Origin of the sequence: Sporosarcina trichiuri (assembly GCF_030406775.1) — a bacterium.
GTDB lineage: Bacteria > Bacillota > Bacilli > Bacillales_A > Planococcaceae > Sporosarcina > Sporosarcina trichiuri.
Genome location: NZ_CP129119.1, coordinates 2955098 through 3012768, shown reverse-complemented (window position 1 = coordinate 3012768; position 57671 = coordinate 2955098). Strand labels below are relative to the sequence as shown.

Below are 57671 nucleotides of genomic sequence, written 5' to 3'. Positions count from 1 at the left end.
TCACTAAGCCCGTCTTTCGACCCTGCTCGACTTGTCGGTCTCGCAGTCAAGCTCCCTTATGCCTTTGCACTCTTCGAATGATGTCCAACCATTCTGAGGGAACCTTTGGGCGCCTCCGTTACCTTTTAGGAGGCGACCGCCCCAGTCAAACTGTCCGCCTGACACTGTCTCCTGCCCGGATCACGGGCAAGGGTTAGAAGTCCAATACAGCCAGGGTAGTATCCCACCATTGCCTCCGCGTAAGCTGGCGCTCACGCATCCAAGGCTCCTACCTATCCTGTACAGGCTGCACCGGAATTCAATATCAGGCTACAGTAAAGCTCCACGGGGTCTTTCCGTCCTGTCGCGGGTAATGCGCATCTTCACGCATATTATAATTTCACCGAGTCTCTCGTTGAGACAGTGCCCAGATCGTTACGCCTTTCGTGCGGGTCGGAACTTACCCGACAAGGAATTTCGCTACCTTAGGACCGTTATAGTTACGGCCGCCGTTTACTGGGGCTTCAATTCGAAGCTTCGCTTGCGCTAACCTCTCCTCTTAACCTTCCAGCACCGGGCAGGCGTCAGCCCCTATACGTCACCTTACGGTTTTGCAGAGACCTGTGTTTTTGCTAAACAGTCGCCTGGGCCTATTCACTGCGGCTCTCTCGGGCTGTTCACCCTACCAGAGCACCCCTTCTCCCGAAGTTACGGGGTCATTTTGCCGAGTTCCTTAACGAGAGTTCTCTCGATCACCTTAGGATTCTCTCCTCGCCTACCTGTGTCGGTTTGCGGTACAGGCACCTCCCGCCTCGCTAGAGGCTTTTCTTGGCAGTGTGAAATCAGGGACTCCAGGGAATACTCCCCTTGCCGTCACAGCTCAATGTTACAGGAACGGGATTTGCCTCGTTCCACACCTCACTGCTTGGACGCGCATGACCAACAGCGCGCTCACCCTATCCTTCTGCGTCCCCCCATTACTCAAACGGCGGGGAGGTGGTACAGGAATATCAACCTGTTATCCATCGTCTACGCCTATCGGCCTCGACTTAGGTCCTGACTAACCCTGAGCGGACGAGCCTTCCTCAGGAAACCTTAGGCATTCGGTGGAAGGGATTCTCACCCTTCTTTCGCTACTCATACCGGCATTCTCACTTCCAAGCGCTCCACCAGTCCTTCCGGTCCAGCTTCAACGCCCTTGGAACGCTCTCCTACCACTGACACCTGAGGTGTCAATCCGCAGTTTCGGTGATTCGTTTAGCCCCGATACATTTTCGGCGCAGCGCCACTCGACCAGTGAGCTATTACGCACTCTTTAAATGATGGCTGCTTCTAAGCCAACATCCTGGTTGTCTGGGCAGCGCCACATCCTTTTCCACTTAACGAATACTTGGGGACCTTAACTGGCGGTCTGGGCTGTTTCCCTCTCGACTACGGACCTTATCACCCATAGTCTGACTCCCAAACATAAATCATCGGCATTCGGAGTTTGTCTGAATTCGGTAACCCGGGATGGGCCCCTCGTCCAAACAGTGCTCTACCTCCGAGATTCTGACGTTTGAGGCTAGCCCTAAAGCTATTTCGGAGAGAACCAGCTATCTCCAGGTTCGATTGGAATTTCACCGCTACCCACACCTCATCCCCGCACTTTTCAACGTACGTGGGTTCGGGCCTCCAGTAAGTGTTACCTTACCTTCACCCTGGACATGGGTAGATCACCTGGTTTCGGGTCTACGACCCCATACTCATGCGCCCTGTTCAGACTCGCTTTCGCTACGGCTCCGCGTTCTCGGCTTAACCTTGCATGGAATCGTAACTCGCCGGTTCATTCTACAAAAGGCACGCCATCACCCATTAACGGGCTCTGACAACTTGTAGGCACACGGTTTCAGGATCTATTTCACTCCCCTTCCGGGGTGCTTTTCACCTTTCCCTCACGGTACTGGTTCACTATCGGTCACTAGGGAGTATTTAGCCTTGGGAGATGGTCCTCCCGGATTCCGACGGAATTTCACGTGTTCCGCCGTACTCAGGATCCACTCTGGAGGGGATGGAATTTCGGTTACGGGGCTTTTACCCACTCTGGCGGGCCTTTCCAGGCCGCTTCGCCTACCCCATCCCTTTGTAACTCCGTATAGAGTGTCCTACAACCCCAGGAAGCAAGCTTCCTGGTTTGGGCTCTTCCCGTTTCGCTCGCCGCTACTCAGGGAATCGATGTTTCTTTCTCTTCCTCCGGATACTTAGATGTTTCAGTTCTCCGGGTCTGCCTCGTATCTGCTATGTATTCACAGATACGTACCATCCTATTAAAGATGGTGGGTTTCCCCATTCGGAAATCTTCGGATCACAGCTTACTTACAGCTCCCCGAAGCATATCGGTGTTAGTGCCGTCCTTCATAGGCTCCTAGTGCCAAGGCATCCGCCGTGCGCCCTTCCTAACTTAACCATAAAGTCATTGTTCTTCCGCCATCCAGCGATGAATGGACGTCAGAACGAAAAAGAATCGCAGTCCGGCTCACAAATGTGTCCGGCTCGGTTGATTGTCTTGATTTGTTGCTTCAATGTCGTTTTATCCAGTTTTCAAAGAACAAGTTTGAAAGTTCAATTGCGGACAAAAAGTCCGGCCATGAGCCTTCAAAACTGAACGCAAAATGTCAACGTAAGAACCGACAGGTTCTTTTCCGAATGTACAGCTTCTTCCTCGCAAGGAGGTTCCGCTGACATATATCCTTAGAAAGGAGGTGATCCAGCCGCACCTTCCGATACGGCTACCTTGTTACGACTTCACCCCAATCATCTGTCCCACCTTCGGCGGCTGGCTCCCGTAAGGGTTACCCCACCGACTTCGGGTGTTACAAACTCTCGTGGTGTGACGGGCGGTGTGTACAAGACCCGGGAACGTATTCACCGTGGCATGCTGATCCACGATTACTAGCGATTCCGGCTTCATGCAGGCGAGTTGCAGCCTGCAATCCGAACTGGGAACGGTTTTCTGGGATTGGCTCCCCCTCGCGGGTTTGCAGCCCTCTGTACCGTCCATTGTAGCACGTGTGTAGCCCAGGTCATAAGGGGCATGATGATTTGACGTCATCCCCACCTTCCTCCGGTTTGTCACCGGCAGTCACCTTAGAGTGCCCAACTGAATGATGGCAACTAAGATTAAGGGTTGCGCTCGTTGCGGGACTTAACCCAACATCTCACGACACGAGCTGACGACAACCATGCACCACCTGTCACCGCTGCCCCCGAAGGGGAAGGCATGTCTCCATGCCGGTCAGCGGGATGTCAAGACCTGGTAAGGTTCTTCGCGTTGCTTCGAATTAAACCACATGCTCCACCGCTTGTGCGGGTCCCCGTCAATTCCTTTGAGTTTCAGCCTTGCGGCCGTACTCCCCAGGCGGAGTGCTTAATGCGTTAGCTGCAGCACTAAGGGGCGGAAACCCCCTAACACTTAGCACTCATCGTTTACGGCGTGGACTACCAGGGTATCTAATCCTGTTTGCTCCCCACGCTTTCGCGCCTCAGCGTCAGTTACAGACCAGAAAGCCGCCTTCGCCACTGGTGTTCCTCCACATCTCTACGCATTTCACCGCTACACGTGGAATTCCGCTTTCCTCTTCTGCACTCAAGTCCCCCAGTTTCCAATGACCCTCCACGGTTGAGCCGTGGGCTTTCACATCAGACTTAAAGGACCGCCTGCGCGCGCTTTACGCCCAATAATTCCGGACAACGCTTGCCACCTACGTATTACCGCGGCTGCTGGCACGTAGTTAGCCGTGGCTTTCTGACGAGGTACCGTCAAGGTACGGGCAGTGACTCCCGTACGTGTTCTTCCCTCGCAACAGAGCTTTACGATCCGAAAACCTTCTTCACTCACGCGGCATTGCTCCATCAGACTTTCGTCCATTGTGGAAGATTCCCTACTGCTGCCTCCCGTAGGAGTCTGGGCCGTGTCTCAGTCCCAGTGTGGCCGATCACCCTCTCAGGTCGGCTACGCATCGTCGCCTTGGTAGGCCATTACCCCACCAACTAGCTAATGCGCCGCGGGCCCATCCTGCAGTGACAGCCGAAACCGTCTTTCAGAGTTCCTCCATGCGGAGGAACTGATTATTCGGTATTAGCCCCGGTTTCCCGGAGTTATCCCCATCTGCAGGGCAGGTTGCCCACGTGTTACTCACCCGTCCGCCGCTGATCGCCGGGAGCAAGCTCCCATTGATCCGCTCGACTTGCATGTATTAGGCATGCCGCCAGCGTTCGTCCTGAGCCAGGATCAAACTCTCCATAAATCTGGCAGCCGATGCACAATGCATTGCGTCGTCAGTTTCACTCGTTCAGTCAGTCACGTACCGAAGTACGCTCCTTCCTTCTCTCGATCACTTCCTAGCACTGCAATGCGCCTCGGCTGCCAGATACGTTCACTCAATAAGAGAAAAACGCATACAGAAAATTGATTGCTCAATTTCTGCTGGCATCATTTAAGATGTCTATCAGATCTGTTGATCTGGTTTTGTCTGTTCCGCCGACGGGGTCGGCTTCCCAAACGTTAATTCGTTGACATTTTGCTGTTCAGTTTTCAAGGTTCATGTTGTCTGGAAGGCGTTTTAGTAAGTCGCGTTCCCGACTGCTTAATTACTATACCAAGCGGTCGGTTAGAAGTCAACACTTTTAGCGAAAATAATTACTCAACCCTTACTTTACCCAAAATAACAGTCCGCAAACCCTTCGATTACAACAATAAATCCACAACAAAAAACACTGGCGCCCTTTTCACGAAGGGCGCCAGCGGATTCACTATCACTTAATAAAGATGAAGTACAAGATGAAGAGGACCATGAGCGCGTACATGATCGGATGGATCTCTTTCTTCCGTCCGCTCAGAAGCATCGTGATCGGATAGAAGATGAAGCCGATTGCAATTCCGGTTGCGATGCTGTATGTCAGCGGCATGGCGATGACTGTGAAGAATGCCGGTACAGCCATTTCGAATTTCGTCCACTCGATATTACCGAGGTTCGACACCATCAGCACGCCTACGATGATAAGTGCAGGCGCTGTCACCTCTGGTGTTATGACGAAGAGCAGCGGCGAGAAGAACAGCGCGAGCAGGAACAGCAGTCCCGTCACGACTGAAGCGAATCCGGTTTTCGCACCTGCAGCGACTCCTGCAGTGGATTCGATGTAGGAAGTCGTCGTTGACGTCCCGAAGATCGCGCCCGTCACGGTCGCGAGGGAGTCCGCCAGCAGTGCACGTCCTGCGCGCGGCAGTTTATCGTCCTTCATGAGTCCCGCCTGGGTTGCAACAGCGACCAGTGTACCTGCTGTATCGAAGAAATCGACGAACAGGAATGTGATGATGATGACGAGGAACTGTGTGGTGAACAAGTCGCCTGGGTGCTGGAAAATCGCTTCGAAGGCAGCCCCGAATGTCGGAGAGACATCAGGTACTTTTGAAACGACTGCGTGCGGCACGTCGATCAGACTGACAAGCATCCCAACGACAGTTGTCAGGATCATTCCATAGAAGATAGCTCCCTTGATACCGCGGACCATCATGATGACTGTGATCACTAAGCCGAAGATCGCCAGCAGAACCGGGCCTTGCGACAGATCGCCGAGAGTCACGAGTGTATTCGGATCTGCCACGATGATGTTCGCATTCTGCAGACCGAGGAACGTGATGAACAGGCCGATCCCTGCCCCCACTGCATATTTCAGCTGAGCTGGTATAGCATTGATGATCAGTTCACGCAGACCTGTCAGTGAGAGGACGATGAAGATCAGACCTGAGAACAGCACGCCTGTGAGCGCAGTCTGCCAAGGAATGCCGTACGTAAGCACGACGGAAAATGCAAAGAATGCATTCAGCCCCATGCCTGGTGCAAGGCCGATCGGATATCGTGCAATCAGCCCCATGAACAGTGAACCGACCGCTCCTGCCAATGCAGTCGCTACGAAGACCGCCCCTTTGTCCATCCGCATGGCGTCTGGAATATCCGGTACCCCGTCCAGGGACAGCACCAGCGGGTTGACTGCGAGTATGTATGCCATCGCCAGGAATGTCGTCAGCCCCCCGATGATCTCCCTGCGATAATTCGTTCCCAGCTTGTCGAACTCGAAATACTTTTTCATCATCAACCGTCCTATCTGTTTGGATTAAAAAGAGCGTGCCGCAATTCATGCCGCACGCTCTTCCCACTCTTCAGAATGGACGGTCGGCGGTCTCCCGCCGGGAACGTTCCATTCATCGTAGTCAAAGCATTTACGGTGCTTTGGTAGAGACTTTTGGGCCTTATCCCCAAGGTTATACGACAATCATCTATTCAGTTTTACTCCCACTCGATCGTGCCCGGCGGCTTCGCCGTAATGTCATAGACGACGCGGTTGACGTGGTCCACTTCAGCTGTAATACGTGAACTGATCTTTTCGAGTACTTCCCACGGGATCTGTGCCCAGTCGGCACTCATGCCATCCGAAGAATGGACTGCACGGAGACCGATCGCATGGTCGTACGAACGTTTCCCGTCACGGACGCCGACGCTCTTGATGCCCGGCAGGATTGCGAAATACTGCCAGATCGAACGGTCGAGTCCGGCGTTCTTGATCTCTTCGCGGAGGATATAGTCGGCATCACGGACGATAGCGAGCTTTTCTTCCGTCACTTCACCGAGGACACGCACGCCGAGCCCCGGGCCGGGGAATGGCTGGCGGTTGTAGATCTCTTCCGGAAGACCGAGTGTTTTTCCGACATTGCGGACTTCGTCTTTGAACAGCGCCTTCAGCGGTTCGATCAGTTCAAATTCAAGATCTTCCGGCAGGCCGCCGACGTTATGGTGGGACTTGATCACTTCAGCGGTCGCTGTTCCGCTCTCGATGATGTCCGCATAGATTGTTCCTTGCGCAAGGAAATCCATTCCTTCGAGTTTTGCCGCTTCCTCATCGAACACACGGATGAATTCGTTACCGATGATTTTACGTTTCTGCTCAGGATCATCCACGCCGGCAAGCTTGTCCAGGAACCGCTTGCGTGCGTCGATCTTGATGAAGTTCATATGGAACTGGTTGCTGAACGTATCGACGACACTTTCCACTTCCCCTTTACGGAGAAGGCCGTGGTCGACGAAGATGCATGTCAGCTGATCGCCGATTGCCCGGTGGATCAGGGTCGCTACGACAGAAGAGTCGACACCGCCGCTCAATGCGCACAATACGTTGCGGTCCCCGACCTGTTCACGGATCTTTTCGATTTCCACTTCGATGAAGCGGTCCATTGTCCACTCAGCGCCCGGTTTGCAGATGTCCTTCAGGAAAGTCCGGAGAATATCTTCGCCGTTTTCCGTGCTGTCTGTTTCCGGGTGGAATTGGACACCATAAAGATTCTTATCGGCATCTTCAATCGCAGTGATGTGACCGTGCTCATCTTTCGCTGCTGCCCGGAAACCTTCAGGCAATGAAGCGACTTTCACTGTGCCGCCGATATGTGCGGAGAACGATCCGTTCACACCCGCAAAGAGGGATGATGCGTCTTCCGGTGTAATTGTGGTTGCTGCACCGTGCGCTTCCATCGACTCCACAGTACCGCCGAAACGTTCCGCCAGCACTTCGAGGCCTGATCCGATACCGAGTACTGGAACGCCGAGTGTAAAGATGTCAGGATCGATGTCTGCGTCCATCTTCACATCGCCGCCCGACAGGACGATACCTGCAGCTTTCATGTGACGGATCTCCTCAGCAGTTGCAGTGTGCGGGTAGAGCTCGCTGTATACGCCCAAATCCCGGATCACACGTGTGATGAGCTGGTTGTGCGTGCTGCCTAAATCCAAAACGACGATTTTTTCCTGTTCAGATAACAATGGAGCTGCTGACATGTAATCCACCTCTTCTTTTTATTTTCAGTATACCCACAAAAACAGCAAAGACGCGAAAGAAAGGGGATCCTTCCTGCGCGTCTTCAGTTCCTACTATATAGATATCCATGAAATCACGAAAACAGACTGCAGAAACCCCGCAGCTGCCTTCGCTTTCATAGACAGGCTGTTTACGGTAGCCTGGTAGAAACATCCGAACCCTATTATCGGACCTATATGAGAGCATTCCTTATTTCTTTTCCTGCTCTCATTCTACTTCCCGCCAGCCGAAAAATCAACCACATGTATTGATGATTAAATCTTCCCACATCTCGCGCAACTGTGGCCAATTCAAGTCCTGCTTTTCATTCCCATATAGGCCCTGTTCATACGTCCGGGTCAACTCACTCATCGCCGTGTCTCCGCGCAGGCGGTCGACTTCCCCGGCATAAGCCGCGAGAGTCACGCCGGGAGGACGTGTGATGCCGATCCGCTCCAGCTGCCGGAGCAGCAGGCTGTATTCCTTCTCGAACTGCCGCCAACCGCCAGACTGCTTCCTCGCTCTGCGGACATGAAGCCGGGGCAGCCATTTTTTACGCGTGAACCATAATCCGAGTGAAACGGCAGCAGCAATCCCGGCACCTGCAGACGCAAGCGTCACGCCGGATTTCATCCAGTCGGGCACCAGATCCAACAAGCCCCCGGCCGCGGACTTCTTCCGCTTCGCTGTCTGTGCTTCTTCTTTTTTCTTGTCTAGTTCAGGCCGTTTCAGTTCTTCTTCCTGCTGTCTGTCGTCTTCTGCTGCTTCGATATCATAAGTGATAGTTGATACGCCGTTGAAACCGATTGTCGGCTCGAATGGCATCCAGCCGTAACCGGGCATGTAGGCTTCCACCCAGGAGTGCGCCTGATTGTTCGTGACGCTGTAATACCTCTTCCGGTCTTCATCCCGCTTCAGCTCGCCGGGCGCGTATCCTTTCACCCAGCGCGCCGGGATGCCGGCAGACCGCAGCATGACCACCATGGACGTACTGAAATTATCGCAGTACCCGCGTTTCGTCTCGAACAGGAACTGATCCACATAGTCATCGTCCTCCTTCGGGACTGCGACATTATCGCGGGAATACACGAATCCGCTGCGCCCGAAATACCGCTCGATCGCCTGCGCTTTCTGGTAGACGCTCGGTGCGTCTTTCGTCAGCTCGGCTGCAAGGTCGCTCACCCGTGCAGGCAGTTCGGCAGGCAGCTGCAGATACGGACGCAATTCCAGCATATCAGCCTGCAGATCCTCCATCCGGGTGTCGCGCAGCGCCTTCAGGCTGAAGACCGGTTCCTCGAATTCCGTCCGGTACGTAAGAGGTGAAGGGACTTCAGCAGTCATCAAGGACAGCTGCTGCGTATTCACTTCCTGCCGGTAAGGCATCATCTCCGCGGTCTGGATCTTATTAAATCCATAAGGGTGCGGCAGGATCGGCAGCGGTTCGTACAGTTCGATATCTGCACGCTGATTGGGAGGCTCGAGTACCTGGCTTCCGATCAGACTTGAATACTCACCTGTGAATTCCGGATAGCCACTGCCGGAGGACTGCACCCACCCTTTCGTCGTATACGTATCTTTCGTTTCCATCACCCAGTATTGACGGCTGTCCGTATAGGCTTCGAGGACGAGCGTGTCATCCTGCCGGAACGGGCCGCCGAGCTGCGTATCGTCGGGATCGTAGCCGACTTTGGAGACACCCCCTGCTGCTCCCTCTCCTTCGCCGCCCAACCCCGCCGCAGACCGGATGAATGGAACTGGATCCGGCCAGGCTGGTTCCTTGACCGGCACAAGCAGTGCAAACAAGGCCGCTGCTGCCAGTGCCAGGCCGAGCGGCAGCATGATCGCAAGCAGTTGGCGTACAGAGAACTCTGTCTTCGTCTTCCCTGCGAACCGCAGCGGGAACAGGATTCCGAGCAGGAACAACCCGATCACCATCACACGGAGCACGGCGTAGGAAGCGTCAAAATCCGTGAACGTATCGACCACGGCCAGAAACAGGACGGTCATCCCGAAGAACAGGAAGATCGATTTACGGTATTCCATCCAGAACCGGAGCAGATAGGTGATCATCCAGAGGAGGATGAAAAACAGGACAGTTCTGAACAGATAGGACAGTTCCATCCATTCTCCCGACCAGATCAGCTTCAGGCTCCCCGCAAGATCCTCCGCCGTCTTCCCGAAATTTTCCGTTGTCAGGAAGTCCGCGCCATAGAAAACGGATTGGACAGACAGGAATATGTATACGATCTTCACTGGGGCACCGATCCATACGGGAATCCTGAGCAGGGCGAACAGCATGCAAAGAGCAACGAATCCATAAAAGTGGCTGATGTGCCCGGTCTCCGTCAATTCGGCGATCGGCCGCAGCCATTCGATCGTCAGGAAAAATGCCAGGATGTATAAAAAAACCAGCACCGGTTTCTGAATTTGCATCTCCTTCACGTGCGGGCCACCTCCTGGAACGATCGGTCGAACTCAGCCGAGCTGAGCAGCCGGACATGCACACCGAGCGACTTCACTTTCTTCACCTGTTCAGACACCGTTTCCGGCAGGTCGCCAGCTGTCTTCCGGATTACAAAACAGTATACCGGCTGCATGCCCGCAGCAGCGAGAACAGGCTGGAGAAACAGTGGATCGGGATTCCCCGAGATGACCACCACCGCACCCGTCCCCTGCAGGGCAGATGTGTAATTCGGCGTCTTTCCGTCATCGCTTGCCAGCGGTTTCATTCGGGCAAGCAGTGTCAGCGCCTTCTTCAGCTCCCCGCCTCCGGTTATTGTACGGATGACCGGACTGGCTGCATCCGTTGTCACGAACGCCAGGTCCGAGTGGCGGTCGGCCGCTTCTTTCAGAACAGACGCCGCAAACCGGATCTGTTCTTCGAATGTCTCCGATTCCCGTGCATCCAGCAGCAGGACCGCCTTCTCACCTCGTTTGTTTTCAAATTCCTTCGTCATCAAGGTCTGGGTGCGGGCGAAGGATTTCCAGTGGATCCAGGAGACCCGGTCGCCCGGCTGGTATTCCCGTACACTCGTTGCGATGGTCGTCTCTTTCATGAGTGAAAAAGGCGACTCCGCCGTCCCTTGCTCATGATTGGAACCGATGGGCACATAGTTCACCCGCGCGGTTTCCGGGAAGACCAGGTACGACTGAGCACCATCCGCTGCGACCACCGCCTTTTTCCGGATCCAGCCGAAAAAATCCGCCACTTCGAGCTGGATGGACGGAAAGAAATGTTCCCCGCGGGCCGTCCCCATCAGTTCGTAGTTAAGATCAAATTCCTTTCGGAAACCCGGAACGACCAGGCGCGCGGTCCGGCCCTGTGTCAGAGTGCCGGTCTCCTCAAACTCCCGGATCAGCAAGTACAGAAGAGGAAACCTGCCGGCCCGCCTGACAGTCAGTTTCACTGCCGTCTTCTCCCCGACACTGATAAGCGGCTGTTCCATCTGCCGGGTGACTGACATCCGGCCCGCGGGATAGAGTGCAATGCAGAACGAATAGAAGGCGAATGGCAGCAGGAAGTAAAGAACCGTCCAGCTCACCATGCCGCCCTGGAACTTCGCAAATACAAAGGCGCCGCCGATGAGTACCGCGACGAACAGCATCTGAATTGCCAGTACAGTATTCCTGCGCATCATACAGTGCTTGCCTTCACGATGGGCACCCGCACTTGCGCCAGCACATCCTCCAGAACACTCTCGACAGTCCTTCCGCCGTACTGGGCATCAGGCTGTAAAATCAGGCGATGCCCGAATACGAACGGGAGCAGATACTGCACATCATCCGGCGTCACGTAGCTGCGTCCCCGCAGCAGCGCATATGCCTGGCAGGCTCTCATCAGTCCGAGGGAGCCGCGCGGACTGACTCCCAAATAGACGGCATGGTGGGCACGGGTGGCAGCCGCACAATCGACAATGTATGTTTTGACCGTCGAATCGACAAGGACATCGGCCGCCGCTGCCTGTAAGCCGCGGAGCTCGTCCAGTCCGATGACAGACATGAACGGCGCCATTCCCGTTTTGGCTTCCGCACGGGACAGCACTTCGATTTCGTCTGTCCTGGACGGATACCCCATCTTCAGCTTGAACAGGAACCGGTCCATCTGCGCTTCGGGAAGAGGATAGGTCCCTTCATATTCGATCGGATTCTGTGTAGCCATGACGAAGAACGGCTCAGGGAGCGGCAGTGTCCGGCCATCGACCGTCACGGCAGCTTCTTCCATCCCTTCAAGAAGAGCAGCCTGTGTCTTCGGAGACGTCCGGTTGATTTCGTCAGCCAGTACGATGTTGCCGACGATCGGTCCCGGACGGAATTCAAACTCCATCGCCTGCGGATTATAGATGGACACCCCGAGCACATCGGACGGCAGCAGGTCCGGGGTGAACTGGATCCGCTTGAACTCCGCACCGATCGATGCAGCGAGCGCTTTCACCATGACCGTTTTCCCGACGCCCGGCACGTCCTCCAGCAGCACGTGGCCGCCTGCCAGGAGAGCCGTAAGACTCAGTTCACTGATTTCACGTTTTCCGACGATCGTCCGTTCGATACCCGATAGGATTGCATCGATTTTCTCTTTATGGGACATGCTGTATCCTCCCTGCGTTTTCCTTATGATAGCATTCATTCCCTTCATCATACCGGAATAGCCGTCGACGGACAAACTAATTCACGAAACATACTGAATTCAAAAGACATAGAAAAACCTCTCTGCAAAAACAGAGAGGTCCGCCCTATATTATTTCCAGAAGTCATCAAACACCGTGACAGGCATATGACGCTTATGCTTGGAGCGGAGATAGTGCCCTTCGATGATCTTCTTCGCTTCCTTGGATACAGGGATTCCTTCAAGATAATCATCGATCTGCGTGTAACTGACGCCCAGCGCGACTTCATCAGGAAGTGCCGGTTTGTCTTCTTCAAGATCCGCTGTCGGCACTTTGTTGTAAAGGTGTTCCGGGCAGTCGAGAACCCGCAGCATTGCCTTTCCCTGCCGTTTGTTGAGCCGGGTGAGCGGCGTGACATCGGCGGCACCGTCGCCGAATTTCGTATAGAAGCCTGTGATCGCTTCAGCAGCGTGATCCGTCCCGATGACCGCACAGTGGCGGGATGCGGCGATCGAGTACTGGACTTTCATCCGCTCCCTCGCTTTTTCATTGCCTTTTTCAAAATCGGTGAGAGTGACACCTGCTGCATCGAGCGCCCGCCGGCTTGCATCGACCGCTTCCTTGATATTGACAGTGTATGTGACAGTCGGCTGGATGAAATGAAGAGCATCCTGGCAGTCGATTTCGTCGAACTGGGTACCGTACGGCAGGCGCACAGCAACGAACTTGTAGCGGTCCGTGGACAGTTCCTCATTCAGTTCATCCACCGCCATCTGCGCGAGTTTCCCGGCAAGTGTCGAATCCTGACCGCCTGAGATACCGAGCACATAGCCTTCAAGGAACGTATTCTTCTTCAAATACTCTTTCAGGAAATCGACGGATACACGGACTTCCCCGAACGCATCGATCTTCGGCTTGACATGCAGTTCTTCGATAATCTGTTTTTGCAGTTCATCCATCTTCCTTCACTCCTTTTGTTCAATGAAGTCCTGGATCATCTCCTGGACTTCCGCAATGTTGCGCATCTTGTTGTCCCAGCACTTCTGGCTGAGATCGACCGGATATTCCTCCGGATTCAGCGATCGTTTGTACTCATCCCACAGAAGACCGAGGCTGTCTTTTGCATACTGCTGTATCTCTTCCACCGTCGGCAGGCTGTAAACCACTTTGCCCTGCTCGATCACTTTCTCATGCAGGTCGCGGGCTTCAAAATTCGTGACAAACTTGGAGATGAACGTATGGACAGGGTGGAACATCTTGATGCGTTTCTCGGATCCCGGTTCTTCATCGTACAATGTAATGTAGTCACCTTCCGCCTTGCCGTTCTCCCTGTCAATGATACGGAATAATTTCTTGCGGCCCGGCGTTGTCACTTTCTCTGCATTGGATGATATTTTGATGGTATCGATAAATTCGCCGTCTTCCCCTTCGATTGCAACAAGCTTATAGACTGCGCCCAGTGCTGGCTGATCGTAGGCGGTGATCAGTTTCGTCCCGATGCCCCAGACATCCACCTGAGCTCCCTGCGCTTTCAGGTTCAGGATGGTGTATTCGTCCAGATCGTTCGATACGACGATCTTGGCATCATGGAATCCCGCTTCGTCCAGCATCCGCCGGGCTTCCTTCGACAGGAAGGCGATATCCCCGCTGTCCAGCCGGATTCCGATGAAGTTGATGCGGTCCCCGAGCTCCTTTGCGACCTGGATTGCCGTCGGGACACCGATTTTGAGCGTATTGTACGTATCGACAAGGAAGACGCAATCCCGGTGGCGCTCCGCATACGCATGGAACGCCTCGTATTCGCTTTTGTAAGCCTGGACAAGGGAATGCGCATGCGTTCCGCTCGCCCTCAGCCCGAACAGCTTGGCGGCCCGCACGTTGCTCGTCGCTTCGACGCCCCCGATCACAGCGGCCCGGGCCCCCCATACAGCCGCATCCATCTCCTGGGCCCTCCTGCTGCCGAACTCCATGACCTGCTCGTCTTTCACCACTTGCTTGATGCGGCTCGCTTTCGTCGCGATCAGCGTCTGGTAATTGACGATGTTGAGGAGTGCCGTCTCGATCAGCTGCGCTTCAGCCAGCGTCGTCTCCACGCGCATGATCGGCTCGTTGCCGAAGACGGTTTCCCCTTCCTTCATGGAATACAGATCCCCCGTGAATCGGACGCCTCTCAGATAGTCGAGGAAATCCTCCTTATAATGCAGCTCTTCCTTCAAGTAATCGATATCGCTGTCAGTGAACCGGAGCTTGCGTAAATAATCGAGCACCCGCTCGAGTCCTGCGAAAACGGCATACCCGTTGCCGAAGGGGAGTTTCCTGAAATACAGCTCGAAGACCGCCTTCTTGTCATGGATGCCTTCAGCCCAATACGTTTCCATCATATTGATCTGATACAGGTCTGTATGTAGTGCCCAGCTGTCATCTGTATACTTTGAGCTCACGTCTATTCGCCTCTTCCGATTTGTTCTGTAGGAATGCTTGTCCATCCCTTTACCCTTTTCAACCGATTTCCTAACTGCTTCAACTGAACAGTTTCAGGCCGGCTGCACTTGCAATGATGCATGCCAGAAACAGCATTCGTTTCCAGCCTGCGGATTCCCCGAACAGCAGGATGCCGATCAGGACGGCACCGGCAGCACCGAGCCCTGTCCAGATTGCATACGCAGTCCCCATCGGAATCGACCGCATCGCCAGCGACAGGAAAACGAATCCCCCGCCGAATGACACGATCAGCAGAGCAAGCCGTCCCAGTGTCTTCTTCTGTATGAACCAGTTGATGCACATGACTCCGAAAATTTCACCGAAGCTTGCGATCACGAGATATATCCACGCCACCTCATGCACCTCCCTCTTCCGCATCACTCGGACCGGTTGTCAGCTTGATGCCGATCACCCCGACCAGGATCAGCCCGATGAACAGCAGGCCGACCGGCTTCAAGTGTGTGCCGAATACAAGAGTATCGACCAGCACGATTGCCGCCGCCCCGCTGCCTGTGAACACCGCATAGACAGTCCCTGACGGAATCGTTTCGCATGCTTTGATGATGAAGAAAAAGCTGAAGATAATGGCAAGCGCTGTTCCTGCCCATTCAAGAGGTGTGTCTGCATGGCGGAGTCCGACGACCCAGAACACTTCAACGACCGCTGCAAGAACCACATAGATCCAAGCCAACTGAAAAACCTCCGTCCCTCTTTCCTTGCTATAGAGGAGTATACCAAACTTCTCAACAGGACAACTGTAAAATCATTGTTGCTTTCTTCCGCCGCGCATGATACTATCTATTTACAGTTTTCGAACAATTTAATAAACTTCTCATTCAGAGAGATGGAGGGACTGGCCCGATGATATCTCAGCAACCAGCCGTAACGGCCGAGGTGCTAACTCCAGGGAGTGCCGACTGCGCTCCGAAGATGAGAGCTGACATACTGTGTATTCAGAGAAGACCCTCATCTGCTTGGGGGTCTTCTTTTTTTCATTCAACAGCAGCCGGGTTGCCGGCAATAAACGATGAAGGCGGGATTTGAGATGACGACACAAACACAAACTGATGTACTGACTGCACTGGCAGCATTGAAATCGAAAGAGTGGGTGGATCTGACGCATACGTTCGGTCCGGACTCCCCTCATTTCTTCATGTTCGAGAACGCCGAGTTCAAGACGCTGTTCAGCCATGATGACGGGTTCTTCGCCCAGCAATTTTCGTTCGCGGGCCAATACGGCACCCATATCGACGCACCGATCCACTTCGTACGCGACACACGGTACCTGAATGAACTGGAACTGAAAGAACTTGTGCTGCCGCTGATTGTCATCGATCAATCGGAGAAAGCGGCAGCAGACCATGATTTCACCTGCTCGAAGCAGGACCTTCTCGCATTCGAAGAAGCAAATGGCCCGATCGAATCGGGTACGTTCGTCGCACTGCGGACGGATTGGAGCAAACGCTGGCCGGATGAAGCCGCTTTTTGCAACAAAGACGAGGACGGGAATAACCGGATTCCCGGCTGGGGTCTGGATGCACTGAAATTCCTGTTCGAGGAACGCGGTGTGAAAGCGGTCGGTCATGAAACGTTCGATACCGATTCAGCCGCGGATTTCAGGAGAAACGGCGCCCTCCATGGGGAATATTATGTCCTGGAACAGGATACGTATCAGGTTGAGCTGCTGACCAATCTCGACAAACTGCCGACGCGCGGCGCTGTCATCTTCAACATCGTGCCGAAGCCTGAAAAAGCGTCCGGCTTCCCTGTACGATCGTTCGCCATCCTGCCATAACAAAAACGCTCTGCCCGATCATCGGCAGAGCGTTTTTGTTATGCTTTCTTTCCGTGGATTTCCGTCATGCGCTCATAGAAATCGACGAAATTGCTGACGACCGAATCGAGGAATGCGACAGTCGGCTCATCCGTAAGCTCGTCGTCCTCGCTCAGCTTGTTATGGATCGAACCGATGTACACTTCGTTATTCGGTAGGATGAGCGGTGAAAGGCCGGGATTGGACAGGATCTCCCGCAAGTGGATCTGCGCCCGCACACTTCCGAACACGCCCATCGAGGAACCGACGATGAATGCCGGCTTATCGCGCAATGTCGCTTCCCCGCCGCGGGACAGCCAGTCGAGGGCATTCTTCAAAGCGCCCGGAATGGAGAAATTGTATTCCGGTACGGCGAAGAGGACAGCGTCCGAATCTTTGACATCTTCCTTGAACGCGCGAGCACCTGACGGCGGATCGTTCTCGATATCGACGGAAAACATTTCGACATCATTAATGGACACGGGTGTAATGTCAAGCTTGTCCGCATAGCGTTTCTGCATGAAATTGATAAGACGTCTATTGTAGGAAGCCGAACTTGTACTTCCGATGATCGCTTTTACACGAATTGGCATAGTGGAAAACTCCTTTTGATTTATCTTTATTTCAACATATTTTATCGTATCACGTTTTTCGGGCTGCCATAACTATTTTGCTCATCCTCCGCAGATTTATCCGCACTCCCTCCACAATATTGCCCGGGATGGTGATTTTCGGCCCACTTCTTCTGTCTTTTACATTATCGTTAAGAAGATTTAAATGGTTTCCATTAAAAATATGTTTACATTCCCTTAACATAGGGTATTAAACTATTACGCTTATTTTTAATGTTAACGATTTTTATATATATTGGAGGAGTGTAATATGGCAAAAACAATCTGTATGATTTCAGACCATGGCGATCCGCTGGCATCCCTGGGGACAAGTCAGGCTGGAGGACAGAATAATTACGTGAAGCAGCTGGCTTTGGCACTGGATGCCCGCGGGCATTCTGTCGATGTGTTTACACACTGGGCTGACGAAACGGCTCCTCAATTCGAATCGTTCGGACAGCGCTGCCGTGTCATCCGGGTGGCTGCCGGCCGGAAAGGGTTCGTCGCAAAAACGAAAATGATACAGCTCCTTCCCGCGTTTCTTGCTGAAATGCTGACTCTGCAGGATTTTTCCCGATATGATATTCTGCATACCCACTATTGGCTCTCCGGGCTTCTCGGAATACGCCTTACTGAAATGCATTCCATACCCTGGTTCCATACTTCCCATTCGCTCGCCGTTGCAAAAGAACAAGCAACGGGTGTGCGTGAAGCACGCCGTCTGAAAGCGGAACGGGAGATTCTCGCTTCCGCCACTACAGTCATCGCCACTTCACTGACGGAGAAAGCGCTGATCCAGTCGTCCGTGAAACAGCCTGCCCCCATCTCGGTCATTCCGATCGGTGTGGACAGTGCGTTCACGCCTGACAAGCCTTCTCCCCTCCAGCCGATGACATTCACCTTCGCCGGGCGTCTGGAGAAAACAAAAGGCATCTATACGCTGCTCCGCGCATTCAAGCTGTTAACCCATACCAACCTTCTATCCTCCCCAGTTAAGCTCCGTGTCATCGGCGGGGATGAAAAGCAGGTGGACCCGGTTACGAAGCAGCCGATCTCAGAGGAATTGAAGAAGGCGGTACAGGGGATCGAGGACCACGTCGAGTTTCTCGGCTGCCAGCCGCAAGACCGTCTGGCTAAGGAGTTCCGTGACAGTCTCGCCGTCATCGTCCCTTCCTATTACGAATCGTTCGGTATGGTCGCTGCGGAAGCACAGGCCTGCGGAAGCCCTGTCATCGCATCCAAAGTAGGCGGACTCGGCGACATCGTGCTGGATCAGAAAACAGGGTTACAGACGGCTCCCGGCAATGTGAAGGAACTCGCCTCCGCAATGGGATTACTGGCAAAACGACCCGATATCGCCAGACAGCTCGGCCGGAAAGCTGCAGAATTCGCTAAGCAGAATTTCGACTGGACACGCATCGCGAGAAAAGTGGATAAATTATACGAAGGAGCCGGCTATGCACTCAAAGACACATATGTTGGCAACCGATCTTGACAATACGCTGGTCGGCATGCCTGAAGAACTTGAGGAACTGACCATTCTTCTCAAGCAGGAAACGGGAGGCGTCTCGCTGGTCTACGTAACCGGCCGTCATGCGGATTCCGTGAAGGAACTGATGGCAGCCGAACACCTGCCGATACCGGATCTTGTCATATCAGATGTCGGGACAGCCATCTGGCACATGCCTGACTGGAAGGAAGACTCCGCATGGCAGGAAAAGATGACAGCGGATTGGAATCCTGATTCCGTGAAAACTTGCGCGGGACGTTTCCCTTCCCTGCAGTTGCAGAACCTGCCGGATGACCGGCGCGTGTCGTTCACTACGGAAGGCGATACAGCTGCTGTCCGTCAGTTCCGGCAAGCGTTGGAGAAGCAGGCGATTCCTCACGAATTCATCTTCAGTTCCAATCGGGACGTGGATGTGCTGCCGAAGGGGGCCGGAAAAGGGAATGCGCTGGACTATGTAATCCGGACATACGCGCGTCCGGATGTCCGTCTGCTTGTCGCCGGAGATTCCGGAAATGATATCGATATGCTTGATCGTGAGTGGCCGTCCGTCATTGTCGGCAATGCACATCCGGAACTGCAGGCGATATCCGATCGGCAGACCCTGTACCGGGCGGACCGGCACTGTGCAGGCGGTATCTGCGATGCCTGGCAATATTTTTATGGGTCAGCGAACTCAACCGAATATAAACCGAAAAAGCTGTCCGGCAAGTCGTGATCGACTTGTCCGGACAGCTTTTTTCCTGTTGCTTACAATGTGAACTTACGAACGGATTCCTGAAGCCCTTCCGCCATTCGCGCAAGTGTTTCCGAGGCGGCAGCGATTTCTTCCATGGACGCCGTCTGCTCTTCGGCAGTTGCGGCGATCGTCTCTGCATGACTTGCGGACTGCATCGCGATGGCTGCCGTCTGTCCGACGACTTCCGCCATGCGGGTGGATTCTTCCCTGTTCCGCATCGTACTTTCCGAAACACCTTCAATTTGGCTTGAAATACTTTGGATGGACTCTGAAATCTTGCTGAAAAGCGCGCCGGTTTCTTCCACAAGCCCCGTTCCCAGTTTGACCGCTTCGTTCCCCCGTCCGATTGCAGACACCGAGTGACCGATATCCTGCTGGATCGCCCGGATCAGGGTACCTACCTGAGCTGCGGCATTCGACGACTGTTCCGCAAGTTTCCGGACTTCATCCGCAACGACAGCAAATCCTCTGCCATTTTCCCCGGCTCTCGCCGCTTCGATCGCAGCATTCAGCGCAAGGAGGTTCGTCTGTTCGGCGACATCAGTGATCAGCCCTGCAATCTTACCGATTTCAGCAGATTTGTTTCCGAGTTCGTTGACATATCCGGACGCCGCGTCTGTTTCGTTCTGGATTGTCTCCATATGATCGACAGCGCGTGTAACCGATTCTGTTCCGTCGGACGCAAGATTCACCGTGAGACCTACAGTCTGTCCTGCCTGTTCCATCTCTTCCGCCGCACGCTCCATGTCAGTAGACAGGTGCAGGGCTGCTTCGTTCGCAGTTTCCGTCTGGCCGAGCTGGCCGTCGATGCCTTCCGCAAGCTGCTGGATCGATTCCGAAACGTGTTCGACGGAACGGCTCGTCTCTTCACTGCTTGCCGACAGTTCTTCCGACGTTGCCGCGACTTGCATGGATGCGTTCGACACCTGATCGATCATCTCTTTCAGGTTGCCGGACATCTGGTTCGTGTAGAGTGCCAGTTCACCGATTTCATCCTGGTTGCGGACAGCACCCAATTCCCCGGACAAGTCCCCTTTCGCCACATCGGCGACGTGCCGTGTGATGCGGGCAAGCGGTTTTGACAGGTGGCCGGAAAACCAGATGATCAGCAGTCCGCCGAGGATCAGCGATACAGCCAGTACCACGCCGAGCACTATCAGCAAGGTTTTCGACTCACTATTGAAATCCATGAGATAGGAACCGGCCGCCACATTCCATCCCCACTCCGGGAAGGCTTGCGCATAGACGATTTTCGGCGCAGTCTTGTCCGTGCCCGGCACGGCAAAGTCGAACGTCAGGAAACCGCCGCCCTTTTGCGCTGTCTTGATGGTCTCAAGTGTCGTCATCATGCCATCCTCTGTCTTCGAACCGCTCAGATCCTCGCCTTCTTTGACAGGATGGGCCAGTGCCGTTCCGTCGTCACCCAGGACGAAGAAGTAGCCGTATTCCCCCATGTCGACTTTCGACTCGATCGTCCGTGTCCCGTCGCTCTGCATCGGACCAATCAGCTGCTCTTTCGCCTGTTCCTGAGCTTCTTCCAGTGTCAGACCGCCTTTGTCCACACGGTCCTGCAGTGTTTCCAGCAGATCGATCGCCATCGTGACGTCGTTCTGTAGACCGGTGGAACCGATATCATTCAAACTGTTTTTCGCCAATATGTAGCCGCTCAATCCGATGATCAGACTCGGAACGACCAGCAGCAGTGCTGAGATCAGGACGAGTTTTGTCCGGATTTTCATCTTTAGATTCATCATTATCTCCCCTTCTGCCCTCTATATCGGCCGGAGGTGAGCATTTATGACTGATTTCACGTTTTTTTAATGGTTCGGCGGATAGGCACCGCCGGCCGGTCAACTGAAAGCGCACCGTCCCTGAAGAGGACGGTGCGCTGCAGGCGGATCAGTATGCGCGGGCAAACCAGACGGTGTGCTTCGCTTCTTTTCCGCAATTGATGCATGACTGTTTTTCCATTGGCGGGTTGAACGGGATGTTGCGTGTCGTAAATTTTGTCTCTTCCTTCACATGTTCCTCGCACGCATCGTCGCCGCACCAGCCGGCCAAGATCCAGCCCGGGATTTCGCCTTTTTCAGCGGACGTTTCGATATGCTGTTTCAGCTCATCCAGCGTGTCGATATCCGTGTGGGAGTTCCCGTCCCGGAACTTGCGGGCTTTTTCAAGCAGGCGGGTCTGCATCGCCGTGAGTTCCTGTTCGATCGTTTCGGCTAGACCTTCAAGAGGGCGCGCGGTTTTCCCGTCTTCGTCGCGCATCTTCACCATCGCATGATCGTTTTCCAGATCGCGCGGTCCGAGTTCGACGCGGAGCGGCACACCTTTCAGCTCCCATTCGTTGAACTTGTAGCCAGGAGACTGATCGGAATCATCAAGACGTACACGGATGCCTTTGGCTTTCAGTTCCGCGAACAGACCGTCAAGTTTTTCCATGATGGCCGGGTTCTTTTTCCATGGACCGACCGGTATCAGAACGACTTGTGTCGGCGCCACACGCGGCGGGAGGACAAGACCCTGCTCGTCGCCATGGACCATGATGACAGAGCCGATCAGACGGGTCGATGTTCCCCACGATGTCGTATGGACGAATTCGTGGCGGTTCTCTTTTGTCAGATATTTGATGTCGAATGCTTCTGCGAACTTTGTGCCGAGGTAGTGGGATGTCCCTGCCTGCACAGCCTTTCCGTCCTTCATCATCGCTTCGATGGAATAGGTGTCGACGGCTCCCGCAAACCGTTCGGACGGGGTCTTCTGACCGTCATAGACCGGAATCGCAAGCAGCTCCTCCACGACTTCCTTGTAGATGTTGAGCATTTGCATCGTTTCGTGGCGTGCCTCTTCCTCATCGGCATGGGCGGTGTGCCCTTCCTGCCAGAGGAACTCGGACGTCCGGATGAACGGAAGTGTCTTCTTTTCCCAGCGGAAGACGTTTGCCCATTGGTTGATGAGCACAGGCAGATCACGGTAGCTCTTGATCCAGTCGCTGTACAGATGACCGATCATCGTCTCGGATGTCGGACGGAGGGCCAGCTTCTCCTCCAGCTGCTCGCCTGCCGCTTCCGTCACCCACGGGAGTTCCGGCGAGAAGCCTTCGATGTGGTCTTTCTCTTTTTGGAAGAATGATTCAGGGATCAGCATCGGGAAGTAGGCGTTGCGGTGGCCGGTTTCCTTGAATCGGCGGTCCATCTCATCCTGGATGTGCTCCCAGATTTCGAAGCCATCCGGTTTGAAGGCGATGCATCCGCGGACGGGTGTATAATCCATCAGGTCCGCTTTCTGGATTGTGTCAATGTACCACTTTGAAAAATCGTTCTGCTGCTCATTTGTCATAGCTGCTCCTCCTGTTCCATGTTGGCCGCTGAAGTTTCCGGCGCAAAAAAACACACAGCGCTGTCCTGTTGCAAGGACGTCACTGTGTGTCTGACGCGGTACCACCTTCGTTCGGAAAGTCAGGGTATTCCGGCTGACTTTCCCTCTGTCGTTTCGTAACGGGACGAACCGGCCGTGTTTGCACGGCATCTCCGCGGTAGGGTTCGAGCCGGTTGAAGTGGCAGGACTCTCAGCACATGTCCTGCTTTCTGTATCACGATTCCGGTCTACTTGGCCGCTTCAGCGATCACTATTTCCTCTACTATACCAAACAAATGGTGCCCCGGCAATGCCGGACAGCAGCTCCTCACCGTACCGCAGGCGCGGCGTGTCCGTCCTTGGCAAACATATGGAAGGCAAGACGCTCGCAATTTTTTCCGTCCGTGAAATCGACGTACTCGGACAGTTCCTCAAATCTCGGGTTCCCCGGGTTTCCGCCGTCCAGTACGGTTGCAAGTGCACCGGCCGCTTCTTCGATAATGCGCGCCTTATATCCGAGGAGATCCTTGTCCAGGTCGAGATAGGACCCCCGCATCTTGAGGAACGCTTCCTGGTCGAATGTGAAGAAGATGACAGGGCGGTTCATATAGACGAAATCCCAGAAGATGCTCGAGTAATCGGTGATGAGCATATCAGACCGGTGGATCTCCTCACGGATGGAAATGTCGTCGAACGTCCGGAATTCCATCCGCGTGCTGTCGATGCCGAGCCGTTTGAAGTGGTCTTCGAACCGTTTCATGAACGGATGGAGGACGACCTTCAGTCTGGCGTCGTGATCCGCCAGCAGCCGCTGGAATTCCGCGTTCTTCAGCAGCCCCTCCGTCGCCCGGAAATAGTCGCTCGCCATGAAGTCCTCTTCAGACAGATCCATCAGTGTTTCCCGCCATGTCATCATGAAAAGGATGTCACGCACCTTCTCAGCCGGCGAGTTGTACGGCAGCCGGTCGAACCGTGCCATACCGGTCACCGGCAGCTTCTGTTCCGGCATCCCCCACTCATCCCGTTTAATGCCGCGTTCATACCGCGAAGCGCAATTGAAGACGTCGCATCGTTCCAGCAAAGGCACATCCTCCGGCATGATGAGGATCTTCTTGAAGCATTCGATGCCATGGCTGATATGCACCATCGTCGTTTTCTTGTTCCAGAATATGTACTTATCAATTCCCGGCGCGATGTCATACATGAGTGAATGGCCATGAACCGTGTAGGCCGCCCGGAAAAACAGCAGGTAATTGCGGAAACTGCCGAGCGGAACCCCATCTTCGATCCCCTTCTTTTCCACATAATCGGTGTCCGGGTCGTACATCCAGTGGATGCTGTACCGCTCCCGGAAGTTGGCCATGAGATACTCATGGAAGGCAGCCGCATTGTCTTCGTATTTCTCGCCCAGATTGCCGCCGACCAGGATGATCGGTTTTTTCACACGACGCGGCAATAGCCCGGCAGCCAGATAAGCGCCGGCGGTTTTGATGAATGTCGTCAGCCCTTGAAAGGGTCTCTTGCGCTTCAGTTCCATAAAACCAGTTCCCCCTGACTGCACTTTTTAGTTAGTCATATACCCTTTCCTGCGCACCCGGAAACCACTCTTCTTTCTGGACAGTGATCGATTTCCATTTTCAATCCGTTAGCTTACTGACGGCTCCTCGGGCGGCATTTATCGTATTATGGTATTCTAGGTGAAAAGTATGGAAAAGAGGCTTCGGATGAAACCTACAGACGACGGAACATTATATGGACTCGCCGTTTCGAAAGACCGCCGGGCTTTCGAACTGCTGTACGACCGATATGAAAAGCTCGTCTTTTCGTTCGCATACCGGATCGCTTCGGACCGTGAAATCGCAGAGGAAGTGGTGCAGGATGTCTTTGTGAAGATCTGGAACGGCTCCGCCGTGTATGAGCCGGACAAAGGAGCATTTTCGTCCTGGCTGCTGACGGTGACGCGCAACAAAGCGATCGATGAGCTGCGGCGCCTGCAGCGCCATGATCATGAACCGATGATTGAAAAGGATGCCCTGCTCGAGCAGCCCGGCAGTGTCGAAAAGACGGCCGAGTGGCACGAACAGCAGACGGAGATCCGCACAGCTGTCCGGGAACTGAAACCGGATCAGCGGAAAATCATTGAATTATTCTATTTCAAGGGAATGAGTCAGCAGAAGATCGCCGACCATTGTGAGCTGCCGCTCGGCACGGTGAAAGGCCGGATCCGGCTGGCATTGAAAAAAATGAGAGGGTTCATTACCAAGGAAGGAGGGACGCCGTATGAATGAAAACTGCAGCCGGCTGATCGATTACTTCAACCGCGCACTGACACCTGAAGAGACCGCTGAGTTCGAACAGCATTTGTCTGAGTGCCCTGCCTGCCGCGCGGAACTCGAAGAACTGCGCAGTCTGACAGAGGCACTGCCCTACCTTTCCGAGGAGATCGGCGTCCCTGCCGGACTGAAATCGAACGTGTTCGCTGCGATCGATGCAGAACCTGATGCAAAATCCGCTGATGAACCCAGCCTTAAAGCGGGGACTGTAACGGCGTTCCCTGAAAAGCGTCGCGGACCGGCCATTCCTATTCTGGCTGCTGCACTGGTCGCGTCACTGATGACAAATGCGTATTTGGCGACAGCCAACCGCTCCGCCAGTCCTCCTATCGAAGAACGGAACTGGGAAATTGCCGGGAAAGCGATGCTTGCGCCGCAAGAAGAGGGTGATCAGTCGAATGCCGTCGCCCTGGTCCTGTCCGATGGCAGTATCCGAGAACTTGTTGTCGATGCGGAAAATCTTCCGCAGCTATCAGAAGGAGAGCTGTTCCAAGTATGGATTCTTGACGACGGGGCACCGAAACCGGCTGGGGCGTTCCAGTCCTCCGGGGATGGCAGCGGCACGATCACACATCCGCTCGGCAGTGAGGTGCTGTCGTTCGATACAGTCGCTATCACAATCGAAAAAGAAGAAGGACTCCCTGCACCGGAAGGTCCCATCATTCTCGCAGGCAGCCTGTAAACCTGTACTCCGAAAGCCGCCGATACTGGCGGTTTTTTTATTTCTCCGAAGTTTTCCCGCACAAAAGTGATCCATCTGCAGATCCCTCCCGTTAGCTGTATACAAAACAGAAAAGGAGAGATTACGATGAACTACAAAAAACTAGCAGCAATTCCATTGAGTGTTTCCCTCCTGCTTCCTATGGGAGCTGTCGCAAGTGCAGCGGACCACGGCCATGGTGAGGCGCCGATGAGCGTCTCCAACAAAGCGACTGACCTGAGAGCGGCACTGGACTCGATTTTGTCGGAACACGCCTACCTTGCAATTGTGGCGATGCAGAAAGGCATTGACGGGGCGAAAGATTTTGACGCAGCCGCCGGGCAGCTGAACGAAAACACGGACGAACTGTCGGCCGCGATCGCTTCGGTCTACGGAGAGGAAGCCGGAATGCAGTTCAAGGAAATCTGGAGCAGTCATATCGGCTATTTTGTCGACTATGTGAAAGCGACGGCCGCAAACGACGAAGATGGCCGTAAGGAAGCCGTCAAGAACCTCGACGGCTACCGCGTGAAGAATGCCGAGTTCCTGTCCAAAGCGACAGAGAACCGCCTGAAAGCGTCCGACCTCGAGAAAGGACTGAAGATGCACGTCGATCAGCTGATCTGGGCATTCGATAATTACAATGCAGGTGACTTCGAGAAAACCTATGACGAAATCACGGAATCCATGATGCATATGTTCGAACCCGGCAAAGGGATTGCCTGGGCGATCACCGATCAGTTCCCGGACAAGTTCGACAATCAGTCCGTCGATACGCCCGCAGCTGATCTGCGCGAACAGCTGAATAACCAGTTCTCCACACATGCGGCTTTGGCAATTCTCGCCATGCAGAAAGGCATTGACGGAGCGAAAGATTTCGATGCGTCAGCTGCAGAGCTGAACGGCAACACCGAAGACCTGACAAAATCGATCGAGTCGGTCTACGGCAAAGAGGGCGCCCAGCAGTTCCATGAAATCTGGAGCAGTCACATCGGCTACTTCGTCGATTATGTCAAGGCGACTGCCGCGGATGATGAGGAAGGGCGCCAAAAAGCGGTCGCGAACCTCGACGACTACCGTATGAAGCAGGCCGCCATGCTGGAATCGGCGACAGAAGGGCGTCTGAAAGCAGCGGACCTCGAAGAAGGGCTCAAAGTGCACGTCGACCAGCTGCTGGCTGCATTCAACAAGTATCATGACGGTGACTATGAAGGCGCTTACGACGATATCCATGAAGCATACTCCCATATGTTCGGTGTAGGAACGATGATGACAGGCGCGATCGTCGATCAGTTCCCCGATAAATTCGCCGGCAATATGCCTGCCGATATGCCGAAAACGGGGCTCGGCGGCATGAGCCAGTCCGCCGACCATCAGACACCGATGTGGCTCGTCATCAGCCTGCTGCTGACAATAACGGCCGGTGCAGTCGTAATCCGCAAGGCAAACACAGCACGGAACGAGTAACCGGAGAGGGGGAAGATTCCCCTCTTTTTTGTTTCAGAAAGGAGTGAGTTACATGAAACAGCAGATTGTGCTTTCCGCTGTATTGGCAGGTGTGATCGCCGCAGGATGCAGTCAGCAGGAAGCTTCCGTCCCGGGCAAAACTTCCGCTGAAGCTCCAGCAGCGGATACCGGCAGCTCCCAGTCCGTCCCTGCGCCGAGTGCGGAAGGGAAACTGCTGAAGAAAGAAGACAGCGGGATCGTTCCTGCTTCGATTGAGATTCCTGAACTCGGCATCCGCACGGACATCGAATCGGTCGGCACCCTTCCGAATGGCCAGATGGGCGTCCCCCAGGATGTGAACCACGTCGGCTGGTTCGAACCCGGCACCCTGCCCGGCAGTCAGGGAAGCGCCGTCATGGCCGGCCATATCGACTCGCTGACCGGTCCTGCAATATTCTACAAGCTCAATAAGCTGAAACAGGGCGACGAGGTCATCGTGACTGGTGAAAACGGAGAACAGATGACCTTTTCAGTTACACGGTCGGAAACATATCCGAGGGATGCCGCACCCATCCAAGACATTTTCGGCTTCTCCTATGGCAGCCGGCTGAACCTGATCACCTGCATGGGGGAGTTCAACCGGAAAGCGAAAACCCATGAAGAACGGCTCGTCGTCTACACGGAACTCAAAGAGAACGGGCAGGCGGATTAAAAACAGCCGGCACGGGTATAGGTCAGCAATGAGGAAAAGGAGATGTCCCCCTATGCAATCCAACCGTGTTTCAAACACACCTTCCCCGCAGGAAGCTGTCACGATCATCGAGAACATCGCAGGCCGGTTCCCCGGTTTCCGACGGGCGCATGCAAAAGGGATCGGTTTACGTGCACAGTTCACCCCGAATGGAAATGCTGAACCGTTCACCCAGGCAGACTTTTTGAGTGGCGGGACGGTCGATGTCACTGTGCGGTTTTCACACAGTGCGCCCATGCCTGATCAGAAGGAGCGGTTCGTCCCCATCAAAGGGATGTCCGTGCAGTTCCCTCAGCCATCCGCCAGGCCGGTCTCACTTGTCATGGTGAATGCCCCGGTTTTCCCGACGAAGACACCGGAAGCTTTCATGCGGCTGATCCAGGTGCTCGGAATGAAGGAAATCCCGTTCAGGGAACGTCTCGAGCTGCTGCGGGAGGACACCGAACTGCATACCGTACCGGCCCTGCTGAAGAAACTGAAGACCCCATCCAGCTTTGCGCTGACACAGTTCTGGGCGCTGCATGCCTATATCCTGTCCACGGCAGGAGGAACCGGGCAGCCTGTCCGCTTCACGTGGGTCCCCGCGAGGACAGAGTGGTCGCTGCCCTTCTCCACCGGTGACATGGAACTCGAGCTGCTCGAACGCATGGCGGACGGCCCTGTCCGGTTCCGGCTGCTGATGACACTCGCTTCACCCGAGGATCCCACGGACGATCCGTCTGCAGTTTGGCCCGATGAACGTCCGGTCATCGATGTCGGCGTGCTGACACTTGGCGAAAAGCGCCAGGACAACGCCGAGGATCTCGTATTCGATCCGACAGCGGAAGCGCCCGGTTTCGGCTGCTCGGATGATCCGGTACTGAAATACCGCTCACCCGTCTACCAGGAATCCCTGCGACGGCGGCAATCGGAGCGGAATATCCGAAAACCGGAACAGCCGTTCTGACGGCTGTTCCGGTTTTCACGTGCGGCGGACCGATGACTTCCGTGGACCGATGACTACCGTGAACCCGGCAGTTTTTCCGGATTTCTTCTGCGCCAGGAAGATAAACACCGCTTTACCGACACTCGCGCACGAATTCCGCTGCACCAGGAAGATAAACACCGCTTAACCGACATTCGCACCCGTTTTCTTCTGCACCAAGAAGATAGACCTGCAGCCTGCGGTACTGCTCTTCCCCGGCCGGTCATACAATACCTCATAGGGCCTGCAGGGTTTCGGGTGAACTCTTTACGGGTACGGTAAGATTATTAAACTGTATTTGAGACTAGGAGGGATTCCCTTGATCGCTTTGAAAAGCAAAATCGAAGGAACAATGAGCATATTTGGAGATGCCCAGAAATTATTTAACGCAGAAGGTATGGAACTCGGCGGCGGCTGGGAATACGATCACGGCACATTTGATACCATTCTGTACAAGCGGAAGGAAATCACGATCTACTTGCGTGTGCCGTTCAAAGTGCTGCAAGGTGAACTGGATTCCAATAATGCTGTCATTCAATTCGGGACACCATTCCTCATCAAGCACGTCATGAATATCGGGCTAGACCAAGAAGAGAGTGCAACGATGACTGTCTCAGGTTTGGAGCAGTTCCAAGCGCCCAAAGACAAAGACGCGCCAATCGACCGCAAAGAGGAATTCGCCACGGAAGCCGGCAAAAAACTGGATCGGATCGTAGACGATGTCACGTTCGCCACGGTCGGCTAATCGGTTACATAGCAAAACTGCCCTCTCCGTCGCTTGGAGAAGGCAGTTTTTTTGTCAGGCTCCTTGATTTTTCAGCAGTTCCCGGAAGCGTTCAAGCGCCTCCTCCTCGTCAAACGTACTGAACCAGACATAATCGTCTGCGTCCAGAATGCGGTAATGCTGGCTGATCAGATTTTGCTGGATCCGGTATTGCCCCTCCTGCTCGATCCCCCGCCACCATACTTTTCCGCCGAGCGTCTTGCCTTTCGGGCGGTCCAGCCCGTTATGGGCAACCGTACGGACGACTTCCAGCGGCGCGTCCCCCAAAAGTAACTGGATGATCTCGCTGTCCGAAAACAGAGCGATCATCGCCACGACTGTTGTCCAGCTTGCAAGCGTCCGTTCCTTCTCGATTTGGACGAGCGTTTTTTTCGACATCCCCAGGACGGCGGCCATTGTCTCCTGTGAATAGCCTGCTTCGGTCCTGATGAGCAGTGTCCTGCGGGAAATCTGCTCGATGATCTGTTCTTGATTCATAGCTCCACCTCGCTATGTGTAATTTTACACGATACCGGCCTGTTAATCAAAATTCGGCAACTTCCTTCATCAGACAGCGTCTTGTAATGAACTGCAGCAGAATGGCATACCTTAGAGGAACGGGGCGTTTAACATGTCAAAGGGGAAATGGATTATGGTGGTCGGCTGTGCGGGTGTTCTGGTGCTTGCAGCCTGCTGGTTCAGTACGGGGTACACCATGAAGAAAGCGGTACGGAATGCAGCGGATGGGAGCAGCGCCTACGCAATCATCCTCGGGGCGAAAGTGAACGGGACTGTTCCATCCAAGTCGCTGCAGTACCGTCTGGAGGCTGCCTTCGACTATGCAGAAAAGCATCCTGGAGTCATTTTGGTCCTGTCAGGCGGGCAGGGGCCGGATGAGGGTGTCAGTGAAGGCGCCGCCATGCGGGACTACTTAGTGACCCGCGGGCTTCCGGAGGAGCGTCTGCTCGTCGAGGACCAGTCCACGTCCACATATGAGAATCTCGTGAATTCCAAACGGCTTCTGCCGGCCGGCCAGTCGAAGGTGACGCTGATCACGAGCGATTATCATGTTGCGCGTGCCGGGATACTCGCCAAGAGGATCGGACTGGATTGGGACGCCGTGCCTGCCGAAACCCCCCAGTCTGTCAAAGTGAAAACCGGCATACGCGAGCGGCTCGCTCTGCTGAAGACATGGGTCGCCGGGAAATGAAAAACGCAGCAAGCGCTCTTCCGCGCCCCGCTGCGTTTTTTGGCATTCAGCTGTTCAAATATTCCTTGACCGCCTGCGAAACGACTTTTCCTTCTGCCCGGCCTGCTGCCGCCTTCATGACAGTCCCTACTGCCTGCCCCATCGGCGTCTCTTTCGTTATGCCGAGCGTTGGGATAAGCTCCTTGACTTCTTCAGCTGACAGCTGTTTCGGCAAGTAGTTCTCGATGACAGTGATTTTCTCTTTCTCCGCTGCGATAATATCTTCGCGGCCTGCTTTCTCCCCTTCTTCGAGCGACTGTTTTGTCTGCTTCAGTTCGCGCTGGACGACTTTCAGTTCCTCTTCTTCCGTCAATTCCCGCTGGAGTGTCAGCTCCTGGTTTTGAATCCCGGCGCGCAGAAGGTTGATGACACCTTTCTTGACGGTGTCCTTTTCTTTCATCGCTGTCTTCATGTCAGCCAGCAATTGTGTTTTCAACTCCGACATACGGATCCCTCATTTCACTAGTGTCGTTCCACTCCAGTATACCGAATCCGTCCGGCCTGTTGCACGGACAATGTCCGATGTACTGCCGGCTGCAGCAAAAAGCACAGTCTCCGGAGAGACTGTGCTTCGTATGTTCACTTATCAGCGTGCGAGGCGCTTTTCAGCGTCTGCCACAATATCGTCCACGGAATTCCCTTCGATACTGATTACCGGGAAATCGTACTGGTCGACGTTGACATCGCTCAGTGCGCGGACAACTCCAAGATCGTAGCCGCTCAGTTTTTCGTCGGATTCACACATTGTCACTGTGTGCCCTTTTTCCTCAAGCGCTTTCTTCACATCGTCAAACGGTTTTTCCACTGCAATTTTAGCCATTGCCTGATTCCTCCTTAGAACTAATCATTATCTTATCGTCATAGTACTGTCTTTCCCTTCCGGCAGCGAACTAAACCTGTTTCCTACGTACCAGGAAGCCAGTGTAAAAATTGTGTCCTTGTGAACAGGTTCACACCTCGTCCGTAAGGGTATCCATTGACTAAGTATGTGAAGGAAGTGATTAGTATGTTCGGTTTAGCAGATCTCGGTGCATTGGTAATCTCCGCATTCATCATCATGCCGGTTGTCATCTTCATCCGTGAATGCGGCTATTTGCTGATCACTCTGTTTTTAGGGGTCCGCAATCCGCGTCTGACAGTCGGGGCTGGCCCCCGTCTGATCCAATTCGGCATTTTTGATATCCGGAAATATTATCATTTATACAGCTGGTTCTCATTCGATAAAATCAGAAATCCCAGCAATGCAAAATATATTATGATCTATGCGGCGCCCATCATTACAAATATGATAGTTGCTCTCGGACTAAATGCACTCATTGCAAATGGCTATATGGAAGATATGGCCCGATTCTGGAACCGGTTCATCTTCTATGCGTTTTTCTATGTGCTGTTCGATGCCATCCCGATGATCATGAATAACGGAAAACCGAACAACGGCATGATCATCTACGAATTGCTGCGATACGGCAAACGGGTCGATTACAACCGCGACAATCTGATTCCGAGCACCGAACAGATGGAAGAGGATTACGACCGGGAGATGAAAAAGATCGAGGAAGCCGAAGAGAAACTGGAACAGGAAGTTGAAGACGCCCCTGATCAGGCAGCTGCCGAAAAGCATGTCATCAAGAAATTGAGTAAGATGAGTGAGAAACGGACCGCTGCGCGGGAAGTCAAAGCGGAGGCGGAAAAGATGGAGGACGAGGCGGAACAGGAAGAAGAAGAACTGGATAAAACAGATCAAGGGAAAAACCAAGACCGCCATGAGGATGAAGATCATAAGGAAAACAAAGCAAGCGATGAGGATGCCGGCAGGCCAAACTGACAGCCTCTCCTCGCAGAAAAGCCCTGTACAACCCTGAGATATCTCAGGAGATGTACAGGGCTTTCCCTGTTTACAGAAGAATCAGCCGTTCCAATCCCGCCTCATAATATGCTCGCCGTTCACGTCACGCTCGTCCGTGAAACGGAAGCCGAGTTTCTCGTAGATGCCTATCGCCGGCGCATTATCCGGGTAGACGCTGAGATAGATCGGCTGTCCGCCGTACTCTTCCAGCACCCGTTCTGTCAGGAGGGCCATGAATGCCTTGCCATACCCTCTCCCCTGGTAGCGTTCGTCGATCAGAAGACGATCGATCCACAGTCTGCCATTCCGTCCTTCTCCTTCGAAGAAACCGTACATGGCGAAGCCGACGAGCACACCGCCTGCATACAGGCCCACCGGACGGAACTGCCGCCACGCCACCGCGTCTTCCAGACATTCATACGGTGTTTCGATGAACTCCTTCTGGGATTCCGCCACGTGGAGTGCCAGGATCTCCCGGTAGTTCTCTGCTGTTACGTCATGAATGTGCAGATCCATGACTTTCAACCCTTTCTGCTGCACGGCGCAGGCCTGCTGCGCTTTCGTGCGATCACACTTCCCTGACGTTACGCCTGCCGGCTGAGTTGCCAATCCAGGCGATCCGTCACAATGCGGTCAAACTTCGTCCCCAGTTCCATCAAGATACTGAGGATCACTTTGTTCTCCAGAACCGGTTCGGACAGAAGGCGCTGCCGGATCTGGTCTGTCATCTCCGCGAATGACTTGTGCTCCGACCACTTCTCTTGCATGCCGGCAAGGATCTCGGCTGCCTGCTCTGTCATATCCGGACGTATTCCGTGAAGCTCTTTCCACATCAGCAGCTCGTACATCGTATTGGCTGCAAGCCGACGCGGTGCGAACAGTTCATCCGGGGCTTCCTGGCCGGCCGTCTGCAGGTTGACACGCGCCCGCTCTTCGATCATCGTGCTGATGATCAGCAGGTTCTTCACACTGTGGCTGCCCGCCGCTGTCTGGCCGGCAACAGCGTCTTTGGCCTCCGCCAGCATGGAGGTCAGAGTATCCGTCGACATCTCCTCCAGATGGTCATTGGCATCCGTCAACTTATACGGGAAGACGAATCGGTTCACCAGAAGTGCGATACCGACACCCGCAAGCACCATCAGCAGCCGCTCCACCGTCAGGAACTGCGTCTCATTCGTGATGAGCGCCACCGAACCGATTGCCGAAAACGTCACGAGGATGGTGCTGTATCTGTACACTTTCACGTAACTCATCAAGTAGCCGGCCAGTAGCAGCAGACCGGTGCGTACCGGATTCGACGGAAAGAGGGTGAAGACGATCCAGACGAGGATCGCACCGACAATGGTCGCGAAGATCCGGTCCCTCATCTTCTTATGGGATTGTTCATAGAACGGGATGATGACGGACAGGACCGTAAACATCATCCACCGGCCTTCCGCCAGTTCGAAATAATCCATGAGGAAGCCTGAAATCGCGATCCCGGTCGCCATACGCACTGCATAGGACAGCTTCAGAGACGTCACATGGTTCGGTGCGGAACCGAGTGTCAGCTTCTTGAACTTCAGCGGTATCTCTTCGAACTTGCGGGTGATCTTCCGTATCTCGGGTGCCAGCTCCTCAAGGGCCAGCAGGCTGTCCGTCAAATAATCGACGTTATTCAGCAATCTCAGCTGGACGGAGGATTCCGGCGGATTGGAACGGTAGCTCTCCAGAATCTGCTCGGACTCCCGGCTTATGGCGGCTGCGTCGATCACCTTCCCTTCACTGTCCGCGATATGACTGAGCAGCGCACGGACATTCGCAACGACCCCGCCTGCATCATGCCGCGGTTCCAGAGAGTCGAGCAAGGTATCGATTTTCTCGAGGGCTGCTGAGATATTGAGGCGAAGGCGTCCTTCCTCGGTCAGATAGTAATCTTCCTCCCGCTGATCGTAAATCATGGAACGGAGGGAGCCGATCGATTTCCGGATGTTTTCGTTTTCATCATCCGCCGCTTCCCCTGCAATCTTTTTATCCATTTTCGAAATCAACGCCGTACAGATTGTCTTGACCAGCGGGTCGCTATTCTTCGTCAGCCGCTTCCGGTTTGCGAGCATCTGCAGCCCCATGATCGAGACAGCTCCTGCGACAAGAGCAACGAGTCGAAGCGGCAATTCGGATGCTGTCACCGGGATTGCCAGCAGGAACAGATACTGCAGCGAGAACGGCAAGTACAGCGGATTTTTCAGATTAAAGATCAGCGTGTAGCTGATGATGAACATCATGACGAAATGGATCGGCACAGCTGCCCATACCGAGAACCCCGCCGCGAACGCAGCGAGCCCCGTCAGCAAGTTGAGCCCTGCAAATTTCACGGTGTTGGCCACCGGATGGATGGTGAGGTCCCGTTCCAGCAGCATGAGCATCGCAGTGATCGTGGATACGCCGATCAGGATATTCTGCTGGCCGAAGAGCTGGCCGAACAGCAGGATATACGCCATGATCCCCCCAAATAGTAATGTGTCCCCAATGATTTTCTTTTTGTCCATCTGTGATTTCCTCTCCATCAATAGTTGAATGATGTACTGCCGCTTTGAATTTCAAACAGTAATTTTAACACTTAACTATCTAAAAGACGATGAGGGCTGCTCAATGTTCTTCAAAAAGGAGAAAAATTATTTCGATATCGTGACAGCATACAAAAAAACACTGAGCCAATAGCCCAGTGCGATTAAACAGCATCCGCTTCGGCAACCCGGCGCTCGGTCCGGGTGACGAGAAAGATACTGGCTTCATATAAGGCGATCATCGGTATGAGGATGATCAGCTGGCTGAAAAAGTCCGGCGGTGTGATCAGGGCTGACACGACGGCCAGTATGATGTACGACCATTTCCTGACCTTCTTCAATGTGCCTGATGTCAGAATACCGATGGCCGATAAGAACAGCGCGACGACCGGCAGTTCAAACAGCAGTCCGATCGGCATGGTGGTCATCAGGAGAAAGCGTGCGTATTCCTGTGCAGTTACCATGACATCGAAATTCATCTTCCCGAGGGTGATAAGAAAATTATAGCTGAGCGGATTGACGACAAAGTAACCGAACGCAAGGCCGCCTGCGAACAGCAGGAAGATGACCGGCGAGTACAAGCTCAGAAAACGGCTTTCTTTCTCCGTAAGGCCCGGTTTCACGAACTGCCAGAGGAAATGGCAGAGAAACGGCACCGACAGCCCAAAGGCGAGAGCCGCCGAGATAGTTGTGTAGAACGACACAACTTCCATCGGACTGAGCACGATCAGCTTATAGCCCCTTGTAACGTATGGGAACCATAAGTTGATGGTACTGAATGTGGCCACGAAGAACAGCAGGAATACGGCCACACTCTTAATGAGCTGCTTCCTGAGTTCCGTCAGATGCTCGACCAAATTCGACTCATCGTCGCCAGGCCCTTCCGGTGAACGATCCGGAGGGATGTTGGTCGGATAGCCATTCTCATCCGTATATGGGACGGCCGGAGTTTTCTGTTCCTGCTCGTCCAGCGCCTCAGATTTCAGCTCGGCAGTGATTTCCGCGTCCTTTTGGTTCAATTGATCCTCTGTGCTTGCCCGGTTATGAGTGTCCTCGTTTTTCGGCTTCATCGTATCACCTACTTCTCTGTTTCAGCGGGTTTCTTCACATCTGCCTTTTCATCATCATCCATGATATCTTTTGCGGATTTCTTGAACTCCGCAAGCGTCTTGCCGACTGCGGAACCGACTTCCGGCAATTTGCGGGGACCGAACAAAATCAGTACGATAACCAAGATAATAATGAGCCCGGGTACTCCGATTGCTGCTAAGTTCATCTTCTTCCTCCCCTTCCTGCTGCGCTTGGCCGGTCTGCCGGCAAGCAGCAAAGTTATTTATCCTTTACCCTGTTTTACAGGATGAACACACGCTGCCAAGATATTTATCATTCTTTTCCCGGCGGATCGGCACGGCTGCCGCTGTTCAGCAGTATGCCCGCCTGCACGCGCGTTCAGACACTCGGCACAGCACCAGCGGCCGCAAAATTCCAGCTGCATCGCCGATGTCGTTTCATGTCGAATGATTGGGCAATTTTATCAAACTTATCCGTTTGCGTCAATAACTATTTCGAAAAACGAACTAGTTTACCGGTAAAATAATTTGAATGTTTTTGAACGTTTTTGATCGCAAAAGATTGATTTCTGAACTTTCCATGGATATAATAGAGGCAGGATCAGCAGGTAACCCATGAAGGAGGGACCCGGAATGCTGGAACAGGAACGTCACAAAAAGATTTTGCAGCTCCTCGAGGAACGCCCGGTCATCCGCCTCCAGGAACTGATAGAGAATATCGGAGCGTCGGAATCGACCATCCGGCGGGATCTGATCGAGCTGGAGCACCGGAAGCGGCTGAAACGGGTGCATGGCGGTGCTTCACGTCTGCAAGGGAAACTGGCAGAATCATCGATGGCCGAGAAAACCTCCAAAAACCTTCAGGAAAAACAGAGCATCGGACGCCTTGCCGCTTCACTCGTACAGCCGGACGATACGATCTACCTGGACGCCGGCTCCACCGTCTATGAAATGATCCGTCATCTGCCGCCGGCCATCACCGTGGTGACCAACGGAATCACCCATCTGGACGCCTTGCTGGAGGCGGGCTGTAAGACGATTTTGACCGGCGGCACCGCTAAGCCGTCCACCAAGGCACTGATCGGCCGCGGAGCACTCTCTGCACTTGCCCGATACCGGTTCGATAAATGCTTCCTCGGCGTGAATGCTCTGCATCCGGAATATGGGCTGACCACGCCGGACGAAGAGGAAGCGGCCGTCAAGGAGATGGCGCTGTCGCTCTCCCGTGAAGCGTATGCACTTGCGGACCCTTCGAAATTCTTCGAAGTTTCGTTCGCCCGTTTTGCAGAACTGGATGAGGTGACGGTCCTGTCGACGCACGGCAGTCTGGAAACGCTGCAATCATTCCCGGAATCCCTGAAACGGATGGTGACTTCCCCATGATCTATACAGTGACACTCAATCCATCACTCGACTACCTGCTTTCATTCGATTCACTGGCTGCCGGCTCGCTGAACCGAGCGGCGGAAGCCCGATATCTGCCGGGCGGCAAAGGCATCAATGTCGCCCAAGTATTGACATCCCTCGGCGGTGATGCGACCGCTCTCGGTTTTACGGGCGGTTTCACAGGCCGGGAGCTTGAACGGCTGCTGGCCCACTCAGGTGTCCGTTCCGATTTCATCCACGTTGACGGGGACACACGCGTCAATGTCAAGATCCGCGCCGGACAGGAGACGGAAATCAATGCAGCCGGACCTGCAATCAGTAAGCTGCAGTTCCGGAAACTCGCCGATCAGGTGCGCGGCATGGCGGCCGGCGATGTGCTGGTGCTGTCAGGCAGCATCCCGGCTTCCCTGCCGGCGGACGCATACGAACAGCTTGCGGACATCTGCCGCACAGCCGGCTGCCGGTTCACTGTGGACGCTGAGGGCAGTGCTTTGCGGAAGACGCTGAAATACAGACCACTGCTCGTCAAACCGAACCATCACGAGCTTGCCGCGCTCATCGGGACGGCCATCCGGACGAAGGAAGAGGCAGCGCTCCATGCCCGGACGCTCATCGATGAAGGGGCTGAACAGGTGATCGTCTCGCTCGCCGGTGAAGGCGCCGTGTACGTCAGCGCCGAAGAGACATACCTTGCAAATGCGCCGGCCGGCCGGGTTCGCGGATCTGTCGGTGCAGGCGACTCGATGGTGGCCGGATTCCTCGCGGCCGCGACCGCCGGAAAGTCGGCTGCCGAAGCATTCCGTGCCGGCATTGCGGCAGGCAGTGCCACAGCATTCTCGGATCGACTTTGTACGGCGGAGGAAGCGGCCGCTCTCATACCGCGGATCACGGTCACCCAATTTGAAGGAGGGGACAGGAAATGAGGATTACAGAACTGCTGACAGCTGAGACGATTGAGCTCGATCTGAAAGGGACAGGAAAACAGGCGGTCATCGACGAACTGACCGGCGTGCTCGACCGGGCTGGTAAACTTGCCGATCCGGCCGCTTTCAAAGAGGCGATCCTGGCACGGGAAGCCCAGACGACCACCGGGATCGGAGATGGTGTCGCCATCCCGCATGCGAAGACGGCGGCCGTCCGGACACCGGCCATCGCTTTTGGGCGGTCGCTTGCCGGCGCGGATTATGAGTCATTGGATGGGCAGCCTGCACATCTGTTCTTCATGATCGCCGCGGAGGATGGCGCGAACCGCATGCATTTGAAAGCGCTCGCACGCCTGTCGACCGTCCTGATGAACGAGAAGGTGCGTGCCGAGCTCCTTTCAGCCGTTTCGAAAGACGAAGTGCTGGCGCTGATCGATGCGCATGATGAACCTGATGAGCAGCCGCAGGAACAGCCGGCAGCGGAAGTGCCTGCAGACAGCAGCAAACCGTTCGTCGTCGCTGTCACGGCCTGCCCGACCGGCATTGCGCATACGTATATGTCCGCCGATTCCCTGAAGAACAAAGCCGCAGAACTGGGTATCCCGTTCAAGGTGGAGACGAACGGCTCCGGCGGCGCGCAGAATATCCTGACTGCTGAAGAGATCGAGCGGGCAACCGCCGTCATCGTCGCGGCCGACACGAATGTCTCCATGGGCCGCTTCGCCGGGAAGCATGTCATCGAAGTTCCGGTCGCGGAAGGCATCCGCAAGCCGAAGGAGCTTCTCGAGCGGGCGGTGAAACAGGACGCTCCCGTCTATCGGCAGCAAGCCGGCGATGGTGAAGGAGCTGCTGAAGGTGCCGGGAAGAAAGGCATCGGGGCGACGATCTACAAGCATCTCATGAGCGGCGTGTCCAATATGCTGCCGTTCGTTATCGGCGGCGGGATCCTGATTGCGCTCGGCTTCCTGTTCGGTCCGAACTCGGCTGATCCGAATGATCCCACGTACAACTCGTTTGCAGCTGCGCTCAATACGATCGGCGGGGGCAATGCGTTCACCCTCATGATTCCGGTCTTGGCCGGGTTCATCGCGATGAGCATCGCGGATCGTCCCGGTTTCGCACCCGGCATGGTCGGCGGACTGATGGCTGCGACTAGCAATGCCGGCTTCCTTGGCGGCATCATTGCAGGTTTCCTCGGCGGGTACCTCGTCGTCGGGCTGAAGAAGTGGCTCGCGCCGATGCCGGCTTCCCTGAACGGCATCAAGACGATCCTGCTCTATCCGCTGCTCGGTATCGCGATCACCGGCCTGATCATGCATTACGTCGTCAATACCCCGTTCAGTGCCTTGAACACGGCAATCTCCGCATGGCTGACGGGTCTTGGCACAGGCAATGCCGTCCTGCTCGGCGTCGTCCTCGGCCTCATGATGGCAATCGACATGGGCGGGCCCATCAACAAAGCGGCCTACCTGTTCGGTACCGGACTGATTGCAAGCGGTGTGTATGAGCCGATGGCGGCCATCATGGCCGGCGGGATGGTACCGCCGCTCGCCATCGCGATTTCGACGACGGTGTTCCGGCGCAAGTATTCCCAGCAGCAGCGGGAAGCCGGGAAAGTGAACTACATCATGGGACTGTCGTTCATCACCGAAGGGGCAATCCCGTTCGCTGCTGCCGATCCGCTCCGTGTCATCCCGTGTGTCATGGCAGGCGCCGGAATCGCAGGCGGCCTGTCGATGGCGTTCAATATCGGACTGCAGGCACCGCATGGCGGCGTGTTCGTCTTCCCGCTTGTCGACGGCAGCTGGATGCTCTACCTCCTGTCGGTAATTATCGGTGCGGTTGTCTCGGCTGTTCTGCTCGGCCTGGTGAAAAAACCGGTACCTGCTTAAAGAATAGGAAAACCCGCATATCCCGGAGTGACGGGGCATGCGGGTTTTCGTGATGGATCGGGCGCCGTCAGACGGGCCGAATCGTGATTTCATTCACATTGACATAATCGGGCTGTGTGACGGCGTACACGACCGCCTTTGCAATATCCGCGGTCTGCAGCTTCTTCCGCTCGCCCCAGTCGTATTGCTCACCAAGCCGTGTGTCGACCATACCCGGCGAGATGTTGGTGACACGGACGCCGGTTTTCGCGAGCTCCTTCTCCAGTCCCATCGAGATGGCCCGCACAGCGAACTTCGTCGCGCTGTACACGGTGCTCGTCTTGGTCACTTCGGTTCCGGATACGGAGGCGATATTGATGATGTGGCCGCTGCCTTTTGCGAGCATCGCGGGCAGGACAGCATTGACGCCGTACAGCACGCCTTTGACATTGACGTCGATCATCTGCTCCCACTCGTCTGTTTTGCCCGAACGGACCGTGCCTTCGAGCACCTGGCCGGCATTGTTAACATAAAAGTCGACCCCTCCGAACCGGTCCGCCGCCTCGGCGGCAAGCGCTTCGACTTCGTCCCGGCTCGCGACATCCGTCTTCACGGCATGGACGGATCCGCCCGCTTGCACGAGCTGTTCAGCGATCGCCATCAATTTGTCCTCACTGCGCGCAGCGATCACGACGTTCGCCCCTTGTGCGGCGAGCTCCCGGGCAATCCCTTCCCCGATCCCGCCGCTCGCCCCGGTGACGATGGCGGTCTTCCCTGTCAGTTGTTTCATGGAACTCCACTCCTTTCCGTCGTTGTGGAGAGTGTATCATAGTGCGGCGGATGACAGGGGCGCTCCTGCTTGCGGGGGGGGGGGGGGGGGGGCATTCAGGACTGCGGCTGCCGGGCGGTATCGGACGTTTCGTGTGAAGTATCGGACATTTGGCTGGAGATATCGGACAAACGCGCATGGATATCGGACACTTCAGCGCCGTTATCGGACACTTCGCCGAATTTATCGGCATCCGGACACAATTTCCCGCGCTCGCTGGATGCCAGAAAACTCAAACTTACAGGAGTTCAAGAAAAAACAGTTGTGCTCCGGCAATCCGTCTGGTAGGATGAAAACAATTAAATTGCTCCTTTAACACGGTCCAGAGAGGCCGGAAAGGGAATCGGACTGCGAGACAGGATCACCCTGTTCTCTATATTTTGCTGTAGTCTGCCCTGACCGTCCTCTGTCGACGGTCAGGGCTTTTTTTCGTGCACGTGCGGCACTCTTTTAACCCGCGTCCCGTGAGACGCAGAAAGAGGATGGCCATCGCAGGCAGCTGCGGTTCCATTCTTCTGGATATCCCATAACAGGAAGGCGGAACCCCACATGAATTATCAAAAGAAAACAGTTGTCGCTTCAGTCGCCGGTCTCACCCTCGAAGGCATGGATATCATGTTCATCTCATTCGCGATGACGATGATCATCGCGGACTTCGGCATCGACTTCGCCACCGGCGGACTCATCTCCTCTGTCACCAATATCGGCATGCTGCTCGGCGGCGTCGTCTTCGGCATTCTGGCCGACAAATTCGGCCGTGTGAAAGTGTTCACGTACAGCATCCTGCTGTTCGCCCTCGGCACAGCACTGACCGGTCTCGCCACGAACATTGAACAGATCTACATCTACCGCTTCATCGCCGGGCTTGGCGCCGGTGGTGAGTATGGTATCGGCATGGCGCTCGTCGCGGAAGCATGGCCGAAGAACAAACAGGGCCGTGCGTCCTCCTATGTCAGCGTCGGCGCGCAATACGGCGTCATCCTGGCTGCTCTGCTGAGCGCACTCATTCTGCCGGCATTCGGCTGGCGTGCATTGTTCTTCGTCGGGATCATCCCGGTCATCTTCGCATTCTTCGTACGCCGCAACCTGAAGGAGTCGCCGGAATGGCTCGCCGCGCAGAAAATGAAAAAAGCGCAAACGAAAAAGGACGCAGGAAAATTGCGCCTGCTCGTCGCCTCTCCGCGGATCGCCTTTACCACCATCGCGCTCGCCGTCATGGCAACCGTACAGATCGCCGGCTACAACGGCCTCATGATCTGGCTGCCGTCCATGCTGCAGCAGTCGCAGGGTCTGTCCGTCTCCAGCTCCGCCATCTGGACGATCAGCACGGCCGTCGGAATGATCGCCGGCATGCTGACGTTCGGGCAGATCATGGATCGGCTTGGCGCGAAGAAGGCATACGGCATCTTCCTGCTCGCGTCTGCCGCTGCCGTCTTCCTGTACAGCTTCGCTGCCGGCGCAGCGGGTGTCCTGATCGGCGGTGCCATCGTCGGATTCTTCTCAAACGGCATGTTCGCAGGCTACGGGGCGCTCATCAGCAGCTTCTACCCTGTTGAAATCCGTACGACCGCAACAAACACGATTTTCAACTTCGGCCGGGCAGCAGGCGGATTGTCGCCGATCCTCGTCGGCTACATCCTTCAGCACTACAGCATGACTGTCGCAATGGTCTACCTGGCGATCCTGTTCCTTGTCTCATTCGGCTTCATGCTGACGTTGTCGCACAAAGCCAGCGCCAAATCACCGGTCGCCGCACCGGCTGCTGTTGCAGAAGTAAACTGAATCGAATTGTCAAAGACCGGCCTCTGCTGCCAAGGGGCCGGTCTTTTTTTGCGATGTCCTGTCAGAATACTTGTTTAAATCTGAGAGAATAGGGAAAATAATGAGAGTTTTTATAATATTGTCCTACAGACAGGGAGAAAGGCAGGAACTGCTATTGGGGATCTTATCAATCATTCCGCCAGTCATCGCCGTCACGCTGGCGTTCGTGACGCGCAATACGATTTTGGCATTGGCCGCCGCCTGTGTGATCGGGGTGCTGCTGAACGGGGACGGGCTACTCGGCTTTCCGGACCTCATGAAAACGTCGCTGGGCAACGAAGACTTTGCCTGGATTTTTTTGTTGGAGCTGTTCATCGGTGTTCTGATCGCGTTCTTCCAGCGCACTGGTGCCATCGACAGTTTCGCGAAACTTGCGGAGCGCCGGAAGATGACGCGGAAGAAGGTGGAAATGAGTACGTGGGGAATGGGGATGTTCGTGTTCTTCAGCGACTCCTTCAGTCCTGTTTTTGTCGGTACGACTATGCGCAAGATCACGGATCGGGCCAGGATCTCGCGCGAAAAGCTTGCCTACATATGTGACTCGACGTCCGCTCCGATGGCCGTCATCGTCCCGTTCACCGGCTGGGCGGTTTTCATCGCCGGGCTCCTGATGAGCATGGGACCGATCGACAGTGAAGTCGCTGCGATGTCCGTCTTCACCAAGTCCATCCCGTTCAACTTCTATGCCATTCTCTCTATCCTCATGGTCGGACTCATCGCTTCCGGCATCCTGAAAGACTTCGGTCCGATGAAAACCGCAGAGGAGCGTGCCATGAAAGAAGGCAAAGTCATCCGCGACGGATCCAAGCCGATTGTTTCCAAAGAGTTGACAGATATCCGGCCGTTTTCCAAAGATCGCACACTCAGCATTTTCTGGAACTTCTTCCTGCCCGTCATCATCATCGTCGGCATTGCGATGGGTACGTTCTTCGCCCTCGGCACGACAAAGACGATGGAAGCGTTCCTTGCTGCCATCGTCGTGCTCGGCTTCGTCATGCGGATCCAGGGCATCCCGACATCCGACATCATGGATACCGCCATCAGCGGCATCAAAGGGATCATGCCGGCTGTCATGATCCTCATCTTCGCCTACACCATCAACGCGCTGAGCGAGCAGATGGGCACAGCGGAATACCTGGTCAGCATTTCCGAATCGTGGCTGAGCCCGGGACTGCTGCCGGTGCTGACTTTCCTGCTGGCCGGTCTGATCTCATTCTCGACAGGGTCTTCTTGGGGAACGTACGACATCTGAATTCCGATCGCCGTCCCGGTCGCCATCCAGTTCGCGGGCGGCGACATCACGACACTCGTCCTTGCGACGGTCGCTGCTGTCGCAGGCGGTGGCGTCTTCGGAGACCATTGCTCGCCGCTGTCCGATACGACCATCCTGGCCTCCACAGGCGCGGCGGTCGATCACATCGACCACGTGCGGACGCAGATCCCATATTGCCTTGTTGTGGGCGGGATCGGCGCACTCATCTACCTGGGTATGGGCCTCTTTTTGTAAATGAAAACCCGCACACCGGAAGCCGGCTGTGCGGGTTTTTTTGTGTCAGTCACATAAGGTCAGGAGCATCTCGCGGATCGTCTTACAGGCAGCGGCCGTCGAAGCCCCCGACGGATCGTACTGCGGGGACAGCTCGACTACGTCTGCTGCGACAATGTTCGATAAGCCCTGCAGCTCGCCGATCGCCGTCAGCAGCTCACGGAATGTGATGCCGCCGGGTTCCGGCGTTCCGGTGCCCGGGAAGGTGCCCGGGTCGAGCACGTCGAGATCGATCGTCACATAGACCGGTTTGCCGCGCAGTTCATCGACCATCTCCGCAAGCGTATCTAGCGTGAACTTCTCGAGATGGGTGTGTTCCTTTGCCCACTCGAACTCGCTCTTCATGCCCGACCGGATGCCGAACTGGAAGATCCGGCCGTCGCCGAGGAAATCATGGCAGCGGCGGATGACAGAGGCGTGCGACAGCGGTTCGCCCATGTAGTCATCCCGCAGGTCGGTATGCGCGTCGATGTGGATGACGTGCAGATCCGGGTACCGCTCATACGCCGCCCGGATCGCCGGCAGGCTCACGAGATGCTCGCCGCCGATCATCAGGAACTTCTTGCCGTCCGCGAGCACGTCGCGGCTGTATTCTCCGATCGTCTTGAGTACGCGTTCCGTGTTGCCGAACGGCAGCTCGAGATCACCGCCGTCGAACACACGGACATTGTCGAGGTCTTTATCCAAATACGGCGAGTACGTCTCGAGCCCGTAGGAATCCGGACGGATCGCCTGCCCGGCGAACCGGGTGCCCGGCCGGAAACTGACCGTCCCGTCGAATGGCGAACCGAACAGTACGACGTCCGCCTCGGCATACGGCGTCTCGCAGCCGATGAAGGCATTCGTACACAGCTCTTTATTCGTCATGGTCGAGCGCCTCCCGCACATAACTCGGCAGGGCGAACGCACCGGAATGGAGGTCCGTATTGTAATACTTCGTCTTCAGTCCGAGTGCGTTCCAGGCGTCTTTCTCCGCATCCTTCAGCGGATCGAGCGCTTTCGATGCGAACCCGAACAGCCAGTGGCCAGATGGATAGGTCGGCATATGGTATTGATAGACACGGGCGACCGGGAAGATGTCTTTGATCTTCCTCCGGGCTTTCTTCATGTTGTCTGCGTACTCTGCGAAATACGGGGACTCATGCTGGTTGATGAGGATCCCTTTGTCGTTCAGCACCCGGTAGCATTCCTGGTAGAACGCCGTCGTGAAAAGCCCTTCACCGACCGATACGGGATCCGTCGAGTCGACGAGGATAAGATCGAATGACGCATCCGGCGCATTTTGGACATAGGCGAGCCCGTCGCCGAATGCGAGTTCCATGCGCGGATCCTCCTCCACACCGGCAGCCGTCACGGGCAGGTATTCTTGGCAGAGCCGGAAGACGCGCTCATCGATTTCCGCAAGTACGACCCGTTCGACCCCAGGGTAGCGGAGCACTTCACGTGCCGTTCCGCCATCCCCGCCGCCGATGACGAGGACATTCTTAATGGAGGGATTTGTCGCAAATGCCGGATGGACGATCATATCGTGATAGATGAATTCATCTTTTTCATTGACCATCATGAGACCGTCTAGTGTGAAAAAGGTGCCGAAATCGTCCCCTTCATAGAAGTCGATCTGCTGGAACGGCGATTTTTCACTGTGCAGCTGTTTGTGGTAGCCGATGGAGAACTTGCAGTCATCGCTCCACTGCTCGGTATACCAGTTCATCCGTTGACACCCGCCAACGCCGGCTTCACAGTGACTTCCTCGATATCCCGCTCTGCGAACTGCTTGATTTTCTCGACCATCCCCCGCGGCACTTCGAATGATTCCGTCTTCGTCGCCTGCAGTTTCTGTTCCAGGTATTCCGCCGCTTTCCACGGGCTCACGGAGTCGCCGCATGTATAGACATCAACCGATGCAAAGCCGTATTCCGGCCATGTGTGGATTGTCAGGTGGGATTCCGCGATGATGACTGCGCCTGAGACACCGTATGGATTGAAGTGATGGAACACTGACTCCACGATTGTCGCACCGGAGTAATCCGCCGCTTCCTTCATGAACTGCTCAATCACTTTGTTATTCTCGATAATCTCACTCGGGCATCCATAATACTCGATCAATACGTGGCGGCCAAGCGCCGATAATTCCAAACTCATTGTTCGGTTCCCCCTTTAACGACAGTCACGCTGCCGGCTGTTTTCGCACCGGATAATACGGCACCCGTGGCTTGTTCGTAGTAGCTGTACTGCTGCATCACGTCATGTGTGATCCGTTCTCCCGGGATGACCAATGGGATCCCCGGCGGGTAGATCATCAGCGTATCGGCACTGATCCGGCCGACCGCTTCCTTTATATGAACTGTTTCGTGCTGTGCGTAGAAAGCATCCCGCGGGGACATCGCAAGGGCCGGTGCCGTTTCTGCAACCGTCCAGTCCGAGCGGAGCACATACTCCGTCCGGTCCTCGCGTTCAATCTCCTGCAGCGCCGCGACGAGACGGCTGATGGAAGCCTCGGTATTGGCAGCCGTGAGGACCGCCATGACCACATAGCCTTCCGCGAGCTCCATCTGTATGCCGTACCGTCGTTTCAATAGTGAGTAAACTTCAAAACCGGTAAGCCCGAGGCCGTTCACCCGGATGACGAGCTTCGTCCAGTCGTGGGACTGGCCGAACCGGCTTTCCGTGTCCGCGCAGCCGAGCACTTCATAACGGCCGCCCGCTTCGATCGCGTTCACTGCCGCTTCCGCAATCGGCTGAAGCCGGTGGAATTGTCCGCTGCCGTGCAGCGCCAGTTCCCTTCTGGCTGCGTCAAGTGAACTCATGAGCAGATAGCTCGCACTCGTCGACTGCAGCATGCCGGTCACTTTCTGCACCCGCTCCGCCGGGATGCGCGCACCCTGCTGCAGCAGCAGCGAGCTCTGTGTCAGCGACCCGCCTGTTTTGTGCATGCTGGCAGTCACCAGATCGGCTCCTGCTTCGATCGGATCCATCAGACCGTCCACGAAACGCAGATGCGCTCCATGTGCCGCGTCGACGAGCACCGCAACGCCTGCCGCATGGGCAAGCCGGCAGATCGCGGCCAAGTCCGTCATGGAGCCGAAGTACGTCGGGTAGGTGATCAGCAGTGCTGCCGCCTCCGGATTTCCGGCAAGCGCAGCGGCCACACTTTCAACAGAAACGCCATGTGAAATGCCGAAGTGTCTGTCCACTTCCGGCTGCATGAACACAGGGACAGCGCCGCTCAGGATGATGCCATCCATAACGGATTTGTGCGCGTTGCGCGGAACGATCAGCGTCTCGCCCGGCTTACAGGCAGCGAGGATCATTGCGTGGATTCCCGTTGTCGTACCGTTCACGAGGAAGAATGCATGGTCCGCACCAAATGCCTCCGCCGCGAGCTGCTGTGCGTCCCGGATCACAGATTTCGGATGGCTCAGCAAGTCGAGTTCCGGCATGGAGTTGACGTCGAGTTTCAGCGCCTGTTCCCCGATCGCCTGCCGGAACGGCGTGTCCTGCGCCCCCATCTTATGGCCGGGCACGTCAAACGGCACAGCACCGGAGCGGGCATACGCCGTCAATGCCTCCAACAAGGGTGCGTCCTGCTGCGTGATACACGGCCGTCCCTTGACAGTCTCTTGGACGGATGTCATCAGCACCCGGCTCCGACTGCACCGAAGACCGATTGCATCAGTGCTTCCGCCTTGTCCTTACGCTCCCAAGGCAGATCGAGTTCCGTGCGTCCGAAATGGCCGTAAGCCGCCGTCGCCTGATAACGCGGTGTCCGGAGATCGAGCATGTTGATGATGCCTGCAGGCGTCAGATTGAAGACTTCCCGCACCGCACGCAGCAGTTCCGCATCCGGCGCTTTGCCTGTACCGAACGTATCGATTGCGATGCTGATCGGCTCACTCACGCCGATTGCATACGACAGCTGGATCTCACACTTGTTCGCAAGTCCTGCCGCTACGATATTTTTCGCGACATAGCGCGCCGCATAGGCCGCTGATCGGTCGACTTTCGTGCAGTCTTTCCCGGAGAATGCACCGCCGCCGTGGCGTGCTGCCCCGCCGTATGTGTCAACGATGATCTTGCGTCCTGTCAAGCCTGCATCCCCGTGAGGGCCTCCCGTGACAAACCGTCCTGTCGGATTGATGAGGACACGGTACTCACCACTCAAACCGAACTCAGCCACTGTCTGTCCGATGATCTCCTCTTTCACATAGGCTTCGAATGCTTCCTTGTCGAAGTCCCCGTCGTGCTGGATGGACATGAGGATCGTATGGATTTTCGGCGTTTCTTTCGCTGTGTAGTCAATCGTCACTTGGGATTTCATATCCGGACGCGCCCAGCGGAACTGGCCGTTCTTCCGGAGGACCGATGCTTTTCTGACGAGCGCATGCGCCAGTTCGATTGCAAGCGGCATACTGCTGTCCGTCTCGTCCGTAGCGAACCCGAACATGATGCCCTGGTCGCCCGCTCCGATTTCCTTCGTGTCGCTGGACGTGTCGACCCCCATCGCGATGTCCGGTGACTGCGTGTGCACGAGCACCTGCACATTGCATGAACTGCCGTCGATGCCGAGTTCGTCATTTGTATAACCGATGTCCAGCAGTGTGCGCCGGGAAATCCCTTCTATATCCAAAACGGCGTTCGTCGTGATTTCCCCGCCGACGATGACCGTGTTTGTCGTTGTGAACACTTCGCAGGCCACCCGTGAAAACGGATCTTGTGCAAGCGCCGCATCCAGTACCGCATCTGAGATCTGGTCTGCAATTTTGTCAGGATGCCCTTCCGACACCGACTCCGATGTAAATAAAATCTGTTCAGCCATTGTTATCCGCTCCTTACAAAAAATGTGTTTTGGAGCACAAAAAAAGCTCTCCCTACAACCTAAGGAAAGCTTCGATCTGCATCAGCTGCTTATCCTCTTATTGTTCACAGCCCTTTAACGGAACTGCGCTCAGGTTGGGCGCCCTGCCCGGCGTTTCCGGACAGATTTGCCACCGCATCGTCGACCCCTCGTCTCCGCGGCTACTAATAAGAATGACTTTATTTATGCTGAAAACAATGGTAAACGATTATTTTTTCAATGTCAATCGATTTACGAAATTAATTTCTCTCTTTTTCTTCAAATGGGTTTCTTACTGAAAACATTCACTCGCCTTTCACCCTGCATGGCTCGTATGGACATTGTCCTCCCTGATTGCTAGACTGGGAAAAGCGATTTGCAGACTATATGAAAAAGGGGATATTTCCGTTATGAAGCTCATTTTGATGATTTCCGCATTCCCGCTGACCATCGTGATTGTCGGGATTGCAGGAATCATTTTGTACAAAAAGACATTGCGCCAAAAAGGCTGGTTCAATGGCCTGGCGCTGCAATTCGAGTCCACCGGCTGCCCGCATAAGAAGACGATCCCTTATGCCGAAACATCCGGTCTGTCCTTCAAGCGGAGGGAACGCCGCACGGAGAAAACCGTGTTCAATAAGTACGAGGTCACGAAAGAAGTGACCTTTCGGCTCCGCTGCGAGGAGTGCGGGAAAAAGCGGAATTTCCATATGATCGAACCACCTGAAACGAAAGCGTATGAAAAACACCGGATGATCTATATTTTCGGTACGTTCGCCGCTATCTTCGTTATTTACGGTGTCCTCGTTGCACCGATTCTGACATTCATCACAAAAGTCTTCAATCTTTGACGAAAAAGGAAAATCCCATCGCTGTCGCGATTCCGAAAACAAGTGACCAGAACGCGATGCTGGCCGCCATCCAGAGAATCGTCTTCCGCTTGGACGCGCCGAACAGCAAGGCGAAAAAAGCCGCTATATGCGTACCGATCAGAATCGGCCCAGCGAGCGAAAGTCCTGCCACCCCGTATTTGTCCATGATCTTCCGGCCGCGCAGCTGCCGTTTGGATGGGCCGTCCCCTTCTTCCCCTTTCCGGCGTCTGTACCACTGTTCGATCCGCTGATACAGCAGGATCAGCAGCAGCACCGTGAGCAGGTTCCCTGCAAACGCGAGCAGAATCACCCAGAACGGCGACAAGCCACGGATGATGCCCGCCGGGATGACGATCGCAATCTCGAGCGCCGGCACCGCCGCACCGAGAAAGACCAGTATGTATTCGAGCATGACAGTTCCTCCTATCATTTTCTGCACAGAAACAGATGCCAGCCCGACCAGCGGCTCTGGCATCCTTCTTCAATCATTCCCCTGTAAACAGCACAGCCCCATACGTCTCCAGCACGTATCGCGGCACGAAGCAGCGGACAGTGACGAGCGGATCGACGACCTGGCTCACCTGCACCTGCCCGACTGCACTGAGCAGCATCGTCACATCGGCCAGACTCAAGCCTGTCCGGTCTGCAAGCAGATCCGCAGTCTCTTCCACGGCTGTCTTCACTGCCTCATCGAGTGTATTGGCGGAGACAAGATACGTAAAGCCGCTCTCGTTTTCAAGCAGCGGATGGCGGATCTCCGTCTGTTTCACGACATCTAGCGTAACCGTGGCGCGGCCCGGCACTTCAATGCCCGATACGCAGACTTCCCCGTCGCCCATCGCCGCATGGAAGTCGCCGAGTGCGAACAGCGCGCCTTGCGCGGAAACTGGAAAGTACAGGACTGCGCCTTCCGTGATCAGTTTCGTATCCATGTTGCCGCCGTGAGATCCCGGTGTTCCGCAGGAGACTGGATCACCTGCAGGCGCTACGCCGATCACACCGATCATCGGATTGAGCGGAAGCGACAGTTTGTCGTTGAATTTCGCCCGGTTGTTTTCGATCGGAATGATCTTCGATTCGAGTTCCGTCAGCCGATGGCCCATCACGCCGAGATCTGGACCAGTCGCCATGACACCCTGATTCCCGATCTCGAGCTTCTTGATGGTCACTTTCAGGACATCACCAGGTTCTGCGCCATTCACGTAGATAGGACCGGTCGCAGGATTGATGGCATCCCAGTCGATGCCGCTGATCTTCGTCTCCGGTGACTGCACCTGGTCTTTGAAGCAGTCATACGTTTCGATTTCAATGGTCGTGCCGGCGTCCACTTTTTTCACCGGCTGATGTTCGCTGCTGAACGCATAGATTACGTCTTTCTTCGACAGTGTCTCGCTCAATCTCCATCATCCTTCCATTTGGTTTTATCCATTCTAGCAAGTTGGTGCGCAAAATGCGAATCGCATGGAATTGAAGAAAAACAGCAGGGGGCCCCTGCTGCCGTGTTACTTGATATTGGGTTCCACTTCGACTTCGACGTTGCCTTTGATGGCTTTCGAAATCATGCAGTTCTTCTCCGCCTGCATGACGAGCACGTTCAGTTTCTCGTAATCGGATTCCGACGCGCCAGATTGCAGCGACACTTTCGGCCGATGCACGATTTTCTTATACGTATAGATGCCGCGTGTCACATCAACGGATCCGACCGACTCAAGCGACAGCTCCGCAAGCGGCAGATGGGTCCGCTCGATCATTGCAGCAAGCGTGATCAGGTAGCAGGTCGCTGCCGCCCCCAGCAGCATCTCGTCCGGATTGGTGCCGACGTTCGGCCCTTCCATCGCGGACGGGATCGAGATCTTCGTCTTCAAGTTGCCCGCTTCGATATAACCTGCACTGTTCCGGCCGCCGGGCCAGACAGCTGTCAGGTGAAATTCATGTTCTGCCATTTACAACCCCTCTTTCTGAATCATCGTCTGTTTCAGACCTGTCCGGTCACACCCCGTATGTACCCGCTGCGCGCGGTTTCTACTCATGCAGGAAGGGAATAGGGGACGTAGCATAATGAATATTTCTGAAGGAGGAACTGCCCATGAAAAACACTGCCTGGTACCGTATCATCCGCATCGTGACGATGGCTGTCACGTTCTTCATTCAGGTGAACCGGTTTCAGCGCCGCCACCGCGGCCGGTTCACGCCGGATGTGCAAGAGCAATGGGAACGGCTCGTCACGAAACAGGCCAGGGCCTATAAACGGACCGCGCTCGATCTCGGCGGTCTGATGATCAAACTCGGGCAGTTCCTCGCTGCGCGGGCGGACATCATGCCGCCTTCGTTCCTGGAAGAGTTGGAAGGGCTGACCGACCAGGTGACACCGGTCCCTTCCGAAGACGCCATGGCCCTGCTCGATGCGGAATGGGGACGCGATCACCGGGAGCTGTTGAGTGACGTCAGCAGCGCACCGGTCGCGTCTGCGTCGATCGGTGAAGTGTACAAGGCGAAGCTGCTGGACGGCAGTGAGGTCGCCATCAAAATCCAGCGGCCGAATATCGAGCGGATCCTCGCGGCCGATTTCAAAGCGGTCAAGATCGTCATCTGGCTCGCGAAACGGTTCACCGCATTCACGAAACAGATCGACTTCGACCTGCTGTATGTCGAAATGACCGACGTCATCGGTGCTGAGCTGAACTTCATCCAGGAGATGAAGAACGGCCGTATCTTCGCCGCGCGCTTCCCTGATATGGAAGGTGTCCGCTTCCCGGTGTACTTCGATGACTATACGACGCGCCGGGTGCTGGTCATGGAATGGATCGAAGGCGTGCGGATCACGGACACCGCCTATCTCGAGGAGCACGGCATCGACAGGCGGGAGCTCGCCGAGCGGCTGTTCCTGCTGTTCCTCGAACAGATCCTCGAAGGCGGCCAGTTCCACGCCGATCCGCACAGCGGCAACCTGATGGTGCAGGCAGACGGCACGCTCGTCCTGCTAGACTTCGGCATGGTCGTCACGATCTCGCCGGAGGAGGCCGATTCGATGTTCCTGATCATCGAAGGGGTCATCTTCAATCAGTACGACAGGGTGCTGGACGGGCTGGAGCAGCTCCATTTCCTGCTGCCGGATGCTGATCGGACCGTGTTGGCGGGCGCGATTGCACGTGTCATGAAAGCGTATGAATCGGATGAACTGAACGACATGAACGGTTTCGTCGTCGAACGGCTGCTCGAGGATCTGATGGGCATCGTACGGACGCAGCCCGTGCAGATGCCCGCCCAGTTCGCCTTCCTCGGCCGGGCGGTGTCCGTCTTCGTCGGCGTCCTGCACATCCTCGATCCCGACGTCGACCTGCTCGGCATCGGCAAGGAGCGCGTCGTCGAATGGGCGCGCCGCAAGTCGGGGTTCGGCGGCCCGGACGGCTTCGATTGGAAATCACTTCGTGCGGCAGGCTTGTCCGCTGCCGGGCAGCTGCGTGCGCTTCCCGGCAGGATCGACGCGTACCTGGACGAGCCCCGTCGCCTCCGGGAATACACCGAGCGCCGGGATGCCGTCCGGGCGAAGCAGGACGTCCGGCTGCAGAGCCGCGCATTCGCCGGTGTCTTCGGCGCCGTGTCCCTCGGGGCCGCATTTGTGGCCGTATTTACGGAACACCTGCCGCTGCTGCTGGCCTCGTGCGGCGTCCTGCTGCTGAGTCTGTGGGTATTCAACGTGAAAGGGAAATGACCGAGGGCAGTCCTATTATAGAACCCCCCTCAAACCCATCAGCCGCCAGGGTGCAAGAATGATATGGAAGGGAGGACCACGGGTATGCATACAAAAACAGGCCATCCCTCTAAATGGATGGCCCTGCTGTTTATGAATCCGCCAGTGAGGAGTGAGCCATCTCAGATAACTTGGCTGCACTCTTGCTGATTTCTTGGACTGTAGCTGAAATTTCCTGGATGGCGGCTGCTTGACTCGATGTGAATTCGTTGATGTCACTGAAGGACTTGTGCAAGTGACTGATGGACGCAGTGATGGATTTTGTCACTTGATCGATCTGTCCAACATTCTCTTTCGAGTTCGTTGCGAGCTTCCTGATTTCGTCCGCTACGACGGAAAATCCCTTTCCGTGCTCGCCTGCCCGTGCAGACTCGATGGCGGCATTGAGACCGAGCAGGTTGCTCTGGTCCGACAAGCCGCGGACCACTGTGGAAATCTTCCCGATTTCTTCAGCATCCCCGCTCACTTCATCCAGAACGGAGGTGGTCGAGTCGACTTGTTCGGCTAAACCGGCTACCGACTTGGCAATTTCCTCTAGGGACGCTGCAGTTTCTTCCACTATTGCGGAGAGACTTTCCGCCACTTCGAACAAGTTATTCGATCTCTCCATACTGGTTCCGATGCCGACACCGCCAATCACTTGCCCCCTCTCATCATGCAGGGGGATGGCGCGGGCATTCAACGGAAAACCGAAGATCTCCTTCGGAACCATTTCCGAACGATCCTCATTATACTTCTGCGCCGCCGTGATAATATCCCCAGGGGCGAGGGGATCTCCCGGTTTCACGCCCAAAGAGAACGTCTCCCCCGGGACATTGACAAGCAACTTCTCCGTATCGTAGACCCCTATGGTCATGTCATCTTGCAAGAGACGTTTCAGGTAAGGGGCAATGGTGACAAAAGCCTGCAGTATTTCATGGTTGGTTTTGATGTCTGTTCTCATAACATCCACTCCTTAGTAAGGGAATTGCCGCTGCCCGTAATTTACTGAAATCCATTTCAATGTCGTGAATTCGTCCAGACTCCATTGACCATTCAGCCGGCCAATCCCGGATTGGTTCTCGCCGCCGAATGCTACGATCGGTTCATCGTTGATGGTCACATCATTGACATGGATCATACCTGTATGGATCTGCTTCGCCATTTGGACTCCTTCTTCGACAGAAGATGTATGGATGGCACCGCTCAACCCGAAGCGTGTATCGTTCGCAAGCGCGATGGCGTCCTCTTTCGTATCGAACGGGATGACCGAAACGACCGGTCCGAACAGTTCCTCAGTAGCCGCAGGCATGTCCGCTGTGACATCACACAGGATGGTCGGTTCCACAAGGGTCCCTTCGATCGTCCCGCTCAGCGCCAGCGTCGCTCCAAGTTCCACACTATCTTGGATAATGGCGGCAAGGCCTTCCGCCTGGCGCACGTTGATGACAGGACCAATCACCGTTTCAGGATCCCGCGGGTCCCCGCTCTTTAACCCTGACACCTTGGCCACAAACTTTTCCATGAATGGTTCGTAGATGGACCGCTGCACCAGGATCCGGTTGGCCGACATGCAGATCTGCCCTTGGTGTGTAAAACGGCTGAATGTCGCCGCTTGGACAGCGTATTCCAGATCTGCATCCTCCAAGACGATGAACGCACTGTTGCCGCCAAGTTCCAGCAATGGCTTCTTGAAGTTCTTGATGGCCATTTGACCAATATGACTCCCTACTTTCGTAGACCCTGTGAAAGAGATGATCCTGGGAATCGGGTGCTCGACAAAGGTATCACCGATTTCACTTATATCCGCAATGACGACATTCAAGAGTCCTTCCGGAACTCCAGCCTCCTCAAAGATTTTGGCTATCAACGTTCCACCGCTGACGGGAGTTTGCTCGTGGGGTTTCAGCACAACACCGTTGCCGGCGCCCAGTGCAGGAGCGACCGATTTCATGGACAGGAAGAACGGGAAGTTGAACGGGCTGATGACTCCTACGACACCCGCTGGAATGCGGTACAGCCGGTTCTCTTTGAAGTCTTCCACGGAAGGGAGGATCTTCCCTTCCATCCGGAGAGGGAAGGTCGCTGCTTCTTTGATCATATTTTTGACGAGTCCGATTTCAAACGCTGCTTTTAAACGTGTTCCGCCAAGTTCCTCTATGATGAGAGCTGTAATCTCCTCTTCATGTTGCTCAATATAGGAAACCGCCCTTTCAAGTACATCCCTCTTTTGATATGGATTCACCGATGCCCATCGCTTCTGAGCCTCCGCTGCCGCTGTGTAAGCTTCATGGATATCCTCTTTAGAAGCTCCCCGGTTGACTGCGAGCTGTGCTTGGTTGAATGGATTGCGATTCACCATCTCAGTGGTTCCGCGTCCATCCCGCCACTCTCCCGCAATGTATTGCTGACTTAGTTCTTGTACAAGTGTCATGTCAAAACTCCCTCTATTTTCATTATCACCTATATGTATATCGACCCATCATCGGATAAAATTAGTAATATCTTCACTTTTTTTTCAAAGAGTCGTCCCAGGCACCTCTTTCCCATGCTTCCGGCTCCTGACACCGGAACGGATGCTGCTGTTCCTGCATGTGAAAAACCGGCCGCCCGAGGGCGTGCCGGTCTCATAGTTTCAGTTCCTGCAAGTGTTCGGTGCAGTTGAACAGCTCACAGACAGTTTCGTCCTCACCGATCCGCACGATCGTGATCGACGTGTTGCCGAGAGGCTCGGTGTACGACGTCCCCGGCAACAGTTCCGACAGCAGCCGTTTGATGAACCCTCCGTGGCTCACGGCGAGCACCCGGCCATCCGGATACAAACGCTGCATGTCCCGTACGAACGACATGCCGCGTGTAATGACGCTGTCATGCGTCTCGCCCTGCAGATCGAGCTGCTTCCAGTCCGGGCCCCACTTCGCCTGGCGCTCCGCTTCCGTCGTCCCTTCGATCAGGCCGCCGGCGCGTTCCCGAAGCCGCTCGTCTGTCACGATGTCAAGTTCCGGCACCTTCTCGCCGATCAGTTCCGCCGTCCGCCGCGTCCGTTTCCAAGGACTCGTATAGAGCGCGTCCCATGATTCCGCTGACAGCCGGTCCGCAATCTGGCGCGCCATCTCCACCCCGTCTTCGTCGAGCGGGATGTCCGTGCTCCCCTGGGCGCGCCCTTCCTTGTTCCACGAGGTGACACCGTGCCTCACAAATCCGATAGTGGTCATT

50 protein-coding genes, 2 rRNA genes, 1 pseudogene, 3 riboswitches and 1 other annotated feature (1 of these 57 cut by a window edge) are annotated in these 57671 nt (G+C 55.1%); of the genes and pseudogenes, 18 read left to right on the top strand and 35 right to left on the bottom strand.

The window, feature by feature from the left end; all coding sequences use genetic code 11:
• The 11 genes from QWT68_RS15335 to QWT68_RS15285 all read right to left on the bottom strand — a co-directional run.
• Positions 1 to 2425 (bottom strand): 23S ribosomal RNA (locus tag QWT68_RS15335); it reaches 507 nt to the left of the window's first position.
• A gap of 288 nt (positions 2426 to 2713) precedes the next feature.
• Positions 2714 to 4265, bottom strand: a 16S ribosomal RNA gene (locus QWT68_RS15330).
• Together the 16S and 23S rRNA genes form the textbook arrangement of a ribosomal RNA operon.
• A 508-nt stretch (positions 4266 to 4773) precedes the next feature.
• Positions 4774 to 6108, bottom strand: a complete 1335-nt coding sequence (locus tag QWT68_RS15325; RefSeq protein WP_040284993.1) for an NCS2 family permease — start codon at positions 6106 to 6108, stop codon at positions 4774 to 4776.
• A 98-nt stretch (positions 6109 to 6206) separates the two neighbouring features.
• Positions 6207 to 6308: riboswitch (purine riboswitch) on the bottom strand.
• The gene (gene guaA / locus QWT68_RS15320) at positions 6306 to 7844 is read right to left on the bottom strand and encodes a glutamine-hydrolyzing GMP synthase (protein ID WP_040284994.1); all 1539 of its coding nucleotides are present in this window, start codon (positions 7842 to 7844) and stop codon (positions 6306 to 6308) included. Its footprint overlaps the riboswitch before it by 3 nt.
• 138 nt (positions 7845 to 7982) lie before the next feature.
• Positions 7983 to 8084: riboswitch (purine riboswitch) on the bottom strand.
• A gap of 34 nt (positions 8085 to 8118) precedes the next feature.
• Positions 8119 to 10296, bottom strand: a complete 2178-nt coding sequence (locus QWT68_RS15315; protein WP_290150491.1) for a transglutaminase domain-containing protein — start codon at positions 10294 to 10296, stop codon at positions 8119 to 8121.
• 5 nt (positions 10297 to 10301) lie between these two features.
• Entirely contained in the window at positions 10302 to 11501 is a 1200-nt protein-coding gene (locus QWT68_RS15310; RefSeq protein WP_052461600.1) for a DUF58 domain-containing protein, read from the bottom strand.
• Complete coding sequence (locus QWT68_RS15305; protein WP_040284995.1) at positions 11498 to 12448, bottom strand: AAA family ATPase; 951 nt, start codon at positions 12446 to 12448, stop codon at positions 11498 to 11500. Before QWT68_RS15305 ends, QWT68_RS15310 begins: the two co-directional genes overlap by 4 nt.
• 150 nt (positions 12449 to 12598) lie before the next feature.
• Positions 12599 to 13426 carry an NAD(+) synthase gene (nadE, locus tag QWT68_RS15300; RefSeq protein WP_290148843.1) on the bottom strand — a complete coding sequence of 276 codons (828 nt, stop codon included), beginning with the start codon at positions 13424 to 13426 and terminating at the stop codon, positions 12599 to 12601.
• Between the two features lie 6 nt (positions 13427 to 13432).
• On the bottom strand, positions 13433 to 14908 hold the full coding sequence (locus QWT68_RS15295) for a nicotinate phosphoribosyltransferase (protein WP_290148842.1): 1476 nt from the start codon (positions 14906 to 14908) through the stop codon (positions 13433 to 13435).
• A gap of 79 nt (positions 14909 to 14987) precedes the next feature.
• Positions 14988 to 15302, bottom strand: coding sequence for a DMT family transporter (locus QWT68_RS15290; RefSeq protein WP_290148841.1), 315 nt, complete (start codon positions 15300 to 15302; stop codon positions 14988 to 14990).
• A gap of 1 nt (position 15303) precedes the next feature.
• The gene (locus QWT68_RS15285; RefSeq protein WP_290148840.1) at positions 15304 to 15639 is read right to left on the bottom strand and encodes a DMT family transporter; all 336 of its coding nucleotides are present in this window, start codon (positions 15637 to 15639) and stop codon (positions 15304 to 15306) included.
• Positions 15640 to 15777: 138 nt separating this feature from the next.
• A riboswitch (SAM riboswitch) is annotated at positions 15778 to 15885 on the top strand.
• 108 nt (positions 15886 to 15993) lie between these two features.
• On the opposite strand from QWT68_RS15285, the gene QWT68_RS15280 reads away from it, so the two are divergent.
• On the top strand, positions 15994 to 16743 hold the full coding sequence (locus QWT68_RS15280; protein WP_040285000.1) for a cyclase family protein: 750 nt from the start codon (positions 15994 to 15996) through the stop codon (positions 16741 to 16743).
• Between the two features lie 38 nt (positions 16744 to 16781).
• Here the strand turns inward: QWT68_RS15280 and QWT68_RS15275 are convergent, their stop codons facing one another.
• On the bottom strand, positions 16782 to 17354 hold the full coding sequence (locus QWT68_RS15275) for an NADPH-dependent FMN reductase (RefSeq protein WP_040285001.1): 573 nt from the start codon (positions 17352 to 17354) through the stop codon (positions 16782 to 16784).
• Between the two features lie 289 nt (positions 17355 to 17643).
• On the opposite strand from QWT68_RS15275, the gene QWT68_RS15270 reads away from it, so the two are divergent.
• Positions 17644 to 18867 (top strand): glycosyltransferase, encoded by a 1224-nt coding sequence (locus tag QWT68_RS15270; protein ID WP_290148839.1) that lies wholly within the window; start codon positions 17644 to 17646, stop codon positions 18865 to 18867.
• Positions 18830 to 19597 carry an HAD-IIB family hydrolase gene (locus tag QWT68_RS15265; RefSeq protein WP_290148838.1) on the top strand — a complete coding sequence of 256 codons (768 nt, stop codon included), beginning with the start codon at positions 18830 to 18832 and terminating at the stop codon, positions 19595 to 19597. Before QWT68_RS15270 ends, QWT68_RS15265 begins: the two co-directional genes overlap by 38 nt.
• A gap of 32 nt (positions 19598 to 19629) precedes the next feature.
• Here QWT68_RS15265 and QWT68_RS15260 read toward each other — a convergent pair whose 3' ends face one another.
• The 3 genes from QWT68_RS15260 to QWT68_RS15250 form a co-directional block, all read right to left on the bottom strand.
• Positions 19630 to 21372, bottom strand: a complete 1743-nt coding sequence (locus QWT68_RS15260; RefSeq protein WP_290148837.1) for a methyl-accepting chemotaxis protein — start codon at positions 21370 to 21372, stop codon at positions 19630 to 19632.
• A 145-nt stretch (positions 21373 to 21517) separates the two neighbouring features.
• The gene (proS, locus tag QWT68_RS15255; RefSeq protein ID WP_290148836.1) at positions 21518 to 22957 is read right to left on the bottom strand and encodes a proline--tRNA ligase; all 1440 of its coding nucleotides are present in this window, start codon (positions 22955 to 22957) and stop codon (positions 21518 to 21520) included.
• A gap of 69 nt (positions 22958 to 23026) precedes the next feature.
• Positions 23027 to 23249, bottom strand: a binding site (T-box leader).
• Positions 23250 to 23303: 54 nt separating this feature from the next.
• Positions 23304 to 24512, bottom strand: a complete 1209-nt coding sequence (locus tag QWT68_RS15250; RefSeq protein ID WP_290148835.1) for a CDP-glycerol glycerophosphotransferase family protein — start codon at positions 24510 to 24512, stop codon at positions 23304 to 23306.
• 187 nt (positions 24513 to 24699) lie between these two features.
• On the opposite strand from QWT68_RS15250, the gene QWT68_RS15245 reads away from it, so the two are divergent.
• The 6 genes from QWT68_RS15245 to QWT68_RS15220 all read left to right on the top strand — a co-directional run bounded on the left by QWT68_RS15245 (position 24700) and on the right by QWT68_RS15220 (position 29914).
• On the top strand, positions 24700 to 25263 hold the full coding sequence (locus QWT68_RS15245; protein ID WP_290148834.1) for an RNA polymerase sigma factor: 564 nt from the start codon (positions 24700 to 24702) through the stop codon (positions 25261 to 25263).
• The gene (locus QWT68_RS15240; protein ID WP_290148833.1) at positions 25256 to 25990 is read left to right on the top strand and encodes an anti-sigma factor; all 735 of its coding nucleotides are present in this window, start codon (positions 25256 to 25258) and stop codon (positions 25988 to 25990) included. The genes QWT68_RS15245 and QWT68_RS15240 overlap by 8 nt, the downstream gene beginning before the upstream one ends.
• A gap of 126 nt (positions 25991 to 26116) precedes the next feature.
• A complete protein-coding gene (locus tag QWT68_RS15235; protein ID WP_290148832.1) occupies positions 26117 to 27475 on the top strand; it encodes a copper amine oxidase in 1359 nt (452 codons plus the stop codon).
• A 52-nt stretch (positions 27476 to 27527) separates the two neighbouring features.
• Positions 27528 to 28166 carry a class F sortase gene (locus QWT68_RS15230; RefSeq protein WP_290148831.1) on the top strand — a complete coding sequence of 213 codons (639 nt, stop codon included), beginning with the start codon at positions 27528 to 27530 and terminating at the stop codon, positions 28164 to 28166.
• Between the two features lie 52 nt (positions 28167 to 28218).
• Entirely contained in the window at positions 28219 to 29151 is a 933-nt protein-coding gene (locus QWT68_RS15225) for a catalase (protein WP_290148830.1), read from the top strand.
• Between the two features lie 337 nt (positions 29152 to 29488).
• Entirely contained in the window at positions 29489 to 29914 is a 426-nt protein-coding gene (locus QWT68_RS15220) for a YugN family protein (protein WP_290148829.1), read from the top strand.
• Positions 29915 to 29968: 54 nt separating this feature from the next.
• On the opposite strand, the gene QWT68_RS15215 is transcribed toward QWT68_RS15220, so the two are convergent.
• Entirely contained in the window at positions 29969 to 30430 is a 462-nt protein-coding gene (locus QWT68_RS15215; protein ID WP_290148828.1) for a helix-turn-helix transcriptional regulator, read from the bottom strand.
• Positions 30431 to 30563: 133 nt separating this feature from the next.
• Here QWT68_RS15215 and QWT68_RS15210 point away from each other — a divergent pair, with 133 nt between their 5' ends.
• Positions 30564 to 31142: a YdcF family protein gene (locus QWT68_RS15210; protein ID WP_290148827.1), complete on the top strand. Its 579-nt coding sequence runs from the start codon at positions 30564 to 30566 to the stop codon at positions 31140 to 31142.
• 46 nt (positions 31143 to 31188) lie between these two features.
• On the opposite strand, the gene QWT68_RS15205 is transcribed toward QWT68_RS15210, so the two are convergent.
• Both QWT68_RS15205 and QWT68_RS15200 read right to left on the bottom strand, forming a co-directional pair.
• Positions 31189 to 31626 carry a GatB/YqeY domain-containing protein gene (locus tag QWT68_RS15205; RefSeq protein ID WP_040285012.1) on the bottom strand — a complete coding sequence of 146 codons (438 nt, stop codon included), beginning with the start codon at positions 31624 to 31626 and terminating at the stop codon, positions 31189 to 31191.
• Positions 31627 to 31767: 141 nt separating this feature from the next.
• Positions 31768 to 32001, bottom strand: coding sequence for a YkuS family protein (locus QWT68_RS15200; protein ID WP_290148826.1), 234 nt, complete (start codon positions 31999 to 32001; stop codon positions 31768 to 31770).
• Positions 32002 to 32187: 186 nt separating this feature from the next.
• Here QWT68_RS15200 and QWT68_RS15195 point away from each other — a divergent pair, with 186 nt between their 5' ends.
• On the top strand, positions 32188 to 33006 hold the full coding sequence (locus QWT68_RS15195; RefSeq protein WP_040285014.1) for a hypothetical protein: 819 nt from the start codon (positions 32188 to 32190) through the stop codon (positions 33004 to 33006).
• A gap of 81 nt (positions 33007 to 33087) precedes the next feature.
• Here QWT68_RS15195 and QWT68_RS15190 read toward each other — a convergent pair whose 3' ends face one another.
• The 4 genes from QWT68_RS15190 to tatA form a co-directional block, all read right to left on the bottom strand.
• Positions 33088 to 33543, bottom strand: coding sequence for a GNAT family N-acetyltransferase (locus QWT68_RS15190; RefSeq protein ID WP_040285153.1), 456 nt, complete (start codon positions 33541 to 33543; stop codon positions 33088 to 33090).
• Between the two features lie 68 nt (positions 33544 to 33611).
• Entirely contained in the window at positions 33612 to 35555 is a 1944-nt protein-coding gene (locus QWT68_RS15185; protein ID WP_290148825.1) for an FUSC family protein, read from the bottom strand.
• A gap of 182 nt (positions 35556 to 35737) precedes the next feature.
• Positions 35738 to 36643, bottom strand: a complete 906-nt coding sequence (gene tatC, locus QWT68_RS15180) for a twin-arginine translocase subunit TatC (RefSeq protein WP_290148824.1) — start codon at positions 36641 to 36643, stop codon at positions 35738 to 35740.
• An 8-nt stretch (positions 36644 to 36651) separates the two neighbouring features.
• On the bottom strand, positions 36652 to 36849 hold the full coding sequence (gene tatA, locus QWT68_RS15175; RefSeq protein ID WP_040285155.1) for a twin-arginine translocase TatA/TatE family subunit: 198 nt from the start codon (positions 36847 to 36849) through the stop codon (positions 36652 to 36654).
• 427 nt (positions 36850 to 37276) lie between these two features.
• On the opposite strand from tatA, the gene QWT68_RS15170 reads away from it, so the two are divergent.
• Genes QWT68_RS15170 through QWT68_RS15160 form a run of 3 tightly spaced genes read left to right on the top strand, consistent with a single transcriptional unit; the run spans position 37277 to position 40844 of the window.
• Positions 37277 to 38026, top strand: coding sequence for a DeoR/GlpR family DNA-binding transcription regulator (locus QWT68_RS15170; RefSeq protein WP_290148823.1), 750 nt, complete (start codon positions 37277 to 37279; stop codon positions 38024 to 38026).
• Entirely contained in the window at positions 38023 to 38952 is a 930-nt protein-coding gene (pfkB, locus tag QWT68_RS15165; protein ID WP_290148822.1) for a 1-phosphofructokinase, read from the top strand. The genes QWT68_RS15170 and pfkB overlap by 4 nt, the downstream gene beginning before the upstream one ends.
• A complete protein-coding gene (locus tag QWT68_RS15160; RefSeq protein ID WP_040285019.1) occupies positions 38949 to 40844 on the top strand; it encodes a PTS fructose transporter subunit IIABC in 1896 nt (631 codons plus the stop codon). Before pfkB ends, QWT68_RS15160 begins: the two co-directional genes overlap by 4 nt.
• A gap of 67 nt (positions 40845 to 40911) precedes the next feature.
• Here QWT68_RS15160 and QWT68_RS15155 read toward each other — a convergent pair whose 3' ends face one another.
• Positions 40912 to 41613, bottom strand: coding sequence for an SDR family oxidoreductase (locus QWT68_RS15155; protein ID WP_040285020.1), 702 nt, complete (start codon positions 41611 to 41613; stop codon positions 40912 to 40914).
• Between the two features lie 95 nt (positions 41614 to 41708).
• On the bottom strand, positions 41709 to 41888 hold the full coding sequence (locus QWT68_RS15150; protein ID WP_290148821.1) for a hypothetical protein: 180 nt from the start codon (positions 41886 to 41888) through the stop codon (positions 41709 to 41711).
• Between the two features lie 313 nt (positions 41889 to 42201).
• Between QWT68_RS15150 and QWT68_RS15145 the strand changes: the two genes are divergently transcribed.
• Both QWT68_RS15145 and QWT68_RS15140 read left to right on the top strand, forming a co-directional pair.
• On the top strand, positions 42202 to 43434 hold the full coding sequence (locus tag QWT68_RS15145; RefSeq protein WP_040285021.1) for an MFS transporter: 1233 nt from the start codon (positions 42202 to 42204) through the stop codon (positions 43432 to 43434).
• 100 nt (positions 43435 to 43534) lie between these two features.
• Positions 43535 to 44980 (top strand): annotated as a pseudogene (locus QWT68_RS15140) (Na+/H+ antiporter NhaC family protein).
• 45 nt (positions 44981 to 45025) lie between these two features.
• On the opposite strand, the gene speB reads toward QWT68_RS15140, so the two are convergent.
• From speB to metK, 5 genes are read right to left on the bottom strand one after another with little or no spacing between them, the layout of a single operon-like run.
• Positions 45026 to 45886 (bottom strand): agmatinase, encoded by an 861-nt coding sequence (speB, locus tag QWT68_RS15135; protein ID WP_040285022.1) that lies wholly within the window; start codon positions 45884 to 45886, stop codon positions 45026 to 45028.
• Positions 45876 to 46730 (bottom strand): polyamine aminopropyltransferase, encoded by an 855-nt coding sequence (gene speE / locus QWT68_RS15130; protein ID WP_040285023.1) that lies wholly within the window; start codon positions 46728 to 46730, stop codon positions 45876 to 45878. The genes speB and speE overlap by 11 nt, the downstream gene beginning before the upstream one ends.
• Entirely contained in the window at positions 46727 to 47161 is a 435-nt protein-coding gene (gene speD / locus QWT68_RS15125) for an adenosylmethionine decarboxylase (RefSeq protein WP_179860721.1), read from the bottom strand. The genes speE and speD overlap by 4 nt, the downstream gene beginning before the upstream one ends.
• On the bottom strand, positions 47158 to 48654 hold the full coding sequence (locus QWT68_RS15120) for an aminotransferase class I/II-fold pyridoxal phosphate-dependent enzyme (protein ID WP_290148820.1): 1497 nt from the start codon (positions 48652 to 48654) through the stop codon (positions 47158 to 47160). Before QWT68_RS15120 ends, speD begins: the two co-directional genes overlap by 4 nt.
• On the bottom strand, positions 48654 to 49835 hold the full coding sequence (gene metK / locus QWT68_RS15115) for a methionine adenosyltransferase (protein WP_290148819.1): 1182 nt from the start codon (positions 49833 to 49835) through the stop codon (positions 48654 to 48656). Before metK ends, QWT68_RS15120 begins: the two co-directional genes overlap by 1 nt.
• Positions 49836 to 50263: 428 nt before the next feature.
• Here metK and QWT68_RS15110 point away from each other — a divergent pair, with 428 nt between their 5' ends.
• Positions 50264 to 50704, top strand: a complete 441-nt coding sequence (locus QWT68_RS15110; protein WP_040285025.1) for a hypothetical protein — start codon at positions 50264 to 50266, stop codon at positions 50702 to 50704.
• Here QWT68_RS15110 and QWT68_RS15105 read toward each other — a convergent pair.
• The 3 genes from QWT68_RS15105 to QWT68_RS15095 form a co-directional block, all read right to left on the bottom strand.
• Positions 50694 to 51137: a small multi-drug export protein gene (locus tag QWT68_RS15105; protein WP_040285026.1), complete on the bottom strand. Its 444-nt coding sequence runs from the start codon at positions 51135 to 51137 to the stop codon at positions 50694 to 50696. The genes QWT68_RS15110 and QWT68_RS15105 overlap by 11 nt on opposite strands.
• A 73-nt stretch (positions 51138 to 51210) precedes the next feature.
• Positions 51211 to 52122 carry an acetamidase/formamidase family protein gene (locus tag QWT68_RS15100; protein WP_040285027.1) on the bottom strand — a complete coding sequence of 304 codons (912 nt, stop codon included), beginning with the start codon at positions 52120 to 52122 and terminating at the stop codon, positions 51211 to 51213.
• A gap of 105 nt (positions 52123 to 52227) precedes the next feature.
• The gene (locus QWT68_RS15095) at positions 52228 to 52668 is read right to left on the bottom strand and encodes an OsmC family protein (protein ID WP_040285028.1); all 441 of its coding nucleotides are present in this window, start codon (positions 52666 to 52668) and stop codon (positions 52228 to 52230) included.
• 143 nt (positions 52669 to 52811) lie between these two features.
• On the opposite strand from QWT68_RS15095, the gene QWT68_RS15090 reads away from it, so the two are divergent.
• On the top strand, positions 52812 to 54437 hold the full coding sequence (locus tag QWT68_RS15090) for an ABC1 kinase family protein (RefSeq protein ID WP_290148818.1): 1626 nt from the start codon (positions 52812 to 52814) through the stop codon (positions 54435 to 54437).
• 130 nt (positions 54438 to 54567) lie between these two features.
• Here the strand turns inward: QWT68_RS15090 and QWT68_RS15085 are convergent, their stop codons facing one another.
• The 3 genes from QWT68_RS15085 to QWT68_RS15075 all read right to left on the bottom strand — a co-directional run bounded on the left by QWT68_RS15085 (position 54568) and on the right by QWT68_RS15075 (position 57670).
• Positions 54568 to 55419, bottom strand: coding sequence for a methyl-accepting chemotaxis protein (locus QWT68_RS15085; protein WP_040285030.1), 852 nt, complete (start codon positions 55417 to 55419; stop codon positions 54568 to 54570).
• A 12-nt stretch (positions 55420 to 55431) separates the two neighbouring features.
• Positions 55432 to 56889, bottom strand: a complete 1458-nt coding sequence (locus QWT68_RS15080) for an aldehyde dehydrogenase family protein (protein ID WP_040285031.1) — start codon at positions 56887 to 56889, stop codon at positions 55432 to 55434.
• Between the two features lie 193 nt (positions 56890 to 57082).
• A complete protein-coding gene (locus tag QWT68_RS15075; RefSeq protein ID WP_040285032.1) occupies positions 57083 to 57670 on the bottom strand; it encodes a histidine phosphatase family protein in 588 nt (195 codons plus the stop codon).
• Between the last annotated feature and the right edge of the window lies 1 nt (position 57671).

Excerpts from the sequence above, each read along its gene's own strand:
- QWT68_RS15325 (WP_040284993.1), bottom strand. The coding sequence starts at position 6,108 with ATGAAAAAGTATTTCGAGTTCGACAAGCTGGGAACGAATTATCGCAGG.
- guaA (WP_040284994.1), bottom strand. The coding sequence starts at position 7,844 with ATGTCAGCAGCTCCATTGTTATCTGAACAGGAAAAAATCGTCGTTTTG.
- QWT68_RS15315 (WP_290150491.1), bottom strand. The coding sequence starts at position 10,296 with ATGCAAATTCAGAAACCGGTGCTGGTTTTTTTATACATCCTGGCATTT.
- QWT68_RS15310 (WP_052461600.1), bottom strand. The coding sequence starts at position 11,501 with ATGATGCGCAGGAATACTGTACTGGCAATTCAGATGCTGTTCGTCGCG.
- QWT68_RS15305 (WP_040284995.1), bottom strand. The coding sequence starts at position 12,448 with ATGTCCCATAAAGAGAAAATCGATGCAATCCTATCGGGTATCGAACGG.
- nadE (WP_290148843.1), bottom strand. The coding sequence starts at position 13,426 with ATGGATGAACTGCAAAAACAGATTATCGAAGAACTGCATGTCAAGCCG.
- QWT68_RS15280 (WP_040285000.1), top strand. The coding sequence starts at position 15,994 with ATGACGACACAAACACAAACTGATGTACTGACTGCACTGGCAGCATTG.
- QWT68_RS15275 (WP_040285001.1), bottom strand. The coding sequence starts at position 17,354 with ATGCCAATTCGTGTAAAAGCGATCATCGGAAGTACAAGTTCGGCTTCC.
- QWT68_RS15270 (WP_290148839.1), top strand. The coding sequence starts at position 17,644 with ATGGCAAAAACAATCTGTATGATTTCAGACCATGGCGATCCGCTGGCA.
- QWT68_RS15265 (WP_290148838.1), top strand. The coding sequence starts at position 18,830 with ATGCACTCAAAGACACATATGTTGGCAACCGATCTTGACAATACGCTG.
- QWT68_RS15260 (WP_290148837.1), bottom strand. The coding sequence starts at position 21,372 with ATGATGAATCTAAAGATGAAAATCCGGACAAAACTCGTCCTGATCTCA.
- proS (WP_290148836.1), bottom strand. The coding sequence starts at position 22,957 with ATGACAAATGAGCAGCAGAACGATTTTTCAAAGTGGTACATTGACACA.
- QWT68_RS15250 (WP_290148835.1), bottom strand. The coding sequence starts at position 24,512 with ATGGAACTGAAGCGCAAGAGACCCTTTCAAGGGCTGACGACATTCATC.
- QWT68_RS15245 (WP_290148834.1), top strand. The coding sequence starts at position 24,700 with ATGAAACCTACAGACGACGGAACATTATATGGACTCGCCGTTTCGAAA.
- QWT68_RS15240 (WP_290148833.1), top strand. The coding sequence starts at position 25,256 with ATGAATGAAAACTGCAGCCGGCTGATCGATTACTTCAACCGCGCACTG.
- QWT68_RS15235 (WP_290148832.1), top strand. The coding sequence starts at position 26,117 with ATGAACTACAAAAAACTAGCAGCAATTCCATTGAGTGTTTCCCTCCTG.
- QWT68_RS15230 (WP_290148831.1), top strand. The coding sequence starts at position 27,528 with ATGAAACAGCAGATTGTGCTTTCCGCTGTATTGGCAGGTGTGATCGCC.
- QWT68_RS15225 (WP_290148830.1), top strand. The coding sequence starts at position 28,219 with ATGCAATCCAACCGTGTTTCAAACACACCTTCCCCGCAGGAAGCTGTC.
- QWT68_RS15215 (WP_290148828.1), bottom strand. The coding sequence starts at position 30,430 with ATGAATCAAGAACAGATCATCGAGCAGATTTCCCGCAGGACACTGCTC.
- QWT68_RS15210 (WP_290148827.1), top strand. The coding sequence starts at position 30,564 with ATGTCAAAGGGGAAATGGATTATGGTGGTCGGCTGTGCGGGTGTTCTG.
- QWT68_RS15205 (WP_040285012.1), bottom strand. The coding sequence starts at position 31,626 with ATGTCGGAGTTGAAAACACAATTGCTGGCTGACATGAAGACAGCGATG.
- QWT68_RS15200 (WP_290148826.1), bottom strand. The coding sequence starts at position 32,001 with ATGGCTAAAATTGCAGTGGAAAAACCGTTTGACGATGTGAAGAAAGCG.
- QWT68_RS15195 (WP_040285014.1), top strand. The coding sequence starts at position 32,188 with ATGTTCGGTTTAGCAGATCTCGGTGCATTGGTAATCTCCGCATTCATC.
- QWT68_RS15190 (WP_040285153.1), bottom strand. The coding sequence starts at position 33,543 with ATGGATCTGCACATTCATGACGTAACAGCAGAGAACTACCGGGAGATC.
- QWT68_RS15185 (WP_290148825.1), bottom strand. The coding sequence starts at position 35,555 with ATGGACAAAAAGAAAATCATTGGGGACACATTACTATTTGGGGGGATC.
- tatC (WP_290148824.1), bottom strand. The coding sequence starts at position 36,643 with ATGAAGCCGAAAAACGAGGACACTCATAACCGGGCAAGCACAGAGGAT.
- tatA (WP_040285155.1), bottom strand. The coding sequence starts at position 36,849 with ATGAACTTAGCAGCAATCGGAGTACCCGGGCTCATTATTATCTTGGTT.
- QWT68_RS15170 (WP_290148823.1), top strand. The coding sequence starts at position 37,277 with ATGCTGGAACAGGAACGTCACAAAAAGATTTTGCAGCTCCTCGAGGAA.
- pfkB (WP_290148822.1), top strand. The coding sequence starts at position 38,023 with ATGATCTATACAGTGACACTCAATCCATCACTCGACTACCTGCTTTCA.
- QWT68_RS15160 (WP_040285019.1), top strand. The coding sequence starts at position 38,949 with ATGAGGATTACAGAACTGCTGACAGCTGAGACGATTGAGCTCGATCTG.
- QWT68_RS15155 (WP_040285020.1), bottom strand. The coding sequence starts at position 41,613 with ATGAAACAACTGACAGGGAAGACCGCCATCGTCACCGGGGCGAGCGGC.
- QWT68_RS15145 (WP_040285021.1), top strand. The coding sequence starts at position 42,202 with ATGAATTATCAAAAGAAAACAGTTGTCGCTTCAGTCGCCGGTCTCACC.
- speB (WP_040285022.1), bottom strand. The coding sequence starts at position 45,886 with ATGACGAATAAAGAGCTGTGTACGAATGCCTTCATCGGCTGCGAGACG.
- speE (WP_040285023.1), bottom strand. The coding sequence starts at position 46,730 with ATGAACTGGTATACCGAGCAGTGGAGCGATGACTGCAAGTTCTCCATC.
- speD (WP_179860721.1), bottom strand. The coding sequence starts at position 47,161 with ATGAGTTTGGAATTATCGGCGCTTGGCCGCCACGTATTGATCGAGTAT.
- QWT68_RS15120 (WP_290148820.1), bottom strand. The coding sequence starts at position 48,654 with ATGACATCCGTCCAAGAGACTGTCAAGGGACGGCCGTGTATCACGCAG.
- metK (WP_290148819.1), bottom strand. The coding sequence starts at position 49,835 with ATGGCTGAACAGATTTTATTTACATCGGAGTCGGTGTCGGAAGGGCAT.
- QWT68_RS15110 (WP_040285025.1), top strand. The coding sequence starts at position 50,264 with ATGAAGCTCATTTTGATGATTTCCGCATTCCCGCTGACCATCGTGATT.
- QWT68_RS15105 (WP_040285026.1), bottom strand. The coding sequence starts at position 51,137 with ATGCTCGAATACATACTGGTCTTTCTCGGTGCGGCGGTGCCGGCGCTC.
- QWT68_RS15095 (WP_040285028.1), bottom strand. The coding sequence starts at position 52,668 with ATGGCAGAACATGAATTTCACCTGACAGCTGTCTGGCCCGGCGGCCGG.
- QWT68_RS15090 (WP_290148818.1), top strand. The coding sequence starts at position 52,812 with ATGAAAAACACTGCCTGGTACCGTATCATCCGCATCGTGACGATGGCT.
- QWT68_RS15085 (WP_040285030.1), bottom strand. The coding sequence starts at position 55,419 with ATGAGAACAGACATCAAAACCAACCATGAAATACTGCAGGCTTTTGTC.
- QWT68_RS15080 (WP_040285031.1), bottom strand. The coding sequence starts at position 56,889 with ATGACACTTGTACAAGAACTAAGTCAGCAATACATTGCGGGAGAGTGG.
- QWT68_RS15075 (WP_040285032.1), bottom strand. The coding sequence starts at position 57,670 with ATGACCACTATCGGATTTGTGAGGCACGGTGTCACCTCGTGGAACAAG.